Annotated in this window: 48 protein-coding genes and 1 riboswitch (2 of these 49 running past the window's edge); of the genes, 26 read left to right on the forward strand and 22 right to left on the reverse strand. The window is 62.8% G+C overall.

Going from position 1 to position 57,671, the window contains the following annotated elements; translation table 11 throughout:
• From prpB to AC1DMY_RS04495, 7 genes are all read left to right on the forward strand, one after another.
• Positions 1-538 carry the 3' portion of a methylisocitrate lyase gene (gene prpB, locus AC1DMY_RS04465; protein ID WP_477163791.1) on the forward strand. It extends 350 nt beyond the left edge of the window, so 538 of the gene's 888 nt are visible here — the last part of the coding sequence; its start codon lies off the left edge, out of view; its stop codon occupies positions 536-538.
• Between the two features lie 75 nt (positions 539-613).
• Positions 614-1,759: a bifunctional 2-methylcitrate synthase/citrate synthase gene (prpC, locus tag AC1DMY_RS04470; protein ID WP_477163792.1), complete on the forward strand. Its 1,146-nt coding sequence runs from the start codon at positions 614-616 to the stop codon at positions 1,757-1,759.
• 445 nt (positions 1,760-2,204) lie between these two features.
• The gene (locus AC1DMY_RS04475; RefSeq protein WP_477163793.1) at positions 2,205-3,167 is read left to right on the forward strand and encodes a hypothetical protein; all 963 of its coding nucleotides are present in this window, start codon (positions 2,205-2,207) and stop codon (positions 3,165-3,167) included.
• Positions 3,168-3,265: 98 nt separating this feature from the next.
• Positions 3,266-3,706 (forward strand): hypothetical protein, encoded by a 441-nt coding sequence (locus AC1DMY_RS04480; protein WP_477163794.1) that lies wholly within the window; start codon positions 3,266-3,268, stop codon positions 3,704-3,706.
• On the forward strand, positions 3,703-4,389 hold the full coding sequence (locus AC1DMY_RS04485) for a C39 family peptidase (RefSeq protein ID WP_477163795.1): 687 nt from the start codon (positions 3,703-3,705) through the stop codon (positions 4,387-4,389). The genes AC1DMY_RS04480 and AC1DMY_RS04485 overlap by 4 nt, the downstream gene beginning before the upstream one ends.
• 9 nt (positions 4,390-4,398) lie before the next feature.
• A complete protein-coding gene (locus tag AC1DMY_RS04490) occupies positions 4,399-4,995 on the forward strand; it encodes a hypothetical protein (RefSeq protein WP_477163796.1) in 597 nt (198 codons plus the stop codon).
• Positions 4,996-5,290: 295 nt separating this feature from the next.
• On the forward strand, positions 5,291-6,562 hold the full coding sequence (locus AC1DMY_RS04495) for an acetate kinase (RefSeq protein ID WP_477163797.1): 1,272 nt from the start codon (positions 5,291-5,293) through the stop codon (positions 6,560-6,562).
• 7 nt (positions 6,563-6,569) lie between these two features.
• Here the strand turns inward: AC1DMY_RS04495 and AC1DMY_RS04500 are convergent, their stop codons facing one another.
• The 4 genes from AC1DMY_RS04500 to acnD form a co-directional block, all read right to left on the reverse strand.
• Complete coding sequence (locus AC1DMY_RS04500) at positions 6,570-7,178, reverse strand: glutathione S-transferase family protein (RefSeq protein WP_477163798.1); 609 nt, start codon at positions 7,176-7,178, stop codon at positions 6,570-6,572.
• A 55-nt stretch (positions 7,179-7,233) separates the two neighbouring features.
• Complete coding sequence (locus AC1DMY_RS04505) at positions 7,234-7,920, reverse strand: TerC family protein (RefSeq protein ID WP_477163799.1); 687 nt, start codon at positions 7,918-7,920, stop codon at positions 7,234-7,236.
• A gap of 219 nt (positions 7,921-8,139) precedes the next feature.
• On the reverse strand, positions 8,140-9,324 hold the full coding sequence (prpF, locus tag AC1DMY_RS04510) for a 2-methylaconitate cis-trans isomerase PrpF (protein ID WP_477163800.1): 1,185 nt from the start codon (positions 9,322-9,324) through the stop codon (positions 8,140-8,142).
• A 243-nt stretch (positions 9,325-9,567) separates the two neighbouring features.
• Positions 9,568-12,162 carry a Fe/S-dependent 2-methylisocitrate dehydratase AcnD gene (acnD, locus tag AC1DMY_RS04515; protein ID WP_477163801.1) on the reverse strand — a complete coding sequence of 865 codons (2,595 nt, stop codon included), beginning with the start codon at positions 12,160-12,162 and terminating at the stop codon, positions 9,568-9,570.
• A 186-nt stretch (positions 12,163-12,348) separates the two neighbouring features.
• Here acnD and AC1DMY_RS04520 point away from each other — a divergent pair, with 186 nt between their 5' ends.
• The 4 genes from AC1DMY_RS04520 to AC1DMY_RS04535 all read left to right on the forward strand — a co-directional run bounded on the left by AC1DMY_RS04520 (position 12,349) and on the right by AC1DMY_RS04535 (position 17,449).
• Positions 12,349-13,800, forward strand: a complete 1,452-nt coding sequence (locus tag AC1DMY_RS04520) for a bifunctional 2-methylcitrate dehydratase/aconitate hydratase (protein WP_477163802.1) — start codon at positions 12,349-12,351, stop codon at positions 13,798-13,800.
• Between the two features lie 206 nt (positions 13,801-14,006).
• Positions 14,007-15,122, forward strand: a complete 1,116-nt coding sequence (locus AC1DMY_RS04525) for an OmpA family protein (RefSeq protein WP_477163803.1) — start codon at positions 14,007-14,009, stop codon at positions 15,120-15,122.
• 349 nt (positions 15,123-15,471) lie between these two features.
• A complete protein-coding gene (locus tag AC1DMY_RS04530) occupies positions 15,472-16,569 on the forward strand; it encodes an OmpA family protein (RefSeq protein ID WP_441603561.1) in 1,098 nt (365 codons plus the stop codon).
• Positions 16,570-16,684: 115 nt separating this feature from the next.
• The gene (locus tag AC1DMY_RS04535; RefSeq protein ID WP_477163804.1) at positions 16,685-17,449 is read left to right on the forward strand and encodes a pseudouridine synthase; all 765 of its coding nucleotides are present in this window, start codon (positions 16,685-16,687) and stop codon (positions 17,447-17,449) included.
• 144 nt (positions 17,450-17,593) lie between these two features.
• Here AC1DMY_RS04535 and kbl read toward each other — a convergent pair whose 3' ends face one another.
• The 3 genes from kbl to tdh form a co-directional block, all read right to left on the reverse strand.
• A complete protein-coding gene (gene kbl / locus AC1DMY_RS04540; protein WP_477163805.1) occupies positions 17,594-18,787 on the reverse strand; it encodes a glycine C-acetyltransferase in 1,194 nt (397 codons plus the stop codon).
• A 253-nt stretch (positions 18,788-19,040) separates the two neighbouring features.
• Positions 19,041-22,760: a DUF748 domain-containing protein gene (locus AC1DMY_RS04545; protein WP_477163806.1), complete on the reverse strand. Its 3,720-nt coding sequence runs from the start codon at positions 22,758-22,760 to the stop codon at positions 19,041-19,043.
• A gap of 166 nt (positions 22,761-22,926) precedes the next feature.
• Positions 22,927-23,961: an L-threonine 3-dehydrogenase gene (tdh, locus tag AC1DMY_RS04550; RefSeq protein WP_441603557.1), complete on the reverse strand. Its 1,035-nt coding sequence runs from the start codon at positions 23,959-23,961 to the stop codon at positions 22,927-22,929.
• Between the two features lie 142 nt (positions 23,962-24,103).
• Between tdh and AC1DMY_RS04555 the strand changes: the two genes are divergently transcribed.
• The 11 genes from AC1DMY_RS04555 to AC1DMY_RS04605 all read left to right on the forward strand — a co-directional run bounded on the left by AC1DMY_RS04555 (position 24,104) and on the right by AC1DMY_RS04605 (position 35,980).
• Complete coding sequence (locus tag AC1DMY_RS04555; RefSeq protein ID WP_477163807.1) at positions 24,104-26,266, forward strand: S46 family peptidase; 2,163 nt, start codon at positions 24,104-24,106, stop codon at positions 26,264-26,266.
• A 201-nt stretch (positions 26,267-26,467) separates the two neighbouring features.
• On the forward strand, positions 26,468-27,220 hold the full coding sequence (locus AC1DMY_RS04560; protein WP_477163808.1) for a carbonic anhydrase family protein: 753 nt from the start codon (positions 26,468-26,470) through the stop codon (positions 27,218-27,220).
• Positions 27,221-27,371: 151 nt separating this feature from the next.
• Positions 27,372-28,319: a tRNA (adenosine(37)-N6)-dimethylallyltransferase MiaA gene (miaA, locus tag AC1DMY_RS04565; RefSeq protein WP_477163809.1), complete on the forward strand. Its 948-nt coding sequence runs from the start codon at positions 27,372-27,374 to the stop codon at positions 28,317-28,319.
• A gap of 159 nt (positions 28,320-28,478) precedes the next feature.
• Positions 28,479-28,748 (forward strand): RNA chaperone Hfq, encoded by a 270-nt coding sequence (hfq, locus tag AC1DMY_RS04570; protein WP_477163810.1) that lies wholly within the window; start codon positions 28,479-28,481, stop codon positions 28,746-28,748.
• Between the two features lie 149 nt (positions 28,749-28,897).
• A complete protein-coding gene (gene hflX, locus AC1DMY_RS04575) occupies positions 28,898-30,223 on the forward strand; it encodes a ribosome rescue GTPase HflX (protein ID WP_477163811.1) in 1,326 nt (441 codons plus the stop codon).
• Between the two features lie 280 nt (positions 30,224-30,503).
• Positions 30,504-31,676 carry an FtsH protease activity modulator HflK gene (gene hflK, locus AC1DMY_RS04580; RefSeq protein WP_477163812.1) on the forward strand — a complete coding sequence of 391 codons (1,173 nt, stop codon included), beginning with the start codon at positions 30,504-30,506 and terminating at the stop codon, positions 31,674-31,676.
• The gene (hflC, locus tag AC1DMY_RS04585) at positions 31,673-32,542 is read left to right on the forward strand and encodes a protease modulator HflC (RefSeq protein ID WP_477163813.1); all 870 of its coding nucleotides are present in this window, start codon (positions 31,673-31,675) and stop codon (positions 32,540-32,542) included. The genes hflK and hflC overlap by 4 nt, the downstream gene beginning before the upstream one ends.
• A gap of 13 nt (positions 32,543-32,555) precedes the next feature.
• Complete coding sequence (locus AC1DMY_RS04590; RefSeq protein WP_477163814.1) at positions 32,556-32,741, forward strand: DUF2065 domain-containing protein; 186 nt, start codon at positions 32,556-32,558, stop codon at positions 32,739-32,741.
• 195 nt (positions 32,742-32,936) lie between these two features.
• Positions 32,937-34,229 carry an adenylosuccinate synthase gene (locus AC1DMY_RS04595; RefSeq protein ID WP_477163815.1) on the forward strand — a complete coding sequence of 431 codons (1,293 nt, stop codon included), beginning with the start codon at positions 32,937-32,939 and terminating at the stop codon, positions 34,227-34,229.
• Positions 34,230-34,372: 143 nt separating this feature from the next.
• Complete coding sequence (locus AC1DMY_RS04600) at positions 34,373-34,630, forward strand: helix-turn-helix domain-containing protein (protein ID WP_477163816.1); 258 nt, start codon at positions 34,373-34,375, stop codon at positions 34,628-34,630.
• Between the two features lie 3 nt (positions 34,631-34,633).
• Positions 34,634-35,980 carry a type II toxin-antitoxin system HipA family toxin gene (locus AC1DMY_RS04605; RefSeq protein ID WP_477163817.1) on the forward strand — a complete coding sequence of 449 codons (1,347 nt, stop codon included), beginning with the start codon at positions 34,634-34,636 and terminating at the stop codon, positions 35,978-35,980.
• Positions 35,981-36,020: 40 nt separating this feature from the next.
• Here the strand turns inward: AC1DMY_RS04605 and AC1DMY_RS04610 are convergent, their stop codons facing one another.
• Complete coding sequence (locus AC1DMY_RS04610; protein WP_477163818.1) at positions 36,021-36,422, reverse strand: hypothetical protein; 402 nt, start codon at positions 36,420-36,422, stop codon at positions 36,021-36,023.
• A gap of 184 nt (positions 36,423-36,606) precedes the next feature.
• Here AC1DMY_RS04610 and AC1DMY_RS04615 point away from each other — a divergent pair, with 184 nt between their 5' ends.
• Positions 36,607-37,512 carry an IS3 family transposase gene (locus AC1DMY_RS04615; RefSeq protein WP_477163819.1) on the forward strand — a complete coding sequence of 302 codons (906 nt, stop codon included), beginning with the start codon at positions 36,607-36,609 and terminating at the stop codon, positions 37,510-37,512.
• A 526-nt stretch (positions 37,513-38,038) separates the two neighbouring features.
• Here AC1DMY_RS04615 and AC1DMY_RS04620 read toward each other — a convergent pair.
• The 4 genes from AC1DMY_RS04620 to AC1DMY_RS04635 form a co-directional block, all read right to left on the reverse strand.
• A complete protein-coding gene (locus AC1DMY_RS04620) occupies positions 38,039-38,194 on the reverse strand; it encodes a hypothetical protein (protein ID WP_477163820.1) in 156 nt (51 codons plus the stop codon).
• 309 nt (positions 38,195-38,503) lie between these two features.
• A complete protein-coding gene (locus AC1DMY_RS04625) occupies positions 38,504-38,764 on the reverse strand; it encodes a hypothetical protein (RefSeq protein WP_477163821.1) in 261 nt (86 codons plus the stop codon).
• Positions 38,758-41,793, reverse strand: a complete 3,036-nt coding sequence (locus AC1DMY_RS04630) for a LysM peptidoglycan-binding domain-containing protein (protein WP_477163822.1) — start codon at positions 41,791-41,793, stop codon at positions 38,758-38,760. The genes AC1DMY_RS04625 and AC1DMY_RS04630 overlap by 7 nt, the downstream gene beginning before the upstream one ends.
• Positions 41,794-42,007: 214 nt before the next feature.
• A complete protein-coding gene (locus tag AC1DMY_RS04635) occupies positions 42,008-43,351 on the reverse strand; it encodes a carbohydrate-binding protein (RefSeq protein WP_477163823.1) in 1,344 nt (447 codons plus the stop codon).
• 470 nt (positions 43,352-43,821) lie between these two features.
• Here AC1DMY_RS04635 and AC1DMY_RS04640 point away from each other — a divergent pair, with 470 nt between their 5' ends.
• Entirely contained in the window at positions 43,822-44,283 is a 462-nt protein-coding gene (locus tag AC1DMY_RS04640; RefSeq protein WP_477163824.1) for a hypothetical protein, read from the forward strand.
• A 72-nt stretch (positions 44,284-44,355) separates the two neighbouring features.
• Here the strand turns inward: AC1DMY_RS04640 and gcvP are convergent, their stop codons facing one another.
• Complete coding sequence (gene gcvP / locus AC1DMY_RS04645; protein ID WP_477163825.1) at positions 44,356-47,247, reverse strand: aminomethyl-transferring glycine dehydrogenase; 2,892 nt, start codon at positions 47,245-47,247, stop codon at positions 44,356-44,358.
• Between the two features lie 53 nt (positions 47,248-47,300).
• Positions 47,301-47,409, reverse strand: a riboswitch (glycine riboswitch).
• Positions 47,410-47,611: 202 nt separating this feature from the next.
• Between gcvP and AC1DMY_RS04650 the strand changes: the two genes are divergently transcribed.
• Positions 47,612-48,034 (forward strand): VOC family protein, encoded by a 423-nt coding sequence (locus AC1DMY_RS04650; RefSeq protein WP_477163826.1) that lies wholly within the window; start codon positions 47,612-47,614, stop codon positions 48,032-48,034.
• 103 nt (positions 48,035-48,137) lie between these two features.
• On the opposite strand, the gene AC1DMY_RS04655 is transcribed toward AC1DMY_RS04650, so the two are convergent.
• From AC1DMY_RS04655 to AC1DMY_RS04675, 5 genes are read right to left on the reverse strand one after another with little or no spacing between them, the layout of a single operon-like run.
• On the reverse strand, positions 48,138-48,737 hold the full coding sequence (locus AC1DMY_RS04655) for a cytochrome c3 family protein (protein WP_477163827.1): 600 nt from the start codon (positions 48,735-48,737) through the stop codon (positions 48,138-48,140).
• 1 nt (position 48,738) lies between these two features.
• Entirely contained in the window at positions 48,739-49,302 is a 564-nt protein-coding gene (locus AC1DMY_RS04660) for a nitrate reductase cytochrome c-type subunit (RefSeq protein ID WP_477163828.1), read from the reverse strand.
• A gap of 10 nt (positions 49,303-49,312) precedes the next feature.
• Complete coding sequence (napA, locus tag AC1DMY_RS04665) at positions 49,313-51,814, reverse strand: periplasmic nitrate reductase subunit alpha (RefSeq protein WP_477163829.1); 2,502 nt, start codon at positions 51,812-51,814, stop codon at positions 49,313-49,315.
• On the reverse strand, positions 51,811-52,107 hold the full coding sequence (locus tag AC1DMY_RS04670) for a chaperone NapD (RefSeq protein WP_477163830.1): 297 nt from the start codon (positions 52,105-52,107) through the stop codon (positions 51,811-51,813). Before AC1DMY_RS04670 ends, napA begins: the two co-directional genes overlap by 4 nt.
• A 25-nt stretch (positions 52,108-52,132) precedes the next feature.
• Positions 52,133-52,291 carry a nitrate reductase gene (locus tag AC1DMY_RS04675; RefSeq protein WP_477163831.1) on the reverse strand — a complete coding sequence of 53 codons (159 nt, stop codon included), beginning with the start codon at positions 52,289-52,291 and terminating at the stop codon, positions 52,133-52,135.
• A gap of 210 nt (positions 52,292-52,501) precedes the next feature.
• Here AC1DMY_RS04675 and AC1DMY_RS04680 point away from each other — a divergent pair, with 210 nt between their 5' ends.
• Positions 52,502-53,032 carry a molybdopterin-dependent oxidoreductase gene (locus AC1DMY_RS04680; RefSeq protein WP_477163832.1) on the forward strand — a complete coding sequence of 177 codons (531 nt, stop codon included), beginning with the start codon at positions 52,502-52,504 and terminating at the stop codon, positions 53,030-53,032.
• 140 nt (positions 53,033-53,172) lie between these two features.
• Here AC1DMY_RS04680 and AC1DMY_RS04685 read toward each other — a convergent pair whose 3' ends face one another.
• The 4 genes from AC1DMY_RS04685 to AC1DMY_RS04700 form a co-directional block, all read right to left on the reverse strand.
• On the reverse strand, positions 53,173-53,403 hold the full coding sequence (locus AC1DMY_RS04685) for a formate dehydrogenase subunit delta (RefSeq protein WP_477163833.1): 231 nt from the start codon (positions 53,401-53,403) through the stop codon (positions 53,173-53,175).
• Positions 53,404-53,408: 5 nt separating this feature from the next.
• Positions 53,409-54,242 (reverse strand): formate dehydrogenase accessory sulfurtransferase FdhD, encoded by an 834-nt coding sequence (fdhD, locus tag AC1DMY_RS04690; protein WP_477163834.1) that lies wholly within the window; start codon positions 54,240-54,242, stop codon positions 53,409-53,411.
• Positions 54,243-54,244: 2 nt separating this feature from the next.
• Positions 54,245-57,127 (reverse strand): formate dehydrogenase subunit alpha, encoded by a 2,883-nt coding sequence (gene fdhF, locus AC1DMY_RS04695; RefSeq protein ID WP_477163835.1) that lies wholly within the window; start codon positions 57,125-57,127, stop codon positions 54,245-54,247.
• A gap of 184 nt (positions 57,128-57,311) precedes the next feature.
• On the reverse strand, positions 57,312-57,671 hold the 3' portion of the coding sequence (locus AC1DMY_RS04700; RefSeq protein WP_477163836.1) for a formate dehydrogenase beta subunit. Its footprint extends 1,197 nt past the window's final position; only the last 360 of its 1,557 coding nucleotides appear in the window; its start codon lies off the right edge, out of view — the gene reads right to left on this strand; it ends in the stop codon at positions 57,312-57,314.

Here is a 57,671-nt window from a genome sequence, read left to right on the forward strand (position 1 = left end):
CCAGGTGGGCGCCAAGCGCTGCGGTCATCGTCCGGGCAAGGAGATCGTGTCGACCAGTGAAATGGCTGACCGCGTCAAGGCGGCCGCCGATGCGAAGACCGATGCCGATTTCTTCCTGATCGCGCGCACCGACGCGATCGCTGTCGACGGCGTCGATGCTGCGATCGAACGCGCCATTGCCTGCGTGGAAGCCGGTGCCGACGGCATCTTTGCCGAAGCCGCCTATGACTTGCCGACCTACCGCCGCTTCGTCGATGCGGTGAAGGTGCCGGTACTGGCCAACATCACCGAATTTGGCCAGACCCCACTGTTCAGCGTGGAAGAACTGGCCAGCGCAGGCGTGGGCATCGTGCTTTATCCGCTTTCCGCGTTCCGCGCCATGAACAAGGCGGCGGAGAACGTCTACCAGGCCGTCCGTCGTGACGGCCACCAGCGCAACGTGATCGACACCATGCAGACGCGCGAAGAACTCTACGACCGCATCGGCTATCACGATTACGAGCGCCGCCTGGATGAGCTCTTTTCCAAGAAGAGCTGATCGTCCCCATCGAGATAACCGGCATCACGGTGCCGTTCACGTTTGACGCAAGCATGTCTTCAGGAGATGTACCGAATGACTGAGCAAACTCTTCCCAAGCCCAAGAAATCCGTCGCGCTGTCGGGCGTGGCCGCCGGCAACACCGCGCTGTGTACGGTGGGCCGCAGCGGCAACGACTTGCATTACCGCGGTTATGACATCCATGACCTGGCGGCCAAGGGTACCTTCGAGGAAGTGGCCTACCTGCTGGTGCACGGCGTGTTGCCGAACTGGGCCGAGCTGAACGCCTATCGCTCCAAGCTCAAGCGCCTGCGCGGCCTGCCGGCGCCGGTGAAGAGTGCGCTGGAGCTGCTGCCCGCCGCCACCCATCCGATGGACGTGATGCGCACGGGTTGCTCGGTGCTGGGTACCGTGCTGCCGGAGAAGGATGACCACAACGTCACTGGCGCGCGCGACATCGCCGACCGCCTGATGGCGAGCTTCGGTTCGATCCTGCTGTACTGGTTCCACTTCAGCCACAACGGCAAGCGCATTGAAACGGAGACCGAAGACGAATCCATCGCCGGTCACTTCCTGCACCTGCTGCATGGCAAGAAGCCGAGCGAGCTGTGCACGCATTCGCTGGACAAGTCGCTGATCCTGTACGCCGAGCACGAGTTCAACGCATCCACCTTCACCGCGCGCGTGATCGCCGGTACGGGCTCGGATATGTACTCGGCCATTACCGGTGCGATCGGTGCCCTGCGTGGTCCCAAGCATGGCGGCGCCAACGAAGTGGCGATGGAGATCATCGCGCGCTACCGCAATGCGGCCGAAGCGGAAGCAGACATTCGCGCCCGCGTCGAGCGCAAGGAAATCATCATCGGCTTTGGCCACCCGGTGTACACGGTGTCCGATCCGCGCAACGAGATCATCAAAGAGGTCTCGCGCAAGCTCTGCACGGAAGGCGGCAACCCGACCTTGTTCGACGTGTCGGAGAAGATCGAGAAGCTGATGTGGGAGCAGAAGAAGATGTTCCCGAATCTCGATTGGTTCTCGGCCAGCGCGTATCACATGATGGGCGTGCCGACGGCCATGTTCACCCCGCTGTTCGTGATCGCCCGCACCTCCGGCTGGAGCGCGCACGTGATCGAGCAGCGCGAGGACGGCAAGATCATCCGTCCGAGCGCCAACTACACCGGCCCGGACGATCTGGCCTACGTGCCGATCGAAAAGCGCTGATCGCACCTTGGCCTATGCCGAATGAAGGAGCCGAAAGGCTCCTTCTTTTTTTACAAGTTTCGTTATGGTTCAGGACCCTGTACGACATTGCTATGGTTTCGTATGCGTCGGTGTAAACCATCTGATACATGTGTTCCACAGCGCTATGAGAAGACATCAATACGCGCTAAAGCGCTGAAATATAGACTCATGCACGAGCGTTTATGTCCCAGGTGCAAGGCCTGGTCGACGACGCGGTGTAACAGCCTTGATGCACTCCTGCTTTCCAGCTCCCTGACCATAGTCAAACTCAGCCTTCGTGATTCTCTTCAAGTGGCTGATTTCATGGTCTTCATCTTTGTGAGCTGACGTGCACAAGCCGTGGCACGCATGTTGCGACAAGAGCGTGCTGGATTTGCAACTCCGGCAACACAGGGGGTCACCGCATCGTTCCAGGAGAAAGACTATGCGCAAGACTCTAATAGCGACCGCGATTGTGTTGGGTCTGGGGCTTACGCTCCCTGCTTTTGCAGACGACAACAACACTTCGAAAGGTTCAAGCACGCTTACTAATACCGATTCGAGCACCCGTACCCGGACTGACACCAGCACCTACACCACCTCAGCGGCTGGTGAGAATGGTTCAGCCGCTAGCAGCGGTGGCACGGCCAGTTCCTTCAACACCAGCAAGGCAGTAGCGAACAGCACCCTCAACGGCGAAGTCACCAAAGTAGCTGTGTGGGGCATCGGCAATTCGTCTTACAACGATGGCAACGCGAACGGAGGTCGTGGAGGCAGCGGCGGTGACGGCGGCAAGGGCTACGGCGGCAAGGCCGGTGGCGCCAACGGTGGCGACGGCGGTAATGGCGGTCGCGCCAGTGCTCACAGCGGTCGCGCCGGTGGTTCGGGCGCCGATTCGGGCGACGCCGGTGGTTGGGGTGCTTCGTTGGCTGGCGGCGGTGACGGCGGCGACGGCGGCAACGCCGGTGGCATCCGTAACCACAATCGTGCTGGCGGCGGTGGTGGCACGGCGGGTGGCGGCGCGAACACCGGTGGTACCGGTGGTGCAGGCGGCGCAGGCGCAGGTGGCACGGCAGGTGCAGCATCACCGACCGGAACCAGCGGCTCAGCCAGCGCGACGGGCGGCACCAGTGGTGCTGATACCGCTACGGCAGGCACGGGCGGTGCGGGCGGCGCAGGCGGTAGCAATACCGGTGGCGCAGGCACGGGCGGCGCAGGCGCGGCTGGCGGTGCTGGCGGTGCAGGCGGTACGGCATCGTCGACGACCGGTGCGTTCGATATGTCGAACCAGATGAACGGCTCGGCAGCGGCGGCAGCCGGTGTGTCGATCCTTGCGCAGAACAGCGGCGCGGCAGCGCTGGTACAGCAGAGCGTCAACGTTCAGGCCAACCTGAACTTCGCGCACTGAGCCATAGGGCGGCTGGCACGAGGGAACGCTTGCGTTCCCTCGTGTCGGTTTCAAAGGGAATGGCCTCGCCGGCATCGGCGTGGGTCATGGGTCAGCTCATGCGTGAGGGAGAAAGTGCCGTGCAATCGTGCAAGTGGCTACTGGGTATCACCGCGCTAAGCGCGTTCGCCCTCTCTGCGGTGGTCTACGCAGAAGATGCAAGCATTCCTCCCGCCTATATGCTGCAGGGCGCGGACTCGCCCATGGCGGTCTACAACGCGGCCGTTGAAGTGGATCATCAGGGCGTAGCGAGCGGACTCGGCGAAAGCGTCGACAGCGCGACGCTGGAGAAGCTCAGCGGCGGCACCTTGATCGTGCAGAACACCAACCTCACCGGCACCGTGTCCGACAACTCGGCCGACCATCTCACCACGGGCGACAATACGATCACCGGTGGTTCCGTCGCAGGGGCAACGGGTTTTCCGACCATCATCCAGAATTCGGGAAACAATGTCCTGATCCAGAACGCGACGGTACTCAACGTCGAATTCAAGCAATGAACAAGCTCGCGGCGCTGCTGATCCTGATCGCGGCGCTGCCGCTGGGGAGTCATGCGACCACGCCGGTAAGCGTGGTCAGCAACGGCCCCGGCAACTACACCGTGCATCTGACGAGCCTCAAGGAGGCTCGCTACAAGGCCACCATCCACCAGAAATACGACTTCAGCTGCGGATCGGCCGCGGTGGCGACGCTGCTGACTTATCAGTATGGCTATCCCGTCAACGAGCAGGTTGCCTTCGAGCAGATGTACACGCACGGCGACCAGGCCAAGATCAGCAAGGAAGGATTTTCGCTGCTCGACATCAAGCGCTTCCTTGCCGCGAATGGTTTCGAAGCCGATGGCTTCAAGGTGCCCATCGAAAAGCTGGCGCAGGAAAACCTGCCGGCGATCGTGCTGATCGATGAGAAGGGCTACCACCACTTCGTCGTCGTCAAAGGCATGCGCAATGATCGCCTGCTGGTAGGCGATCCCGCGCTTGGCACGCGCGTGATGTCGACCGCCAAGTTCAAGGCGCTGTGGAAGAACGACTTGGTGTTCGTCATCCACAACCGTCGCAACCTGGCGGTGTTCAACAGTCCCAACGATTGGAGAGTGGCGCCAGCGGCGCCCATCAGCAACGCGATCGATCGCAACGGTCTCTACAACACCGTGATGCCCAAGCACGGGCCGGACGACATTTGAGGAAGGATGATGAAACCGCTCGCACACATTGCTGGTTTCGCCGTCCTTTGCGTGGCATGCGTATCGGGCATGGTGGGAGCACAGGCGCAGGACAGTGCTTCCACCCCGGCACCGGCGATGGCGACTGCAGCGGCCCCGACGGCAGCACTGGAGACGGTGGTCGCCGGCATCCCCACCTCCAAGGATATGCCGGGCTGGACACCGGTAGGCGAGGACACGCTCGACCAGACACGTGGCGGCTTCGACCTTGGCAATGGCCTGGTGGCCTCTTTCGGTATCGATCGCGCGGTCTACGTCAACGGCAACCTGGTGTCGTCGACCTCCTTTTACGTGCCGGACATCGCGCATATGACCACGGCACAAGCGCAGGCCATGCAGTCGGCGCTGAACACGGTGCAAGTGACCCAGATCGGCCCGAACAACAGTTTCGATCCGTCCGCCCTGGCCGGGAAGATGGGTGGCACGGTGATCCAGAACACGCTGAACAATCAGAACATCCAGAACATCACCACCATCAACGCAACGACCAATTCGCTCAACGCATTCCGGGAAGGCAGTCTCCAGGAAGCGTTGCAACAGGCGCAGCTGCAGTCCCTGGGGCACTGAGATGGGACGCGCACCGCCAAGGCTTGGATCTTTCCGCGAACGCGCCGTGGCTCTCGCCGCGGCGCGTTCGTCTGCGCGATTTGAACAACGGGCATGAGGAAGCATGATGCGACACTCAGCGTTGCGATACGTATGGTCGGCAGGATGTGCGGGGCTGGTGGCGCTCGGCATGCCTGTCGCGGCCCAACAAGAGTCGCCATCGCAGCAACCGAACGTGGGGGCAACTCCAGCGGCGGCGGCTAACGCTATTACCGCAGTTCCGTCCGCGAAGCCTGCGCCGGCCGATCCGGCCGACTTGCGCAAACAAGTGGCCGAGCAGGGCGACCGCATCGATGCGATGCGCAGCCAGATCAGCGCACAGATGGCGCAGCTCGACGCCATGAAACGCGCGCTGGCCGAACAGGAGGCCGACTATCAATCGCTGCGCCACGCCGTAGGCATGGACGTGCTGGACAAACAGCGCGCCGGCAGCATCGCCGCCGGCGGCCCCATGGCGTCCGCGCAACCGATGCCGGCCGGCGATGCCGTCGCAGCCAATGCACCGCAACAGCAACAGCCGGTGGGCGAGGCGCCCAAGGCCGATACGCGCCCGCCGGAAGTGGCGCCCATCTTCCAGCAGCCCGGCGTGCTCACGCCCAAGGGCAAGTTCATCATCGAGCCGGCGTATCAGTTCGGCTATTCGAACGTCGATCGCGTGGCCCTGGTGGGATATACGGTGATTCCCGCCATCCTCATCGGCTTGATCGACGCGCGGCAGGTCAGAACGACCACACAGGTCGGCTGGCTGACCGGGCGCTACGGCATCTCCAACCGGATGGAAGTGGAAGTTCGCGTGCCCTATGTCTATGCGCATGAAGACGTCACCAGCCGCGAGATTTTCACCGGCAGCGCCACCGACAATGCGTTTGGCAACAGCGGACACGGCCTCGGCGACGTCGAAGCCACGTTGCGCTACCAGTTGAATGTCGGCGGTCCGGACAAGGCTTACTATGTGGGCTGGCTGCGCGTGAAGTCGAACACGGGCAGGGATCCGTTCCAGGTCACCACCGATTGCGTGCAGCGTTGCGTGGAGAACGTGATCAACGAAGTGGACTTGTCGGCTACCGGCACGGGCCTGCCGCTCTCGCAGCCGGTGGGTACCGGCTTCTGGGCCATCCAGCCGGGCGTGACGTGGCTGTATCCGACCGACCCCGTGGTGTTCTTCGGCAACCTCAGCTATCTGTACAACGTGCCGCGCGACAACGTGACCCGCAAGATCCTCCTGGGCGGCACGGAAGACCTGGGCAAGGTCAAGCTGGGCGACATCGTCGACGTGAGCATCGGCATGGGTCTGTCGCTCAACGAAAAGGCGTCGATCAGTATTGGTTACGACCAGAGCTTCGTCGGCGCGACGAAGCAGAACAACCACAATGTTCCCGGTTCGACCAAGGTCGTGCTGGGCACGCTGCTGATCGGCGGCTCATGGCGCTTCAGCGACAAGCGCACCCTCAACTTCACGCTGGGTGTGGGCGTCACGCGCGACACGCCGGATGCGACAGTGACGGTGCGCGTGCCGATGATGTTCTAAGGCTCGCTTACAGGCCTTCCTGTTCCATCACCGCCTTGACGCCGGCGTCTTCCTGCATGCGCGCATGGAAGCGGGTGAGATTGTCCAGGCCCGACAAGTCCACGCCCCTGCCCATGGCCCAGCGCAACACGACAAACAGATACGGATCAGCGAACGACCGCGTGCCCGTCAGCCAGTCGCGCCCATGCAACTGCGCATCGAGGCGTTGGTAGTAGCCGCGCAGTCGATCGACCGCCTTGCTGCGAAGATTTTCCTGCGCGTGTTCGCCATCGATGTAGCGCTCCGGACGAAACACCGGCTTGAAGGTCGAATGCAGATCCGCATTGAGATAGGCCAGCCAGCGATTGACTTCGGCGCGGCCGCGCGCGCCTTCGCCACCGAGACCGGCGAGCGGGAACTTGTCCGCCAGGTAATTGAGGATGGCCGCGTTCTCGGTCAGCACCCAGCCGTCTGCTTCCTGCAGGGCAGGGACCACGCCCGAGGGATTGATGCGCAGATACTCGGGCGAGCCCAGTTCCTCGCGCGCGACGCGATGCGCTTCGTACGGCTGGCCGATCCATTCGAGGACGATGTGGTCGGCGAGAGAGCAGGCGCCCGGCAGGTAGTACAACTTCATGGGAATTCCTTGGATGGCGTCAGCCACGAAGTGTCGCCTGCCGGGCGCCTGCAGCTCAAGCCGATGCTTGTGCGCGCAGGCGACGGCGCTGCATCCACCAGCCGCCCAGGCACACGCTGATCACCAGCACGGCATCGAGCACATAGCGCGCCCAGTCATGCGCGTCGAACCACGGCGATATCCAATGGTCGTGCGCGATCATGCGCGCAGCCGTCCACGCGATCGCACCTGCGCCAATATAGACGATCACCGGGAAGCGCTCGATCAGCCGCAGGATCAGCGAGGAGCCCCACACCACCAGCGGCACGCTGATCGCCAGGCCGATGATCACGAGCATCATATGGCCCTTCGCGGCGCCCGCGATGGCAAGCACGTTGTCCATGCCCATCAGCGCATCGGCAACAATGATCGTGCGCATCGCTGCCCAGAAACTGCCGGCGGCACCGATGTGATGCGACGCATGGTCATCGGGCTTCATCAATTTCCACGCGATCGGCAGCAGCAACAGGCCGCCGATCAACATCAGGCCGGGCAGCTTGAGCAGATAGACCACCACGCCGGTGAGCGCCAGGCGCACGATGATCGCGCCTAGGGTGCCCCATAGCACGGCCTTCTTCTGGATATCGCGGGGAAGCCTGCGCGCGGCCAGTGCAATCACGATGGCGTTGTCGCCCGCGAGCACCAGGTCCAGCAGGATGATGGCCATCAGGCCGGAGAGGAATTCGGTAACAGCAAGGTCCATGGGCGGGTCTCTGCGCGTCAAGACAAATGCAATCAGAACGGACGCGCGCGGCCCGTCATGACTGCAAAAGTCTCGTTCGCGGCAGAACCGCCGCAGTGACCGGAGCGTGGCGACGCTCGTGATGACGACCACTGCAAGGACACCGATGGAACCGGTGTCCTGAACTACTCCCTTTTGGGATCAGTATTCATGCATTGTCGATGCGATGGTGCGCGCGGGTCAAGCTGCCGGCACGCGCACCCAGCCTTCCATCAGCACGCGCGCGCTGCGGCTCATGACGGCCTTGGTGACGGTCCACGACCCATCCACCAGCGCCGCCGCCGCGCCCACCCGCAAGGTGCCCGACGGGTGGCCAAAGCGCACCGCCTGGCGTTCACCGCTGCCCGCCGCCAGGTTCACCAGGGTGCCCGGGATGGCGGCCGCGGTGCCGATGGCGACCGCCGCCGTGCCCATCATGGCGTGATGCAGCTTGCCCATCGACATGGCGCGCACGAGCAGGTCGATGTCGGTCGCCTTCACCGGTTTGCCACTCGAGGCGACGTAATCGGCCGGGCCGGCAACGAAGGCCACCTTGGGCGTGTGCTGGCGAGTGGCGATCTCATCCAGCGATTGGATCAGGCCCATGCGCAGGGCGCCGTGCGCGCGAATCGTCTCGAACATCGCCAGCGCCTTGGCGTCGCCGTTGATGGCGTCCTGCAGCTCCGTGCCGGTGTAGCCGATCGCCGAGGCCTCGACAAAGATGGTCGGAATGCCCGCGTTGATCATGGTCGCCTTGAGCGTGCCGACGCCCGGCACGTCCAACTCGTCGACCAGATTTCCGGTGGGGAACATCGCGCCGCCGGCGCCATCTTCCTCTGCGGCCGGATCCATGAATTCCAGTTGCACTTCGGCGGCAGGGAAGGTCACGCCGTCCAGTTCGAAATCGCCGGTTTCCTGCACGGCGCCGTCGGTCATCGGTACATGGGCGATGATGGTCTTGCCGATATTGGCCTGCCAGATGCGCACGATGGCGATGCCGTCGCGCGGCAGTCGCGCGGGGTCGATCAGTCCGCCTGCGATGGCGAACGGGCCGACCGCTGCCGACAGGTTGCCGCAGTTGCCGCTCCAGTCGACGAAGGCCTTGTCGATTGCCACCTGGCCGAACAGGTAATCCACGTCGTGGTCCGAGCGCGTGCTCCTGGACACGATCACCGTCTTGCTGGTGCTGGAGGTGGCGCCGCCCATGCCGTCGATCTGCTTGCCGTACGGGTCGGGGCTGCCGATCACGCGCAACAGGAGTGCATCGCGCGCTGCGCCCGGGGCCTGCGCCGTTGCCGGCAGGTCCTCAAGGCGGAAGAACACACCCTTGCTCGTGCCGCCGCGCAGGTAGGTGGCGGGAATGCGGATCTGGGGAAGCGATGCCATGTGTGTTGTCCTGTTTTTGTCCGGACCCACCCTGCAGCGGGTCTTGTCGCAAGCGCGAGATGTCTTAGCTCGTCATTCCTGCGAAAGCAGGAATCCAGTTCATAAGCGCGAGATGTTTTAGCTCGTCATTCCTGCGAAAGCAGGAATCCAGTGCCTCTGCTTTTGAGAGCCTTAAAGTCGCTGGATTCCTGCTTTCGCAGGAATGACGAGCAAGAGAAGGCGCCCTCGTTTTGCTGACTGTGATCACGCCGCCTGCGACGCCTCAAGGAAATCCTGCGCGAAACGCTGCAGCACGCCACCCGCCTCGTAGATCGACACTTCTTCGGCAGTATCCAGGCGGCACGTCACCGGCACTTCGACGCGTTCGCCGTTGCTGCGATGGATGACCAGCGTGAGATCCGCACGCGGCGTACGCAGGCCAACCACGTCGAAGGTTTCGGTGCCGTCGATGCCCAGCGTCTTGCGGTCGGTGCCCGGCTTGAACTCCAGCGGCAGCACGCCCATGCCGATCAGGTTGGTGCGATGGATGCGTTCGAAGCCCTCGGCCGCGATCGCTTCCACGCCAGCAAGACGCACGCCCTTGGCCGCCCAGTCGCGTGACGAGCCCTGACCGTAGTCGGCGCCCGCGATGATGATCAGCGGCTGCTTGCGCTCCATATAAGTTTCGATCGCTTCCCACATGCGCATCACCTTGCCTTCGGGCTCCACGCGCGCCAGCGAGCCCTTCTTCACGGTGCCATCGACCACCGCCATTTCATTGCTCAGGGTCGGATTGGCAAAGGTGGCGCGCTGCGCGGTGAGGTGATCGCCGCGATGGGTCGCGTACGAATTGAAGTCCTCTTCCGGCAGGCCCATCTTGGCGAGGTATTCGCCTGCGGCGCTGTCGAGCATGATCGCGTTCGACGGCGACAGATGATCGGTGGTGATGTTGTCGCCGAGCACGGCCAGGGGACGCATGCCCTTGAGCGTGCGCTCTCCGGCAAGCGCGCCTTCCCAGTACGGCGGACGGCGGATATAGGTGCTCTGAGCGCGCCAGTCGTACAGTGGCGCAGCGCTGGTGCCTTTGCTGCCGCTGCGCGCAAACATCGGTTCGTAGACCTTGCGGAACTGCTCGGGCTTCACGCTCGATGCCACGATCGCATCGATCTCTTCGTCGGACGGCCAGATGTCCTTGAGCGTCACCGGCTGGCCGTTGGCATCGAGGCCCAGCACATCCTTCTCGATATCGAAACGGATCGTGCCGGCGATGGCGTAGGCAACCACCAGCGGCGGCGAAGCCAGGAATGCCTGCTTGGCGTACGGATGGATGCGGCCATCGAAGTTGCGATTGCCGGACAGCACGGCCGTCGTATACAGATCGCGATCGATGATCTCCTGCTGGATCACCGGATCGAGCGCGCCGGACATGCCGTTGCAAGTCGTGCAAGCGAACGCGACGATGCCGAAGCCAAGCTGCTCCAGATCCGACAGCAGATTCGCTTCCTTCAGATACATCTCCACCGCCTTGGAGCCGGGCGCGAGCGAACTCTTCACCCACGGCTTGCGCACCAGGCCGCGCGCGTTCGCATTGCGCGCCAGCAAGGCGGCGGCGATCACATTGCGTGGATTGCTGGTGTTGGTGCAGCTGGTGATGGCGGCAATGATCACCGCGCCATCGGGCATCTGGCCCGGCTGCTCGGTCCACTCGCCGGCGATGCCGCGCGCGGCAAGATCAGAAGTGGGAAGGCGCTTGTGCGGATTCGACGGACCGGCCATGTTGCGCACCACCGACGATAGATCAAACGTCAGCGTGCGCTCGTACTGTGCAGCGATGAGCGTGTCTGCCCAGAGGCCGGCAGCCTTCGCATAAGTCTCCACCAGCTTGACCTGCTCGTCGCTGCGGCCGGTGAGGCGCAGGTAGTCGATGGTCTGGCCGTCGATGAAGAACATCGCAGCGGTGGCACCGTATTCGGGCGCCATATTGGAGATCGTGGCGCGATCGCCCAGGGTGAGGCTCGCCGCGCCTTCGCCGCGGAATTCCAGATACGCGCCGACCACTTTTTCCTTGCGCAGGAATTCGGTGAGCGCGAGCACGATGTCGGTGGCGGTGATGCCGGGTTGACGCTTACCGGTGAGTTCCACGCCGATGATGTCGGGCAGGCGCATCCACGACGCGCGGCCGAGCATCACGTTCTCTGCTTCCAGGCCACCGACGCCGATGGCGATCACGCCGAGTGCATCGACGTGCGGCGTATGGCTGTCGGTGCCCACGCAGGTATCGGGATAAGCAACACCGTGCTGTACCTGGATCACCGGCGACATCTTCTCCAGATTGATCTGGTGCATGATGCCGTTGCCCGGCGGGATCACGTCGACGTTCTCGAACGCCTTCTTGGTCCAGTTGATGAAGTGGAAGCGGTCTTCGTTGCGGCGATCTTCAATCGCGCGATTCTTGGTGAACGCGTTCGGATCGAAGCCACCGCACTCCACCGCCAGCGAGTGATCGACGATCAGCTGCACCGGCACCACCGGATTGACCTTGGCCGGATCGCCACCGCGCTCGGCGATCGCATCGCGTAGACCGGCCAGATCGACCAGGGCGGTCTGGCCGAGGATGTCGTGACACACCACGCGCGCCGGGAACCAGGGGAAATCGCGCTCGCGCTTGCGTTCGATGATCTGCTTGAGCGACTCGGTGAGGATTGCCGGATCGCAGCGGCGCACCAGATTCTCTGCCAGCACGCGCGAGGTATAGGGCAGCGCGTCATAAGCGCCCGGCTGGATCGCTTCCACGGCGGCGCGCGCATCGAAATAATCCAGCGAGGTGCCGGGGAGAGATTGGCGGTAGACGGTATTCATAAGTATCAAGAACCCTGGAAATAAACGCGCGGCTGACCGCAGGCCGGAAATCGCACTATGAAGCCGCCTATTGTAACGCAGCGTTGCTGACGCGCCCCCGGCAACGCCGGCCGTTGGGCGCTAACGGTTAATGCGATGATCCTTCTGTCCCTCTGTGCAGCATCGTCCCCCAGCCGCGAGGTCCCCATGAGTTCGCACGACATCCGCTCCGCCCAGCGTCCCGCTCCCGATCAGCCGATGGTGGACATCGCCGACTATGTGATCGACTACCGCATCGACTCCGCCGAGGCCTATGACACGGCGCGCTACATGCTGCTGGACTCGCTGGCCACGGCCATGTTGGCCATGAAGTTCCCCGAATGCGTGAAGCACCTCGGACCGGTCGTGCCGGGCGCAAACCTGCCCGGCGGCGCCCGCGTGCCCGGCACCAGCCACGAGCTCGATCCGGTGCAGGCGGCGTTTGCCATCGGCAGCCAGATCCGCTGGCTGGACTTCAACGACACCTGGCTTGCGGCCGAGTGGGGCCATCCCTCGGACAACCTGGGCAGCATCCTGGCGGTGGCCGACTACCTCAGCCGCAAGGCCGAGCGCGAGGGAGGCGAGCCGATGACCGTCCGCGACGTGCTGACGTACGCCATCAAGGCCCACGAGATCCAGGGTTGCTACGCCCTCAAGAACAGCTTCAACCGCGTCGGGCAGGACCATGTGATCCTGGTGCGCCTGGCCTCCACGGCCGTCGCCACGGCCATGCTGGGGGGCGGCAAGGAGCAGATCATCACGGCGGTCTCCCATAGCTGGGTCGACAACGGGGCGCTGCGCACCTACCGCCACGCCCCGAACACCGGCCCGCGCAAGAGCTGGGCCGCCGGCGACGCCTGCCGGCGCGCCGTCACGCATGCCATCAATGCGGTCTACCGCGGCGTAGTGGGCTACCCCTCGGCCCTCAGCGCCAAGACCTGGGGCTATTACGACGTGGCCTTCAAGGGCAACGCCTTCCAGTTCGAACGCCCGTTCGGCAGCTATGTGATGGAAAACGTGCTGTTCAAGATCAGCTATCCGGCCGAATTCCACGCCCAGACGGCGGTGGAGTGCGCCATGCAGCTGCACGGCGCGGTGGCCGGCAAGCTCGAGCAGATCGATAAGGTGGTGATCGAGACCCAGGAGGCAGGGGCGCGCATCATCGACAAGACCGGCCCACTGGCCAATTACGCCGACCGCGACCACTGCATCCAATATATGGTGGCCGTGCCGCTGATCTTCGGCCGCCTGACCGCCGACGACTATGGCGACGAAGTGGCCGCCGATCCGAGGATCGACGCCCTGCGCGATAAGACGGTGGTCAGCGAGAACGCGCAGTTCACCAAGGACTACTACGACCCGGAAAAGCGTTACATCGGCAACTCGGTTCAGGTCTTCTTTAAGGACGGCAGCCGGACCCAGAAGGTGTCCATCGACTACCCGATCGGCCACCGCAAGCGCCGCGGGGAGGGTATCCCGGTGTTGTTAAAGAAGTTTGAGGCGGCCGTGCGCAGCCAGCTGCCATCCCATCAGGTCAAAGCGATACTGAACGCCACGGCAGACCCCGTTAAGCTAGACGCCATGCCAATCCAGCAGTTCCTTGGTTTCTTCACGCTGTAAAGACGGCGTGAGCTGAAAATGAACGGGCGTTTGGGGTCGATTTGCAATTGCTTAACTTTTGCTAAGCTACTCCGCGCCCGTTTCGGGTAAACAAGCACTAGGTTAGAAGTCAGGTTCGAGATTCACTAGGAGTAGGAATCGAGGCTTGATCGCTTTTCCCGTCTGGGGTGAACGGACGCGTACACCAATAAACGAGGAGACACCTGATGAAACGTAAGGGCTTGTACATCCTGATTGCCCTGGCCCTGGGCGGCGCAGGCGCCGCTCACGCACAGGACAACACCGGCACTGCGGCACCGACCACCACCACCGAAACGTCCAGCTACGACGACCGCTGGTATATCGCGCCGACGGTGGGTGGCTACTACAACGACACCGACCGCAACACCAATAGCCGCCAGTTCTACTACGGCATTGGCTTTGGTCGCTATTTCGCGCCCAACTTCTCACTGGATTTCTTCGGTGACCGCACCAAGCGCACCGTGGACACCGATGCCGGCGGCGGTCGTTGGTCGAACAACACCTACGGCGTTGCGGCCCGCTATTACTTCCTCGACTGGAACGCATGGCGCCCGTACCTGCTGGGCGGCGTGATGGGCAGCCAGCACATCAGCGACTTCGAGCACGGCTGGTCGCCGGCGGCTGAAGTAGGCGTGGGTGTGTCCAAGACCATCACCGACAGCTCCGACGTCCGCTTCGAAGGCGGCTATCGCTACGATTGGGACGACAAGACCCAGCCGAACAAGAGCGGCTACGGCGACTGGTTCCTGGGCTTCAGCATCGTGTCGCGCATCGGCGCGCCGCCGGCCCCGCCGGCTCCGCCGCCGCCGCCGCCGGCTCCGGACTGCTCCAAGCAGTTCCGCAACGGCGTGAATCTGTGCGACAACAAGTGCCCGGATCTGCCGGAAGGCACGATCGTTGGTCCGGATGGTTGCCCGCAGAAGGTCGTCATCGACCTGCGCGGCGTCAACTTCAAGTTCGATCGTCCGAAGAAGGGCGAGAAGGACATCGGCAAGTCGCTGGCTGAGCCGACGAAGGATTCGCTGGCCGTGCTCGACCAGGCTGTCGATACCTTGCAGCGTTATCCGCAGGTGCACGTCACCGTTGCCGGTTACACCGACAGCGTGGGTACGGCGGAGTACAACCAGGGTCTGTCGGAACGTCGTGCGAAGATCGTGTACGACTACCTGACCTCGCACGGTATCGATGCAAGTCGTCTGGAAGGTCCGATCGGTCACGGCAAGAACGATCCGATCGACACGAACGACACGGATGCTGGTCGCGCCCGCAATCGTCGTACGGAGTTGCAGGTTCAGCAGTAATCGAACCACTGCGTCAGATGTAGGAAAAGCCCGGCAAAAGCCGGGCTTTTCTTTTTTGCAATATGGCTTATCGAAGTAAGGCGTTGTTTCGTAGTGACACGTTGTCGCAGTTGCTCAGCATCATCGCCATCGACGCGTGCTTTGCCTGAACAGTGGCTCACCAACAGCGTCTTGCGAGCCGTGCGATGCTCTTAACGATTTTGCTACACTCCGCCGCGCTTGAAGTCTTGTGACATTTCCCCCGATCGGGACGCAAAGCACGGGACAGGAAAAGTCCCGTAGTAGGAGACGCGCGTTTTCCGTCTGGGGTGGAACGGACGCGAATACCAATAATATGAGGAGACACCTGATGAATCGTAAGGGCCTGTATTTCCTGATTGCCCTGGCTCTGGGCGGCGTAGGTGCCGCTCACGCGCAAGACAGCACCACCACGTCGACGACGTCGAGCTACGACGGCCGTTGGTACATCGCCCCGACCGTGGGCGGCTACTACAACGATACCGATCGCAACACCAACAGCCGCCAGGTCTATTACGGCCTGGGCTTTGGTCGCTTCATTGCGCCGAACACCTCGATCGACGTGTTCTTCGACCGCACCAAGCGCACCATCGACGGCGGTTCGGATCGTTGGGCCAACAACAACGTCGGCGTTGCTGCTCGCTTCTACTACGGTGACTGGAACGCATGGCGTCCGTACGCTCTCGTGGGCGTGATGGGCAGCTACCACATGAACCCGGCTGACCACGCCTGGTCGCCGGCCGCTGAAGTGGGCGTCGGCCTGTCCAAGACGGTCACCGACAGCACCGACTTCCGCGTGGAAGGTGGTTACCGTTACGACTGGGATGACAAGTCCCAGCCGGAGAAGAACGGTTACGGCGACTGGTTCCTGGGCTTCAGCATCGTGTCGCGCTTCGGCGAGCCGGCTGCTGCTCCCGTGGCTGCCGCTCCGGTGGCTCCGGCCGCTCCGGACTGCTCCAAGCAGTTCCGCAACGGCGTGAACCTGTGCGACAACAAGTGCCCGGATCTGCCGGAAGGCACGATCGTCGGTCCGGACGGCTGCCCGCAGAAGGTCGTGATCGACCTGCGCGGCGTCAACTTCAAGTTCGACCGCCCGAAGAAGGGCGAGACGGACATCAAGAAGGCGCTGGCTGAGCCGACCACCGACTCGGTTGCCATCCTCGACCAGGCTGTCGACACCCTGCAGCGTTACCCGCAGGTCAAGGTCACGGTTGCCGGTTACACCGACTCGGTCGGTAAGGACCAGTACAACCAGGATCTGTCGGAGCGTCGCGCTGCGATCGTGTTCAAGTACCTGACGGCCCACGGCATCACGGCTGATCGTCTGGTTGGCCCGATCGGTCACGGCAAGAACGACCCGATCGACTCCAACGACACGGACAGCGGTCGCGCTCGCAACCGTCGCACCGAACTGCAGGTCCAGCAGTAATAGGATCTGAAAGCTGTACCGAGAAGCCCGGCGCAAGCCGGGCTTTTCTTTTGTGGACACGCGCAGGTATCGCCTACCATGCGTGCTGTCCTTACTGGTTTGCGAGTTTTCTCTCATGCGTCCGCCTCGTCCCGCCCCACGCCAGTCCACACCATCGGCGCCTCGCCATGGTCTGGCGCGCGTGCTCAGCAAAATGGGCGTGTGCTCGCGCAGCCAGGCGGAGAAGGCGATACGCGAAGGACGGGTCAGCGTCGATGGCAAGGTGGTGCTCGATCCGGAGCGTCCCGCCGATGCGGACCGCCAACGCATCCTGTTGGACAACGAACCCATTGCCGCGAGCACCCGCGTCTACGTCGCGCTCAACAAGCCGCGCGGGATAGTCGTAAGTGCCGCCGACGAGCGCGGTCGCGATACCGTGTATGACTTGCTGAAGGATGCCGGCCTGCCATGGCTGGGACCGGTGGGGCGTTTGGACAAGGCCAGCGAAGGCCTGCTGTTGCTGAGCAACGACAGCGTATGGGCGGCGCGCTTGACCGAGCCCAGGCATCACGTGGACAAGACCTATCACGTGCAGGTCAACGATATTCCCGATCAGGCCTTGCTCGATCAGTTGGTCACAGGCGTGCTGGAAGAGGGCGAGCGACTCGCTGCACGCCGCGCGATCCTGCTGCGACATGGCGAAAAGAATGCGTGGCTGGAAATCGTGCTCGATGAAGGACGCAATCGGCATATCCGCCGATTGCTGGCTGCGCATGGGATCGATGTGCTGAGACTGATCCGCGTGGCAATTGGTTCGATGCCGCTAGGCGATCTGCCGAAAGGGCAGTGGCGGCATCTGAGCAGCGAGGAAGTACGTTCGCTCGGTGGCGCCACGCAATAGTGCAGGCCATGTGGGAGCGCACCCTGTGCGCGACAGCCCAGCTAGCCGACCATCCTGCACGTTGTAGTCGCGCACAGGGTGCGCTCCCACAGAAGACTAGAGACCGCGCCTCTCCCATTAGGAAAGGCGCAACTCCAATCCGCTTTAAATCACGCCCAACTTCTTACCTACCTTGGTAAACGCCGCAATTGCCTGATCCAGATGCTCACGCGTGTGCGCCGCACTCATCTGCGTGCGAATTCGCGCCTGACCCTGCGGCACTACCGGATAGAAGAAGCCCGTGACATAGATGCCCTCATCAAGCAGCTCCGTAGCCATGGCCTGGGCCTTCTTCGCGTCGTAGATCATCACCGGCACGATCGGATGCACGCCAGGCTTGATGTCGAAACCCGCCTTGGTCATCGCTTCGCGGAAGTAGCGGGTGTTCTCCTTGACCTTGTCGCGCAGATCGCCCGCGGCGGCAAGCATCTCGAAAACCTTGATGCCGGCGGCCACGACGTGCGGTGGCAGCGAGTTGGAGAACAGGTAGGGGCGCGAGCGCTGGCGCAGCATCTCGATCACTTCGCGCGGGCCGGTCGTGAAGCCGCCCAACGCGCCGCCGAGGGCCTTGCCCAGCGTGCCGGTGATGATGTCGATCTTGTCGAGCACGCCGTTGACCTCGGCCGAGCCGCGGCCGGTGTCGCCGAGGAAGCCGGTGCAATGGCATTCGTCGATATGCACCAGGGCGTTGTACTTCTTGGCCAGAGCGGTGATCTGATCGAGCGGCGCGATGAAGCCGTCCATCGAGAACGCACCGTCGGTGGTGATCAGCTTGCTGCGTGCGCCAGCGGCGTCGGCGGCCTGCAGCTGCTTTTCCAGATCGGCCATGTCGCAGTTGGCGTAGCGGAAGCGCTTGGCCTTGCACAGACGAATGCCGTCGATGATCGAGGCGTGGTTGAGCGCGTCGGAGATGACGGCGTCTTCTTCACCCAGCAATGGCTCGAACAGGCCGCCGTTGGCGTCGAAGCAGGCGGCGTAGAGGATCGTGTCTTCTTTGCCGAAGAACTCCGCGATCTTCTTTTCCAGTTGCTTGTGCAGATCCTGCGTGCCGCAGATGAAGCGCACCGAGGCCATGCCAAAGCCGTGCGTGTCCAGTGCGTCCTTCGCCGCCTGGATCACTTCGGGATGATCGGCGAGGCCAAGGTAATTGTTGGCGCAGAAGTTGAGCACTTCCTTGCCGCTGTCGAGGCGGATCTTCGCCGACTGCGGCGAGACGATGATGCGCTCGGCCTTGAACAGGCCCTGCTCACGGATCGATTCGAGTTCGCTGGCGTAGCGAGACTGGCCGGGGTAGCTCATGGGGGAATTCCAGCTGGGTCAAAAGGCTATTTTGAGCCTTTGGGGCTGGTGTGGGAAGGCGAGCCTTTTGCTCCCTTTCCCCTGCTGGGAGAGGGCTGGGGTGAGGGGCGGGTGCTCGCGACGGCGTTTCTTCTTTAGCCAGGTCGCTCTTAAGAGGCCAGGGCAACGAACGAATCTATGAGGGCATGAGGCTAGGCCGACCCCTCACCCCAGCCCTCTCCCCGGCGGGGAGAGGGAGCAGGGCGCGGATCCCTCAGCCTTGGTGCAACCCAAACTCCACCCGCGTCGTCTTGCCCTTATCGTCAATGTCCTTTGTATCCATCTTGGGGTCCTTGATCGACACGCGCTTGTCGTCGATCTTGCCCTTGAGCCAGACCTGCACCGCGGAGGCGCGACGCTGCGCGAGGTCGCGCATGGCAGCATCATCGACGGCGATGTTGGTCTCCATCAGGCTGCGCATCTCGTCCGGCTCCAGCGATTTCTTGAGGCCAATGATGTTCTTGGGCTTGCCCTTGAAGTCATCATCCTTATAGGCGCGCTTGAGGTACTTCTCGTACTCGTCGGGCGTCACATTGACCGAGGCGAGTGCGGCATCCGACGTGTCGGCATTCTTGCCCTCCTGGTCAAGCGCCTTGGCGCGTCGAACCAAGTTATCCACGGTTACCTTGCGCAGGCCATCCTGATCCTTGGACGGATCGATGCGACCGATCAGGTCCAGGTTCAAGGTGTTCTTCTGGTTGAGCATGGCCACGACCTTGCCCAGGCGATCCTGCGCATTCTTGTCGAGCACGGCCGAACCCGCATCGAACTCCACGTAGCCCAGATCCTCGTGGCTGCCGCCGCCGAAGGCCGCGCCAAGCAAGCGGAACGGCGCCGTGGCGGCCTTCGCGATCAGATTGCCGATGGCGCGCCAGATGAGGCCGCCCATGCTGAATTGCGGATCGTCGAGCGAGCCGGATACGGGCACATCGACGTCGATATTGCCCTGCGTGTCCTTGAGCAAGGCCACGGCGAGCTTGACCGGCAGATGCTTGATGCCTGGGCTTTCATCGCGATCGCCGAAGGTCAGCTGGGTGATGAAGATATGGTTGTCGGCATTGAGCTTGCGTTGGTCCAGTGTGTAATGGACGTCCATCGTCAGCTTGCCCGCTGTGATGGGATAACCGGTGTACTTGGTGGAGTAAGCGCTCAGCCCCGTCAGCTCGACTTCGTTCGCCTTGCCCTTGATGTCGAGGAAGGCCACCGGCTGCAACGGATTGACGGTGCCGTCGATGTCCACCGGCGAGTTGTCGTTCAACGCAGCCTGAACTGACAGCTCTGCCGGCGGATCGCCAGGCGTCGTGGCAATGGTGCCGATCTTGCCCGTCACCTTGGTGAGGTTCGCCGTGTAGTTTGGCTTGATGAAGTTGTCGGTGTAGTTGAGCTGGCCGTTGACCAGGGTGATGCCGCCAATGCGGACATCCGCAGGCGGTGTCGCCGGTGCGTTTGGTGCGGGGACGACCGCCGTGGTGGTGGTGCCCTTGGTCGTCTTGGAGGGCGCAGCGGCGGTCGCGGCGGCAGGTGTCGGTGCAGTAGCTGCAGGGGCCGGGGTCGGCGGTACCGCCGCGCCGGCCGGTTGCTCATTTTCTGCACGCGTCACCGATACGGGCGCAACTTCAGGGTTGGCCACCACTTCCGAGAGATTCAAGGTGCCGTTGGCATTGACGATCACGCGCGCGTAGAAGGAACTGAGCACCAGTGTGCCCACGTGCATGCGTGGCGCGCCCGATCCGTAAGCCACATCGAGATTCGAACCGCTGAGCGTGCGCCAGCGCAGGAAATCATCGCCGGTGAGCTTGTCCTGGATGCGCACCTGTTCCAGCGCTGCGTTGCCCTTGTAAGTCATTTTCGGCTCGGCGCTGCGTCCGTCGTAATGCAGCTTGCCGTTGCTGGTGACGCGCGCGCTGGAAATGACCACGTTCAAGGGCACGCTGATGTACGGCTGGAAGTTGGTGATATCGAGCCGCTTGGTATCGATCTGCAGATCGGCCAGCGTGGGCAGCGGTTGCAGCTTGCCGTTGGCGGTGAAGCTGCCTTTGCCCACCGTGCCCGCCAACTTCATCTCGCGCGGCTCGTTGAGCTTGTCGCTCAGGTTGTCCATCGAGCCGCTGACGGCATCTATCTTGATCTTTACCGGCTTGTCGCCGGCTGCCATATCGGTGAACGCAACGGCCGCATTGTCGAAGGCGAGGTGGGACACGCTCCAGTGCCACGGCGGCCCGCTCGCGGCGACTGGCTTCTTCGGCGCGTTCTTGGCAGCGAACAAATCCACCAGGCTGATGTACTTCTTGCTGTCGCGCTGCACGTCCAGGCTGAGGCCGGTAGCTTTGACGGTGCCAAGCTGCGCCTGTTGCGTGGCCAGGTCGACCTGGGTGATCTCCGCTTCCATGGTGGCCCACGACACGGGCGAACCATGTCCCTTGAATTGCGGTTCCATCGCAAAGTCGGTCACCGTGGCGTGCGCGTCGGCCAGATGGACATTGAACGGCGTGCCCCAATCCACTTGCAGCTGACCGGTGGCATCGAGCTTGCCCTTGGTCAGGCGTGCATTGATGCCTTGATAAGTGGCAGCCTGCAGCGGGGCCATGTCGACCTGTTTGAGGGTCAACGCGGCGATCAGCTTGTTCTTGGCCAGGTCCACGGTGCCCTTCATGCCTAGGTCGCCGCCGAAGAACTGCGCCGTCACATCAAGCTTTGCCACGGGCGCCGCTTGCAGGCTCAGTCCCTGCATGTTGCCGCGCAGATTGCCCAGGTCGATCTTGCTGCCGGCAGCGTCGGTGTAATGGATGGCGCTGTTGGTGAGCGTCATCGAGGCGATGCGCAGATCGGTCGGCTCAGCTTTTTTGTCCGCGTCCGCTTTGGCCGGAGGCGCAGTGAGCGCATCGAAATTGCTGTGACCACCGGCACCGGCGGTGTAATAGAGCTGCGCACGGTCGAACGCGAGTGCGCCCAGCACATAACGCGAGACCAGCGGCTGTACATCGGACAGCTCAGCCGTTCCCTTGCCCAGGCTCAGGATCGCCTGGCCGTTGCTGCTGTTGAGCACGAAGTCGTCGATCTGCAGCTTGCCGGTGAGTTGCAGCTGCGAGGCCGGCTTGGCCTGCACGAAATGCAGCACCAGATCGCCGCTGAGCAGACCCTTGGGTATGGCGATCGGCAGCGTGGTGGGCGCGTAGCCGATGTAACGCGCCAGATCGAGGCGATCCAGCCGGAAGTTGATGGTGGAGTCGCGACTGTCGGCAAACGGCTTGGTGTGGCCTTCGACACGCAGCGGGCTGCCGTCCACGCTCATGGAGAGCAGCGGCTGCACGAACACATCGGTATCGCTGGGCAGGTTGGCGATGAAGGGAATGCCCAGCTCCAGCTGTTCCACGTGATGGTTGGCCTTCATCGCCTCATCGTCGAACTGGATGTCGCCCGCGTGCACGCTGATGTTGGACAGCGCAAAGCGCGCCGGCGCCGCCTTCGGATCGGACGGCGTGGCATTGAAGCGATCGATGATGTCGCTGAAATTGAAACGCTGGTCGCCGGTGCGCACGATGCGGATGTGTGGATGCTGCACGATCAGTTGATCCAGCACCGGCGCCATGCGGAACACCGAGGCCCACGAGGCATTGATGACGGCCTGATCCACGTCGACGAAGGCCGACTTGCCGTCGCTGTCGGCGATATGCAGCTGATCGAGCTGCAGCCGCAAGGTGTATGGATTGAGATGCACGGCACCCAGCGTGACGGGGCGTTGCAGCGCGGCGCTGGCGCGCTTTTCGATCTGACTGCGAATGATCGATGGCGCCGCAAGAAAGCCGAGTATGCCGAAGACGACCACGACAATCGCAACGATCAAGGCGATCTTGCGTGTGCGATGCGATTGGTAGACGGCGATGGCGCGGTCGCGTCCCGCGGCCAGATGACGATTGCTGAACAGATCAGCCATGCGGACGATGCTCCCGTGCCATCGCGCGCCGACCGTACCAAGCCCTTGGGCCGGGTACCTTCACAATCCCAGCGATTAGTCGGCCGCCTTGGTCGAAGTGTACTAGGGCGGCCGACCTTTCAGGTTGGAATTCCCGCAGGAAATTCCGAGGTGTGACAGGGTTCGCTCAGCTCCAGGAGCAGACGACCTTGCCGCACTTGCCCGCATCCATCAGATCGAAGCCCTTCTGGAAATCGTCGATATGAATCTGGTGCGTGAGAACTTTCTGAAGAGGGAAGCCGGTGAGCACCATCTGGGTCATCTTGTACCAGGTCTCGTACATGCGACGGCCGTAGATGCCCTGCATGGTGAGGCCCTTGAAGATCACCTTGTCCCAATCGATGCCGGCGCCCTTGGGCAGGATGCCGAGCAGTGCGATCTTGCCGCCGTGGTACATGCAATCGAGCATGTCGTTGAAGGCGCGCGGGTTGCCGCTCATCTCCAGGCCCACGTCGAAGCCTTCCATGTGCAGGTCTTTCATCACGTCCTTGAGCGACTGGTTGGCCACGTTGACCACGCGCGTGGCGCCCATGTCCGCCGCCAGCTTCAGGCGGTAATCGTTCACATCGGTGACGACCACGTTACGGGCGCCCACATGCTTGGCGATGCCTGCGGCGATGATGCCGATCGGGCCGGCGCCGGTGATCAGCACGTCTTCGCCGATCAGGTCGAATTCCAGCGCGCAGTGCGCGGCATTGCCGTAGGGGTCGAAGAAGGCAGCCAGCTCGGACGGGATCTGGTCCGGGATCGGCCACAGGTTCGAGGCCGGCATGGTCATGTATTCGGCGAACGCGCCGTTGCGGTTCACGCCGATGCCCACGGTGTTCGGGCACAGATGCTGGCGGCCGGCACGGCAGTTGCGGCAGTGGCCGCAGACGATATGGCCTTCGGCCGAGACGCGGTCGCCGATCTTGTAGCCGGTCACGCCCGGGCCGATCTCCACGATGCGGCCGACGAATTCGTGCCCGATCGTGAGGCCGGGCTTGATGGTGCGCTGGGACCACTCGTCCCACTTATAGATGTGCAGGTCGGTGCCGCAGATCGCGGTCTTTTCCAGCTTGATCAGCACCTCGTTGGGGCCGACCTCGGGAACAGGCACTTCTTCCATCCAGATGCCCTGTTCGGGCTTGCGCTTGACCAGGGCTTTCATCATCTGAGGCATGGTATTTCCGTGGGGAAGGGCGGGAAAACGGACATTATAGAAGCCTGGGCAGGGCGCCGGCTTCGTGCAGTGCAGCGTTGCCCCGGGGCCGGCCAGGGATTATGGTCGCAATTTTTTGCGACAACCCGGGTCGAGTACAGGCATGAAACGACGGACATTCGCGCTGCTGGCGGCAACATGGGGTTTGATGATGGCCATTCCTAGCCACGCTGACGAAGGCATGTGGATGCCCTCCCAGCTGCCTTCCATCGGCAAGCAGCTGCGCGCGGCGGGCTTCCAGGGCAACCCGGCGGACCTTGCCGACCTGACCCAGGCGCCGCTGAGCGCAGTGGTGAAGGTGGGCGGAGCCACGGGTTCCTTCATCAGCGACGACGGCCTGGTGCTGACCAACCACCACGTCGCATTCGGCGTGATCCAGTACAACAGCAACGCGCAGCGCGATCTGATCCAGAACGGTTTCGTGTCGCACGAGCGCACGGAAGAGCTGCCCGCCAACCCCGATTTCCGCCTGCGCGTGACCACCGGCTTCGACAAGGTCAGCGAGCAGGTACTGGCGGCCGCCAAGGGCAAGACCGGGCGCGCCTATTTCGATGCGATCGACGCCATCAGCAAGACCTTGGTGGCCGATTGCGAACGCGAAGCCGGCGTGCGCTGCAGCGTGGTCAATATGTTCTATGGCCGCGACTTCTACCTGGTCAAACAACTCGAGCTGCGCGACCTGCGTCTGGTCTACGCACCGCCGCGTGCCATCGGCAATTACGGCGACGAAGTGGATAACTTCGTGTGGCCGCGCCACGCGGGCGACTTCACCTTGTTGCGCGCTTACGTCGGCCCCGATGGCAAGCCGGCGGATTACGCCAAGAACAATGTCCCCTATCACCCGCCGGCGCATTTGCAAGTCGCGCGCGATGGCGTGCGCGACGGGGATTTCGTGATGCTGGCGGGCTATCCCGGTACGACATATCGCCATCGCACAGCGGCGGAGTTTGCCGATCAGGTGCAGTGGCGATTGCCGACCACGGTGGCCGTGATGCAGCAGTTGCAGCACGTGATCGAAGAGGCCGGTCGCGATGATCGCCCGGCGGCCATCCGCTATGCCTCGCAACTGCAATCGCTGAAGAACAACATCAAGCGCTTTGAAGGCGAGCTCGATGGCCTCAAGCGCAGCGACGCAGTCGGCATCCGCCGCAAGGATGAAGACGCAATGATGGCGTGGCTGGCGGCACAGCCGCAGGCTGGCACGCTGCGTCCGCAGATCGACGAGGTCAATCGCCTCATTGCCACCGCCAACGCCACGCGCGAACGTGATCTGCTGTTGGGCCTGATGCAATCACAAACGCAGTTGCTGCGTTCGGCCATCATGCTGCAGCGCCTCGCCTACGAGCGCGGCCATGCGGATGCCCAGCGCGAGGCGGGTTACCAGCAACGCGACGAAGAACTGATCGCCGGCACGCTGCGCCAGGTGCAGCGTCGCTACGACCCCGTGGTCGAGAAGCGCCTGATGACGGCCTTGCTCACGCGCTATCAGGCCTTGCCTGATGCGCAGCGCGTGCCCGAATTCGATGCGGTGTTCGGGCGCACGCCCGAAGCCTTGTCGCACAAGCTCGATCAGGTTTATGCCGCGACGATGCTTGGCGACGAAGCCAAACGGCTGGCGTGGCTGAAGGCAGAGCCAGCGACGGTGGTCAAATCCGACGACGCACTGATGGCGCTAGCCTCCCAGTTGCAACCCGCCTTGTTGCGCCTGGAGGGCGAGCGCAAATCGCGCGAAGGCGATTTGCTGCGTCTTCGTCCCGCGTACATGGACGCGCTGATTGCCTATCGCGAAAAGCAGGGACGCGCGGTTTATCCCGATGCCAACAGCACGTTGCGCGTGAGCTACGGCAAGGTCACGCCCTTGAAGGCCCGCGATGCGGTCACCTATGAGCCGCAGACGACGACTGCCGGCATCGTGGAGAAGAACACCGGCGCGGAGCCGTTCGATGCACCCAAGCCCTTGCTCGACGCCATTGCCAAGGGCGACTACGAGGGCTATGCAGATGCGAAGACCAAGGCCATGCCGGTCGACTTCCTGAGCAATCTGGACACCACGGGCGGCAATTCGGGCTCGCCCGTGTTGAACGCCAAGGGCGAGCTGGTAGGCCTAAACTTCGACAGCAACTGGGAAGCGGTAAGCGCGAGCTGGATGTTCGATCCACGCTACAAGCGCGCCATCCATGTCGACTTGCGTTACATGCGCTGGCTGATGGACAAGGTCTATCCAGCGCCGCAGTTGCTCAAGGAAATGGGCGTGCCGGGGCGCTGAGCCCAGCCAATCTCACATCCTCAACTGTGGGAGCGCACCCTGTGCGCGACGGCCTCACCCTGTCGAGGCGCTAGTCGCGCACAGGGTGCGCTCCCACAGATAGCTGAGGAAGTGAGGTTCGCACCCAGTCGGGAAATCGGGTTCACACCGGTTTCATCCCCCCGGGCGTGCAGTAGCTCCTTCCTTTAGGGAGGGGACGTTATGCAGCATGACGATGCTTGTTGCGCTGGCGCGACGGACCACGCGCGTCGCTCGCTATTGAAATCAGCCATCGGCGCCGCCGCGTTTGCCGCGGTGGGCGGCGCTTCCTGGCTTATGCCCGGTCTCGCACAGGCTGCAGCCTTGACCAAGGAGCAGCGCGATGCGATGACGCCGGACCAGGTCGTTGCCATGCTCAAGGAAGGCAACCAGCGATTCTGCGCGGGCAAGATGCAGGGACACGACTATCTGGCACAGAAGCGTGCCAGCGCCGGCGGGCAATACCCGGCAGCGGTGATCCTGAGCTGCATCGACTCGCGTGCACCTGCCGAAATCATCCTGGATGCCGGTATCGGCGACACCTTCAATGGGCGGGTCGCAGGCAATGTCGCCAACGACGATCTGCTGGGAAGCATGGAATTTGCCTGCGCGCTTGCCGGCGCCAAGCTCGTGCTGGTGATGGGGCATACAGCCTGCGGCGCCATCAAGGGCGCCATCGACAACGCCAAGCTGGGCAACCTCACGGGCCTGCTCGACAAGATCAAGCCGGCTGTCGAAGCCACCCAGTTCAGTGGCGAACGCACCAGCAAGAACGATGCTTTCGTCGATGCCGTGGCCGCGACCAATGTGCGTCAGACGGTGGCGGAGATACGTCGACGCAGCGATGTGCTGGCGGGCCTGGAGAAGGACGGCAAGATCAAGATCGTCGGTTCGATGTATCACCTGGTTGGCGGCAAGGTGGAGTTCTACGCTTAAGCGAGCCCTGCTGTTTGTAGGAGCGCACTTGTGCGCGACCGAGGCATCGACAGGGCGCTGCAGTCGCGCACAAGTGCGCTCCTACAATGAAACGGCGCCGGTAGTGAGGCACGGTACGTCGGGATGCCGGCTTCATCGGTAGAATGCGCCGATGCCGATCGATCAACGCCCACTCGCCGTATTCCTGATGGGCCCGACCGCGTCGGGCAAGACGGCGCTCGCCTGCGCGCTCAGCGATCAATTTCCGCTCGACCTGGTTAGCGTCGATTCGGCCCTGGTCTATCGCGGCCTCAATATCGGCGCAGCCAAACCGGATGCGCCGACGCTGGCGCGCTACCCGCATCGATTGATCGATATCGGCGATCCGGCCGAGCCTTACTCAGCGGCGGATTTCCGTGGCGATGCCGTGGCCGCCATGCAGGACATCACGGCGCAGGGCCGGGTGCCGCTGCTCGTTGGCGGCACGGGGCTTTATTTCCGCGCGCTGCAACAAGGCCTTTCACAGCTGCCCGAGGCTGATCCGTCTGTGCGTGAGCGACTCGCAGCACAGGCCGCCGTTGACGGATGGCCTGCGCTGCATGCGCGTCTGCAACAGCTCGATCCCGCCGCCGCCGAACGCATCGGACCCAACGACGCGCAGCGCATTCAACGCGCGCTTGAGGTGATCGAGCTCACCGGTCGCCCGTTGTCGGAACAGCAGCGCGGCGGCAGCGGCGAGCGTTTCCCATGGCGCGTACTCAAGCTGGCGCTGGTGCCGCAGGACCGTGCGCCCTTGCACGAACGCATCGCACAACGTTTCGACACGATGTTGCGCGATGGCTTTCTAGACGAAGTTCGCGCCCTGCGTGCCCGCGGCGACCTGCATGCCGATCTCCCGGCCATTCGCGCCGTGGGCTACCGCCAGGCCTGGGATTTTCTGGACGGCCAAACCAGCGAGGCGGAATTTCGCGACCGCGGCGTGTTCGCGACACGTCAGTTGGCCAAGCGGCAGATCACCTGGCTGCGCAGTGTGCTCGATGCGCGGATGCTCGATCCGGAGCGTCCGGAGACGCGGAATCTTGCCGAAGATGCCCTGCGTTTGTTTCTCGGCGAACAATAGTGTGCCGACGAGTTCTCTAAACACCTTTTTCACACCTGACGAAAGCTGCATTCGCCCTTTCATCAACGGTTTAAAAGTGGTTAATATTCCTCGGCCTTGGACCGGGGCGCGTTATGCGTTTTTTATCCCGGTCCGTCCGCTGCGAGGGGAGAACAAGAAATGTCCAAGGGGCAATCATTGCAAGATCCGTTTCTTAATGCGCTGCGCCGCGAACGCGTGCCGGTCGCGATCTATCTGGTCAATGGCATCAAGCTGCAGGGCACGATCGAGTCGTTCGATCAGTTCGTGGTGTTGCTGCGCAACCAGGTGAGCCAGATGGTCTACAAGCACGCCATCTCCACTGTGGTACCCAGCCGCAACGTCCGCATGGGCAATGGCCATGATGGTCCGGGCGATGCGCCGGGCGGTGCGCCCGAAGCGGAAGCTTGATTACGTCGGGTGGTCGACCCATCTGAGTAGGGTAGGCGTCGCGGCATTATCGGCCGGCGGCGTATCCACATACACTTCCCACTCCGATCCGTGCCGTGGACCGTCTATGGTCCGCGGCATCGCGTCTCCATAAAGGTCCTCCCGCCCTCGTGTTTGATCGTCAAAAGAAAGGCGAACGCGCCGTCCTCGTGCTCCCGCATTCCCGTGGAGAGGGCGATACAGCGCGGCGTGCCGAAGAATTCGCCGAGCTCGTGCGCTCGGCTGGCGCCGAGATCCTCGGCAGCATCCCGGCGCGCGTGGTGGAACCGAACCCACGCTATTACATCGGCACCGGCAAGGCCGACGAGGTGGCCGAGGCCGCCCGGGCGCTCGAGGCCGACCTGGTACTGGTCGATCATCTGCTGACCCCGGTGCAGGAGCGCAATCTCGAAAAGCTGCTCAATGTGCGCGTCGTGGACCGTGCGGGTCTGATCCTGGACATCTTTGCCCAGCGCGCCCGTTCCCACGAAGGCAAGCTCGAAGTGGAGCTGGCCCAGCTCAAGCATCTTGCGACGCGCCTGGTTCGCGGCTGGACCCACCTTGACGCTCAGCGCGGCGGCGCCATCGGCAACCGCGGCCCGGGCGAAACCCAGCTGGAAACCGACCGCCGCCTGCTCGCCGAGCGGGTGAAGATGCTCAGCAAGCGCCTCGAAAAGGTGCAGACGCAGCGCGTGCAGCAGCGCCGTGCGCGCCTGCGCAACACCGTGCCGAGGGTCGCCCTGGTGGGCTACACCAATGCCGGCAAATCCACCTTGTTCAATGTGTTGACTGAAGGCGAGGTGTTTGCCGCCGACCTGCTGTTCGCCACGCTGGACCCGACTGTGCGAAAGCTCGATGGCCTGTCCTGCGGGCCGGCCGTGCTGGCCGACACGGTTGGTTTTATCCGCGAGCTGCCCCACGACCTGGTCGCCGCCTTCCGCGGCACCCTGGCCGAGGCGCGCGATGCCGATCTGCTGCTGCATGTGAGCGACGCGGCCGACGAGGAGCGCGAGCGCCTCGCCCGCGTAGTCGACAACGTGCTCGAAGAAATCGATGCCGGCGACCTGCCGCAGCTGCGGGTGATGAACAAGATCGACCTGGCTGGCACCGAGCCGCGGATCGACCGCGACGCCGAAGGTCGCCCCACCACCGTGTGGCTATCGGCCGCCAGCGGGCAGGGCCTGGACCTGCTCAGGCAGGCCCTGGGCGAGCTGCTGGGCGGCGAGCGCGTGCAGTCCGAACTGCGCCTGCCGCATACCGCCGGCCGCCTGCATGCCCGGCTCAAGGCCGCCGGCGCCATCGTAGGCGAAGAGGTGGATGAGGATGGCTGGCGCTTGAATATCGATGCGCCGCGCAGCGTGATTGCGCCGCTGAGCGGCGGTAGCGCCAGCGAGGCAGCCTTGCTCCAGCCCATCCTTGGCACGGCCGAAGAGGCCTTGCAGGACCGCACCCTCTAGCCAGCGAAACCCCTGTGGGAGCGCACCCTGTGCGCGACAGGCGCCCGAGCGCCCGGCGAAAACCGGTTGTCGGGGTGACCTTGCGGCGCTCGTCGCGCACAGGGTGCGCTCCCACAAGGGGAGGGAATCCCTGGCGAGCTCTGTTAGAATGGTCGGTGTTTGTGTGCGGCCATTCGCGCTCGCGCGGTACCCATCAAGCAGCCGACCCTATGCCCAAACCCGTTCAACGCGCTTTCCGGCCAACGCAGCCGGCCTCCCAGCGGCCTTAAGGAGACTGACCATGGCCTGGAACGAACCCGGTAACGGGCAACGCGATCCGTGGAACAGGAACCGCCAGCCTGGCAACAAGCCGGGTCTGGAGGACATGCTCAGGCAGCTACGCAACCGGCTGGGCAAGCTTGGTGGCGGCGCCGGAGGCATTTTCACCATCCTGCTGGCCTTCCTGATCGTCTGGATCGCCATGAGCAGCTTCACCATCGTGGATGCGCGCCAGGCTGGCGTGGTGCTGCGCTTTGGCCAGTACTCCCGCACCTTGCCGCCGGGTTTCCACCTGAAGTTTCCCAGCCCGATTGAAACGGTGACCAAGGTCGGCACCACCGAGATTCGTTCGGTGTCCGACAAGGTGCGCATGCTGACCAGCGACGAGAACATCATCTCGGTCGACTTCAACGTGCAGTACCAGGTGGCTGACGCCCGCAAATTCCTCTTCTCGCTGAGCGGTCCGCCGGAAGACACGCTGCGCCAGGCCTCCGAAGCCGCCGTGCGCACCGTGGTGGGCGCCAATGTGATGGACAACATCCTCACCAGCCAGGGCGAAGGCGAGACCGTCGCGCCTGCCGTTGCCAGCACCGTGGCGCGGGCCTCGTCCGTGGCGGCGACGGCCGTTGTACCTGTGACCGGCGTGAAGGCGCAGACGCGCGACACCTTGCAGCAGCAGACGCGCGAAATCCTGCAGGCCACGCTGGACGAATACGACGCCGGCCTGGTGGTGACCGACGTGAGCTTCCAGAACGTGGCGCCGCCGCAGGAAGTGAAGGACGCCTTCGACGACGTCAACGCCGCACGCGAAGACAAGCAGGGCACCGAGAACAACGCACGCGCCTACGCCAGCCAGGTGGTGCCGGTGGCGCGCGGCGACGCGTCCCGCATTTCCGCCGAGGCCCAGGGTTACGCCGCTGCCCGCGTGGCCACCGCCACCGGTGATGCCTCGCGCTTCAACCTCATCCTCAAGGAATACAAGGCCGCGCCGGATGTCACGCGCCGTCGCCTGTGGCTGGAAACCGTCGAGGATGTGATGTCGAACAATCCCAAGGTGCTCGATGGTTCCGGCGGTCGCAACATGATCTATCTGCCGCTCGATCGCGCGACCGGCAAGGATGTGCCGAACGTGGGCTCGGTGATGCAATCGGCAGGCAGCGACAGCAGCCTCGGTGGCAAGGAGAAGCAGCCATGAAGATCGTCTCCGCCATCGTCGCCGTGCTGATCGTGTTGCTCGGCTTCAACAGTTTGTTCGTGGTGCACGAAGGGCAGACCGCGCTCGTGCTGCAGTTCGGCCGCATCGTGCGCACCGGCGACCAGCCTGGCCTGCACGCGAAGTTGCCGTTCATCCAGCAAGTGATGACGTTCGACAACCGCATCCTGACTTTGGAAGCGCCGCCAGAGCGTTACTTCACCTCCGAGAAGAAGAGCGTCAACGTCGACTTCTACGTGAAGTGGCGCATTGCCGACAATGCCGCGTACTACCGCGCCACCGCGGGCGACGAGCTGCAGGCGGCCAATCGCCTCACGCCGATCGTGAAGGACGCGCTGCGTTTTGAGTTCAACGGTCGCACCTTGCAGGAGCTGGTCTCGGCCGGTCGCAAGGACGTCACCGAGCGCGTGCGCAAGCAGACCGACACGGCAGCCCGCAAGAATTTCGGCATTGCCGTCGTCGACGTGCGCATCAAGCGCATCGATCTGCCCGACGAAGTGAGCGAGTCGGTGTACAAGCGCATGCGCGCCGAGCGCACACAGCTCGCCAACGAATTGCGCTACACCGGTCAGCAGGCCGCCGAAACCATCAAGGCCGACGCCGATCGCCAGGCCCAGGTGGTCAAGGCCGAAGCCGAGCGCGACGCCGCCAAGGTGAAGGGCGAGGGCGATGCCCAGGCCGCGGCGATCTACGCGCAGGCTTACGGCCAGGACCCGGAGTTCTTCGCGTTTTATCGAAGCCTGGCCGCGTACCGTACGTCCTTCAAGGATGGCAAGGGCGTGCTGGTGCTCCGACCGGATTCGGAATTCCTGAAGTATTTCAGCGACGGCGCATCGTCCAAGCATTGAGTGGCAGGGGACGATGTCGAGTGAATTGACGGGCGCGTTATGCCTGGTGCTGGTGATTGAAGGGCTCGTGCTGTTTGCCGCGCCGCGCGGGTGGCAAGCCACCATGCGCGAGGCAGCCAACATGAGCCCGCGCACGCTGCGCGTGTTTGGCGCGCTCGCCATGGGCATCGGCCTGGTGGCGTTGAAGTTGGTGCATTGAAATAACGCGGCGATGGGCCGCTCAACCCATCGAGGGAAGTTTCCACCTCCCTCACCGTCATCCCTGCGAAAGCAGGGATCCAGCGACTTTGAAGGCGCTGGATTCCAGCGTTCGCTGGAATGACGAGCGAAGATTTTCAGTCTTACGTGCCCCGCGGGGCGCCTCATTCTTCAAATTGACGAGAGCAACATCATCATGGGCAAGTCAGTAGTCATCCTTGGTGCGCAGTGGGGCGACGAAGGCAAGGGCAAGATCGTCGACCTGCTGACTTCGAAGGTCAGCGCCGTCGCTCGCTTCCAGGGCGGCCACAACGCCGGCCACACGCTGGTCATCGGTGGCAAGAAGACCGTGCTGCATCTGATCCCGTCGGGCATTCTGCGCGACGACGCGCTGTGCCTGATCGGCAATGGCGTGGTGCTGTCGCCGCAGGCGCTGAAGCAGGAAATCGAAGAGCTTGAAGCGCAGGGCGTGGAAGTGCGTTCGCGCCTCAAGATCAGCCCGGCCACGCCGCTGATCATGCCGTACCACATTGCCGTGGATAAGGCGCGCGAAATCGCCGCCGGCAAGAGCGCCATCGGCACCACCGGCCGCGGCATCGGCCCGGCGTACGAAGACAAGGTGGCTCGCCGCAGCGTGCGCGTGGCCGACCTGATGTACCCGCACGAGTTGCCCGAGAAGATCAAGGCCGCCGTCGAGTACCACAACTTCATCCTCACCCAGTGGCTGAAGGCCGAGCCGGTCGACTTCCAGACCGTGCTGGACGATGCGCTGGCCTATGGCGAATTCATCCGCCCGATGGTCGACGACGTCGCCACCATCCTGCACGACGTGCGCAAGGAAGGCGGCCACATCCTGTATGAAGGCGCGCAGGGCGCACTGCTCGACATCGACCACGGCACCTACCCGTACGTGACCTCGTCCAACACCACCGTGGGCGGCGCACTCGCCGGCACCGGTGTGGGCGCTGGCGACATCGACTACGTGCTGGGCATCTGCAAGGCGTACGCCACGCGCGTGGGCGGCGGTCCGTTCCCGACCGAGCTCGAAGACGAGATGGGCGAGCGCCTGCGCAAGGTCGGCAACGAGTTCGGCGCCAGCACCGGCCGTCCGCGTCGCTGCGGCTGGATCGACCTCGTCGCGCTCAAGCGCGCCGTGCAGATCAACGGCATCAACGGCCTGGCCATCACCAAGCTCGACGTGCTCGACGGCCTGCCGACCATCAAGGTCTGCATCGCCTACGAATACCGCGGCAAGCGCCGCGAACTGGCCCCGCTCGACGCGGACGGCTGGGCCGAGTGCAAGCCCGTCTACCTGGAATTCCCGGGCTGGGACGAATCCACCGCCGGCATCCGCGAGTGGGACAAGCTGCCTGCTGCTGCTCGTGCTTACTTGCGCGCCGTGGAAGAGCTGTCGGGCTGCAAGCTGTCGCTGGTTGCTACCGGCGCGGATCGTGATGACACGATCGTGTTGGATGATCCGTTCGCTTGATTGGTTGGCCACTTGGTGAAACACAAAACCCCGGCTAACCGGGGTTTTTTTGTGGGACATGTTCCCTTACTCAACCTTAGAGTTGATTTTAGCTAATTAAACCTGTAAGTTGATTTCGTCATTTTCAACCTGTGGGTTGAATCATGGAAATCATCCGTCTACCCGATCAGCTAGGGACCATCTTGCGCGCTGCGCGTCTACGCCAAGGTTTAACGCAGGGCGACGTGGCCAGTCAGCTAGGCATTTCAGTGCAAGCCATGTCGAAGCTCGAAAATCACGCTGGCCGGGCCTCCTTCGATCGCGTCCACCGGTTGTGCTTGCTGCTGGGACTAGATATCGCCCTTCAGCCACGAATCGCCAGTAGCCCCGCGAAGTCATCCTCATCCACGGCGGAGTGGTAACCCGTGGCACGTCGCATCACGGCGTTGGATCTATGGATGAACGGCTTGTTCGTGGGCAAGTGGGAACGCGGACGTGCGGGCAACGATCGCCTGATCTACGACGATGGCTGGATCAAAGCGGCAGAAGGGCGGCCGCTTTCGCTGTCCCTGCCGTTTGCCTCGGGCAAGGATGGCAGTCAGGGCGTTGCGTTGTCCTCGCCAGCCGTAGCGGCCTATTTTGAGAATCTGATTCCGGATAACGATCGCATTCTTCGCCGTCTCCGGGATCGTTACCGTGCGGCTTCGATATCGGCGTTCGATTTGCTCGCTGTGATCGGTCGCGATTGCGCCGGTGCTCTTCAGTTGACGGTTGCAGGGGAGTCGCCGGCCGATCCACATCGCATCGATGCTTGCCCGCTAAGCGAAGCCGGTGTAGCCCAGTTGCTACGCGACACCACGAGCAACGGCCCGCTGCCAGCAAGTGAAAGCGAAGCCTTCCGCCTTTCCATCGCCGGTGCCCAGGAGAAGACCGCATTGCTCAGGCATCGCGATCGCTGGTGTATTCCCGAGGGTGCCACACCCAGTACGCATATCTTCAAGTTGCCTCTTGGCCTTGTGGGCAACATGCAGGCCGATATGCGGCATTCCGTGGAAATCGAATGGCTCTGCATGGAAATCGTGCGTGCCTTTGGATTGCCTGCCGCCAACGTCGAGATCGGCCTGTTCGAAGATCAAAAGGCACTTATCGTTGAGCGCTTCGATCGTTCGCTCTCCAAGGATCGCCGATGGTGGCAGCGTATACCTCAGGAAGATTTCTGCCAGGCATTGGGTGTGCCGCCATCGCTCAAGTATGAAAGCGATGGCGGTCCTGGGATGCGCCAGATCATGGAGGTTCTGCGTGGTTCTCAGGCCGCGGAAGACCGTGCTGTGTTCTTCAGGGCTCAACTCCTGTTCTGGCTAATGGCTGCTACCGACGGCCACGCCAAGAACTTCAGCCTTCGTCTGCAACCCGGCGGCGCCTATCGCATGACGCCGCTCTACGACATCCTTTCTGCGTATCCGATCATGGGGCGGAGGGCGAACAAGCTCGATCCACACAGAGCCCGAATGGCCATGGCGGTAACGTCACGCAATCGACACTACGACCTTCATGGCATTCATCGCTGGCACTGGATTGCCATGGCCGAGAAATTGGGCCTTCCGGAGGCGCCGGAGCTTATCGAGCAAATGATCGAGCAGGTGCCAATAGTCCTCGCCGACGTGGCCAAGCACCTGCCGGATGCCGTACCAGAGGCAATCTTCGAGGCGGTGAGCGATGGTATCCGTCGAGCATCGAAGCGATTGGGGTCGGAACCCGACTATCGGCGATAAACGCACGCTCTATACCGGGTCAAAACAGAGTCAGGTTGGACTACTCCCCGATTTTTGGACCACCCCTGATTCCTCGGACACCCAAAAGCGAGGACAGTCCTCGCACGGAGATGTTTGACGGAAAAGGGCCAGCGATCTCAGCCGAGTTCAAGCGTGAAGCCCTGAGGCTGAAGTACAGCAGCGGTAAGCCCGCCGCTGCTGTCGCCCGTGAATTGGGAGTGCCGCGTAACCGCCCGTACAAATGGCTGTCGTAGTCGGTGGTGTCGCGGCCGAGAACGCTGCTGGTATGCGACAGACGCTGACCCAGCTCATCATAGGTATAGCTGACCGTGAGCACGCCCTTGCCGCTGACGGTTGGATGGTCGACGCGGATCAGCTGGCCCTGCTTGTCGTAGCCGTGGCTGGTGGTGCGCGAGAGGGCGTCAGTGGCGGTGCGCTTCAAGCCGAAGACGTCGTAGCCGAGTTTTTCGGTGCCGCCATCGGCGTGCCAAGAGAAGGGTCGGAGGAGGTCACGCCAATTTACTACCTCCGTCCCCTTAGCTTACGCGCCAATTTATTACCTCTGGAGTTACCAGGATTTAGTGGACAAGTCCTAGTATCCACACGATCCGCTGAGGGTTTCGGCTATGTCCCCAGGCAAGCCCCTAAGTAAGGTCAGACAGGCATACAAGTTCATCGAAGCTCATAGGAATGAGTTCAGCATCCAGGCCATGTGTCGAGTTCTCGGCGTAGCCCGTGCTGGGTACTACACCTGGCTTGACCATCCTGTTTCTGATCGGGCTCAGGAAGATGCACGACTTCTGCGCCTGATTCGAACTTTCTTCATTGCCAGTCATGGTATTTACGGCGCCCCCAGAATCTTGCAGGACCTGCGTGAGCATGGTGAGACCTGCAGCAAGCATCGGGTTGCCCGGTTGATGAGTGAGAACGGTCTGCGTGCATTACACGGCTATCGCACTCGACACATCCCAGTAGCCAAGCCAGCCGCGTTGATTCCGAATCTGCTGCAACGTCAGTTCTCGATGTCGGGGCCAAACAAGGCCTGGGTGACGGACATCACCTATATCCGCACGTGGCAAGGCTGGCTCTACGTGGCCGTGGTTATGGATCTCTTCTCGCGCAAAATCGTTGGCTGGGCGGCTAAGCCGACGATCCACAAGGAGCTAGTGCTGGAAGCGGTGAAGAAGGCTGTGCAATGCCGCCGACCTCGAAGAGCCTTGATCCATTCGGATCAAGGAACTCAGTACGGAAGCGATGCTTGGCGACGATTCTGCAAAGCCAACCATTTGGAACCAAGCATGAGCAGACGAGGAAACTGTTGGGACAATGCCGTGGCAGAGTCCTTCTTCGGCAGCCTCAAGAAAGAGCGCGTCAAGAAGCGTATCTATGCCAGTCGCGAAACCGCCATCCTTGACGTATCCGAGTACATTGATCAGTTCTACAACCCGATTCGCCGCCACAGTTACCTAGGTGGCGTCAGTCCGAATGAGTTCGAGGCAGCGCATCGGCGACGACGATCAGGTGTCCACTAAATCCTGGTAACTCCAGAGGGCGTTATTTGAGCCCGTTGGCGTTAGTCTCATATGATCCGAGCACATGGCGGAAGACCAGGTGGTCAGGAGGCGGCAGCGTGGCCGAGCGTCTTTTCAACCATGGCCTGAAATCGTTGATCGCCCCATGCACGGCCTTGCAGAAGGTGCAACCGGATGGCCGCGATTTCCTCGTCGCCTATGCCAGCAAGTAGCCAAGAGCGATATGCGCTGGCACGCTCGTGCGGATCTGAAGCTATGGAAAGGAATGTTGCATGGGGAGTGACGAGCGGACCGACACGTAACCCGAGATTCGCGTGAACGCTCGACCATGGGTGATCCTCAGGTGCTTGAACCATGGCCGCGCGTACAGGGTTGAGTTCAATGTAGCGATAAACTGTCAGCAGATATGGATCGGTGTTCACTAGGCAAGACTTGAAGCGGCCTTCCCAAAACGTCCCCGTGCGGCGACGCCTTCGGTTGAAGAAGGGGACATAATTTGTCCCAACTGCCGCATCGCTTCCGACACTTATCCTGCTCGTTTGGCGCTGGCTAAGAGATGAACATGGTTTCCCATGAGGACATACGCATGGACGGCGATTTCATGGTCACGCGCGCTTTGAGCAAGAGGCATTAGGTAGTGCTGACGGTCGTCATCATCAACGAAAACGGCGCCACGATTCACGCCGCGCTGGATGATGTGAAGGGGTACGGAAGGCAATGCCAGGCGCAGTCAGCGTGGCATACCGAATGTTCTTTGATGAAGATCTAGGTATCTTTGCCCGTCGGGTTGTTGAGCTATATCGGAGCCTCGGGCCATCGGTTGCCCGAAAAAGACTCGCTTCTTGGTGGCCCTTTAACTACCTCCGGCCCCTTTCCGGGCCCCTTTCCGAGTTCCCTTAGTTCAGGTTTTCGGTTGTTGAAAAGCGGTGTAGAAAGCCAAGCGTTTCGGCATTGGACACTTTGGGAGGGACAATGGAACAACACTACAGAACTACTTATCGAGGAAAACCTCAACACTCACTGCGCCGGTCTTACGATCTACCCGCGCACAGCTAATCACTTTGGCATCACGCGGAGTCTCTCCTGCGATATAGAGCTCAAATACGCCCTCATCATCAGTAATCCCTGTACCTAGGGTCAAAAGGTCCAAATCACCCTCTGGTCGCGCATAGGCCTGCAGAGCGTCGAATGTAGCCCTTTTGGCGATGGTCTCCATATCTTCAAGCTTCAACAACTTGACTTTGCTTACCATGATGGCCTCCAACCTTCCAAGCTATCGCCCTGTGGTGTGAACAATCGCCGTTGCCCAATTGAGTTGAAGATTGCACTTCGTTGCCCGCCCATTGCGTCAAGAACAGCGCGATCTCCTGTAGATGAACGCAAGACACCGATATCAGCTCCCGGATGCACATGCGATGACCAACGCCAACCCTGAGCAGAGAGCTTCTCACCTAGTTCCGGCGTAATCGGCACACTTCCAGCATCGCCACGGTAGATCAAACGCCGGCCGCCAGCTGAGAACATGGCAAATTCATCGCCGGTCGCAGCAGTCAAGGCGGTCAGGTCCCTTTGCCCAAAAGACTTACTTACGATCACATTCGATCCGAACTCCGGAAGCTTTTCAAGGACAGCGGCCTGTCTTGAATTGAGTTTACCAAGCTCTCTAAAGATGGCGGATGGATTTCCACGTGCACTGTTCGCGGCAATTGTCAACTTATTGCTTGGAGCTCCGGCCGCGATAGCATCCAATTCACGGGCAGTAAATCGAGTGGCAGTGGCGGCCTCGGTACCCACTCCCAGCTTTTGCAAGGCTCCGACACCATCCGCTAACGTCACGAATGACGCCGTACCCAATTCTTCACTCGACATGCCCTTGATGTGCTGCCAAGCCAATGCCGCCGTGTCACCTGGATTGCCTGCAGCAAAAGCGATGCCTACTTTTGCCGCAGGATTAGTCATGACGCGTACCATGCCAGTGGCGGCTTGCACCAAACCATCGCCAAGCGTCACCAGTGTCGACAGTCCCACCTTGTGTGCCGCCATATAGGCCGAACTGTCGCCATCGGTTGCCCAATCGCGTGCATTGACTGCGCCTTCATGCGATAGCTCTTGTACCCGGGCCATGGCTTTGTCGATCGGCTGGGCAACCCATTGTTCGATATCGTTTCCTATGTCGGGGTACCCTCTTTGCGCGATGGAGCGAGGCGTTGTGGGGAAGCTCTGATTGACCCACTGTTGATAGGCTGGTGCCGTCTGCGCATACATATCGTGCCGATAGGCCCGCAGTTGGCTCATAGAGCTGCTGAGGGCGGGAGTGGGCAGGTGATAGCGATCTGCCCACTCGTTGAGCGCGGTGGCGTATTCCCCCGTGACGCCATCAGCAGTCACGACGGTCATTGGCAAGGTTTTGGCATCGGCCGGATTGGCCGTGCCCGACGCCACAAAGCCCTCCGCGTGCCAATTCAGTGTGCTCGGGTCATACTTGTCTCCGTCAACCACTGGACCGCGTATCGCGCCGTGATTCATCGTCGGCCAAGGACGAGCCATTGCCGCCGCGTATTGTTCAAGCCCGTTTTGCACGTTTGCGGCGTTGTATTTTGACAGGGCGCTGTTGCGATCCCAGCTGTCGTCATCTGGGTTCGCATTGCTTGGCAACGCCGTATTCTTGGCCGCAGCCACATCCACGATGCTGTTGCCGATGGTGCTGCCTAAGACATCCAATCCGATCTGCTGCAAGCTGGCACCGGAGAAGTTGCCGCGTGCGGCGGCACTCACTGCGCCCGAGGTGATTCCAGCGGCCGCACCGCGCGCAGCGCGGGCGGCGACACCGTCGCCGCTGAATACGTCCACCTGTCCCAGCGTGCGCGCCGCCAAGGCGCCCGCACCGGCCGATGCGGCGCTGATCGCCACACCCTGCCAGCTGAAGTGGCTGACATTGAGAAGCGAACCGACTCCGTTGGTGACGGCGCTATTGATGGCGCCGGTAGCGGCGCCGCGAGCGAATGTACCTGCGCTGGTGGAGGCGCCGCGCAGTGCTTGCCCCACCGGGGAGGCGCCGATACCGGCAGTGACTGCTGCGCCAATCGCGCTCAGTCCCACGTTCCCCCAATTGAGGCCGCCTTTTTGCACGCCACCGGCCATCAGCACACCTTGACTGGCGATGGAGCCAACAGCGCCACCGATGGCGGCGGCACCGATCATTGCTCCGGTGCTGATGCCCACTGCGCTGCCGCCAATCGCTGCCGCACCCACCGCCATGGCGCCTGTACTGCCCGCCGCGGTGGCCGCGCCCATCGCCGCGGCCGCTGCACCTGCCGTATAGATCGTCACGACGACCGCCACCACAATCGCAATGACTTGAATAAACCCACCACACCCATTGCCCTTGGCCTGCGGCGGTGGCGGCGCATCGGGAACGGTCGGACTCGTATTGCCCATCGCCGAACGGGCGTCATATGGCTTAAATGTGCCGGCGTTGTTGTGGATGTTGGTGACCTTGTTGGGCACCGTCAGCACCGTGTTGGGAATCAGCGGCTGATTGGGGGCGAGGCCATTGGCATCCGCGATCAGATACCAAAGGCTTGAATCACCCCACAGCGCCATCGCAATGGATTGCAAGGTATCGCCCGCCCGCACAATGACGCTGCCTGGTGCAGCGGTGGGGTAGAGGCTGTTGATCGGCTGATAGTTGACGTCGAAGTCCGCGCCGGCTACCGGCGTAAAGCGCTTATGGCTGGCATCGTTGGCCGCGCCGTTTTGTTGTACGCGCAAGGCCAGCTCTTTGGCATAGTCGATCCGATCGATGCCATCGTTGCCGACATTGCCCACCTGCTTGTCGTCGAACAGGTAGTAGCTGTGATGGCGGTTCTGGGTGGCATTGGTCACCGAGCCGTCGGACTGCACGGTGCCACCGATCAACTCGTCACGCTGCAGAATGCGCCCCTCACCATCGACCTGATAGCTGAAGCCACGGTTGCCCGCCTCGTCATAGGCCAGCTTGATACGGCCGTAGTCGTCGTAGATGTAATGACTGAAACCCGGTGCCCAGTTGCCCTTCACATCGGCGTTGTCCGACTTGGCCCGAATCTCGGTCTGCTGGGCACGCTCGAACCAGGTATAGCTATAAGAGGTCGTGGTCGTGGTGGAGGGCGTGCGGCCGCCGTCGTTGGCGCCGTCGTAGACGCTCAGCGTGCGATCGACCGTGCCGTCGGCCAGGCGCTGGGTGGCCGTGGTGGTGATGGAGTAATGGGCCTTCTTCGGATCGGTGGTGTTCCAGTCCACCGACTTGTCGGCGATCAGCAGGCTGTCGCGATCCCAGGTGTGATAGAGATCCTTGGTGATAAAGCAAAAACTGGGGTCAGAGTGGAGTTAAATCGCGGTCCTATTACTCCCGATGCGAGGCAATCAGCCGCATCGTCGGGATCCGCACACGGCCTAGGAAGCGTGCCGATGCGAAGCGAAGGCGGCGGACCTCTGTGGTCCGCCGCACGCTAAGTTACCGCCCCAAATCACTCAAGAACCGCTTCGTATACTGCAGCGGCGTGGTCGACGGCACCGAGTTGCAAGTCGGCGAGGCGTAGTTCTGATTGCACGGCGTATCGCGGTCGAGTGACCAGAAGTGGATGCCGGCGAGGCCGTTGGCGACGGCGTAGGTGGTGATGGCGTCGGCGTTGGCGATGGTGAAGTTTTCACTCGCCGCGTCGTTGATGCCGATCATCGGGGTGATCTCGATCTTGTTCGGCGAGATGCCGTAGGTGTGTTCGAGATTCTTCACCGCCTGGATGGCCGACTGGCCCATGTCGCAGCTGCTGCCCGACACCACGCACAAGTACGAGGCGGCGGACGAGCCGTAGTCCATCGCCATCAGGTTGATGGTGTAGTTGGTCAGTGAGGAGGCCTTGATCGCCTTCACCACCATATCGCCGAGGCTGTTGACGCCGCCGTAGCTGCCGTCGGACGCGCCCAGCGTGGCGAGGGTGAAGGAGAAGCGCAGGTTGGGATACAGCGACTGGCCGTACACGGCGGCAGCCACGAGATTGTTGATGGTCGCCTGCGATTGGCCGCCTTCGATGTCGAAGTCCACGCCCACCATCTTCGGCGACATGTAGCGCGACAGGAACGTAGCGAAGTTGGCGGTGCTGCCGCAGGTGAAGGTGCCTGCCTGGCCGCCGGTGGAGACGATGTAGGACACGCCGGCATTGGAGAGCGCGGAGATATTGGCGCTGGCGAAGCTGGCGCCCGGGACGCCGCCCCAGTTTTCGCTGCCGCATTCGCCGGTGGCGAAGGCGAGGGTGATGGCGCCGAGGTTGGTCACGTAGTTGGACTTGAGACTGCCGCTGCCGACCACCGGTATCGACGAGCCCGTGGCCGCCGCGGTCTGCATGACATTGGTGTTCCAGTTGAGGTTGATGGTCACGTCCTTGTAAGGACTGAACACCAGGTTCGCGCCGGTGCCGGGCGGATTGGTTGGGCCAGTGCTACCGCCACCCGTGCCGCCACCGCCGGTACCACCGCCGCCTGTGCCGCCGCCACCGGACGAACCGCCCGTACACGCGCCTTGCGAGGTCCACGGCTGGCCGGAGCCGGCGCCGCCGCTGTTGGTGGCCGGGTCATTGCCCTGCGTCCACCAGTTGGCGAGGTAGTTGGTGCCGTTCTCGCTGGCGGTCTGGCCGCCGGTGTAAACCGTGCTTGCGCTCCATGCCGCGGCGCACGTGGCCTGCGCGTGTACGGCTTGAATGGGGGCGAGCGTCATCAGGCTCATGGCCATGGCGCCGCCGGCGGTGGTGCCGAGCGCGTGGAGTGCCGTGCGAAACCGAACGACCGATTGCTTCATCTGCATGGAATCGTCTCCTGGTTTGTGCTGCATCAAAAGGCGGATGTGTCCGTGGTGACCAGCCGTGGCCCATGGGCGGCGAGCGTAAATATCCCCTCGTGTGTCTCTGCGCACCGCGACTTGTCCGGCCTGCGGCAATGTCTGTTCGCGTCCACGGATGACAACGTTGTCCTCAATCTTCAAAGCAAACTGTGACCCTGGTTGTGAAATGGCGGGCCTGATTACCCCGCAAGGTTGTAGGGGAGTAGGGCCGGAAAACAGGGATTTTTCGTGCGTTGCAGCGATGAGTGCACTTCGATCCTCCGTTATCAGGCAAACATGCCATGGTGCCATGCAATAAATTCGGCCTGGACGTCTGGACGTCCACATTTCCTTGACTAAGACTTTTCTGACAACGTTGTCTATCGCGGAGTTTGGCTATCCGGCCAGATGCCGAAACATCAGATACCGCCTAACATCGCCGAACCGGCACGGGGGTGCCGGCGCAAGAATTCACAGGGGGAGTTATGGGATCGCGTTACAAGCAGGAACGCTGGTACTGGCCGACGTTCGGAAACATCGCCGATGCCGAGCAGGCATCCAATCAGGGCTTCTGGGCCGCAGTGTTCTGTGCGGTCGTGACGGCAGTCGTCGCCACCATCAGCCTGCTGTCCAACCACACCGTCATGGGCATCAATGCGTTCGCCTACGCTGACGTGCTGTTCCTGGCCATCATTGCCTGGCGCATCCGGGCTCGCTCGCGGGTGTTCGCGGTGATCGGTCTGGCGCTGTTTGTCTTTGAAAAGATTTTCCAGTTTGCCACGCAGCCTCAGGCTTACTTTGGAATCTTCATGGCCGTGGTGCTGCTGTTTTGCTTTATCAATGGCGTGCGCGGCACGTTTGCCTACCATCGCATGCTCGCGGCCAAATCACAGGAGCCTGTCGTCGCAAGCGTCTGACGTGATGCATGGCATTCAACAAAAAAGGGCTCCGCATGCGGAGCCCTTTTTCCATTCACGATGCAGGCAAGCTTAAGCGACGTTCGGTTCGCTAAACGCCTCGATCTCGCCCTTGAACGCTTCCACCGGCACGCAGCTGCAGAACACGTTCTTGTCGCCGTAGACGTTGTCCACGCGGGCCACCGGCGACCAGTACTTCTGGAACTTCAGGCTGGGTAGCGGGAAGGCGGCCAGTTCGCGGGTGTAGGCGTGGGTCCACTCCGACGCCGACACCATCACGGCGGTGTGCGGGGCGTGCTTGAGCGGGTTGTCTTCGCGGTCGAGCTTGCCTTCGTCCACGGCGCGGATTTCGTCGCGGATCTGGATCATGGCGTCGATGAAACGATCGAGCTCGTACTGCGATTCGCTTTCGGTCGGTTCGACCATCAGCGTGCCGGCCACCGGGAAGCTCAGCGTGGGTGCGTGGAAGCCGAAGTCGATAAGACGCTTGGCCACGTCTTCCGCACCGATGCCGGTGCTGTCCTTGAGCGGACGCAGGTCGAGGATGCACTCGTGCGCCACCAGGCCGTTGCGGCCGGTGTAGAGCGTCTCGTAATGCGGCGCCAGGCGCTTGGCGATGTAGTTGGCGTTGAGCAGCGCGACCTGGGTGGCGCGGCGCAGGCCGCCGGCGCCCATCATGGTGATGTACATCCAGCTGATCGGCAGGATCGAGGCGGAGCCGTAGCTCGCCGCGCTCACCATGCCTACGGTGCTTTCAGCGCCGTACGTTCCCGGCAGGAACGGAGCCAGGTGCGACTTCACTGCGCACGGGCCCACGCCCGGGCCGCCGCCGCCGTGCGGGATGCAGAAGGTCTTGTGCAGGTTGAGGTGCGAGACGTCCGAACCCCACTTGCCCGGCTTGGCCACGCCGACCAGCGCATTCATGTTGGCGCCGTCCGTGTACACCTGGCCGCCGTGCTCATGCACGATCTCGCAGATCTTGACGATGTCTTCCTCGAACACGCCGTGCGTGGACGGGTAGGTGATCATCAGCGCGGCGAGGCGATCGCTGAACTTCTCGGCGGCGCGCTTGATGTCTTCCACGTCGACGTTGCCATTCGCATCGCACTTGGTCACCACCACCTGCATGCCGCACATCTGCGCGGAGGCGGGGTTGGTGCCGTGGGCGGATTCCGGGATCAGGCAGATATCGCGATGGCCTTCGCCGCGCGAGCGGTGATAGGCGCGAATGGCGAGCAGGCCGGCGTACTCGCCCTGGGCGCCGGAGTTCGGCTGCAGGCTGACGGCGTCGTAGCCGGTGCACTCCACCAGCATCGCTTCGAGCTCATCGATGAGCTGCTTGTAGCCGGTGGCCTGGTCGGCCGGGGCCAGCGGATGGATGTTGGCAAACTCAGGCCACGTCACCGGGATCATCTCGGCGGTGGCGTTGAGCTTCATGGTGCAGCTGCCCAGCGGGATCATGGTGCGATCCATCGCCAGATCCTTGTCGGCCAGCGAACGCATATAGCGCAGCAGTTCGTGCTCGCTGTGGTGCGTGTTGAAGGCCGGGTGCGTAAGGAACTTGGTCTTGCGCAGCAGGCCCGGCGGCAATGCGTCGTGCACGCTGGCATCGAGTGCGTCAATGTCGGTGATCGAAGCGCCGAACACCGTGGCCAGCGCGATCACTTCGTCGCGCGTGGTGGTCTCGTCCAGGCTGATGCCGACGCTGTTGGCATCGATCGGGCGCAGGTTGAAGCCGGCAGCGCGCGCCTTGGCGTGCAGCGCGGCCGCATCGACGCCGGTGATATGCAAGGTGTCGAAGAAGTGCGTGTTGGCTGCAACGCCGGCCTGGCGCAGCGCCACGAAGAGGATCGAGGCCAGGCGATGCACGCGACGGGCAATGCGGGTAAGCCCTTCCGGACCGTGATACACGGCGTACATGCTGGCCATCACGGCGAGCAGCACCTGCGCGGTACAGATGTTGGAAGTGGCCTTCTCGCGGCGGATGTGCTGTTCGCGCGTCTGCAAGGTGAGGCGGTAGGCCGGTTTGCCTTCGGCGTCGATGGAGACGCCGATCAGGCGGCCCGGCATCGAACGCTTGTAGCTGTCGCGGCAAGCCATGAACGCCGCATGCGGGCCGCCGAAACCGAACGGCACGCCGAAACGCTGGGTGTTGCCGACCACGATGTCCGCGCCCCATTCGCCCGGCGAGGCGATCACGGTGAGGGCGAGCAGGTCGGTGGCCACGCAGACCACGCCGTTGCGCTTGTGCACGGCGTCGGCCAGCGCCTTGTAGTCGTTGATCTGGCCGAAGGTGTTGGGGTACTGCAGCAGCACGCCGTAGCTGTCGACGCTGGTGGCTTCGCTGTCGTCGCCGATGTGCAGGTCGATGCCCATCGCCTCGGCGCGGGTCTTGATCACTTCCAGCGTCTGCGGGTGCACGGCGTTGGAAACGAAGAATACGTTGGACTTGGACTTGGCCGAGCGCTTGGCCAGCGTCATCGCTTCGGCGGCGGCGGTGCCTTCATCGAGCAGGGACGCGTTGGCGATCTCCATGCCGGTGAGGTCGGCGCACATGGTCTGGAAGTTGATCAGCGCTTCCATGCGGCCCTGCGAAATCTCGGCCTGGTACGGCGTATAGGCCGTGTACCACGCCGGGTTCTCCAGGATGTTGCGCAGGATGACGTTCGGGGTCAGCGTGCCGTAGTAGCCCTGGCCGATGAAGCTGCGGAACACCTGGTTCTTGTCGGCGATGGCGCGGATCTTGGCCAACGCTTCCACTTCGGTGATCGGCGAGGGCAGGGCCAGCGGCGCCGGCGACTTGATCTTGCCCGGCACGATGGCGTCGGTCATCGCTTCCAGCGAGTCGTAGCCCACCAGCGCGAGCATCTTGGCGATTTCTGCGTCGTTGGGGCCGATGTGACGCTCGATGAAGGCGTCGTGGTGCTCGAGATCACGCAGGGAAGGATGGGCGTTCTGACTCATGGCAGGGGCTTCCGAAAATGGCCAATAAAGGCCGAACGTGCATGCCGCACGCGAAGCGCCCCTCTGTCCTTTTGCCTGAGAGTTTGGAAGAGCAGGCTCAATGAGCCCACGCTTCGTGCCCCTTCGGCGCCGGATCTAACCGGTCTCTCCAGAGTTTCTGTGCGTGTGATGGTCTGGGGCCTGAGCGATTACGGGCGTTGCGCCTTCGGCAGCGGTTCTCACCGCTTCTCCCACCACACGCTAAACGACGACGATTATAAGCTGCCTCGGCCGGGATTTCCTCCCTGGCGGTCGGGGGCGCGTCCGCCGTGTGGGCCTTGTCTCAAACGGAATAAGATGAAAGGCCCGCCCCAGGAGCCTCCCCATGCCCAAGCCCCCGTTTCAGCTGGCCCGGATCGACCACGTGGTGCTGCGCGTGCGCGATGCCGGGGCCATGGAGCGCTTCTATGTCGACGTCTTGGGCTGCCGGGAAGAGCGCCGCCAGGACGAGATCGGCCTGGTCCAGTTGCGTGCCGGCGACTCGCTGGTCGACCTGGTGGCGCTGGACAGCAAACTCGGTCGCCTGGGCGGCGCGGGGCCGGGCGAGCAGGGCCACAACATGGACCACCTGTGCCTGCAGGTGGAGAACTATGACGAGGCGGCCATCGTGGCCCACCTCAAGGCGCACGGGGTGCGCATGGGGGAGATCGGGTCGCGCTATGGGGCGAAGGGTGAGGGGCCGTCGATTTATTTGTACGACCCGCAGGGGAATATGGTCGAGTTGAAGGGGCCGCCCGCCGCTACCTGACCGCCCTTGTGGGAGCGCACCCTGTGCGCGACGACCCGGCGGAGAGGTGCGCCGCAGCGGGACGGTCGCGCACAGGGTCGCTCCCACAGGGAGGGCGGCCTCCTCAGCCTTGCGGCACGCCGGTCATATCCGGCAAATGATGCGCGATGCCCTTGTGGCAATCGATGCAGGTCTTCTCGCCCGAGCCCAGCCAGCGCTTGTGGATTTCCGCCGCGCGCGTCGACTGGCGCGTGAGGTCCATCGATGTGTAGTTGTGGCAATTTCGGCATTCCAGCGAATCGTTGGCTTTCAATCGCGCCCATTCGTGTTCGGCCAGTTCCAGGCGGTGGTCGAGGAATTTTTCACGGGTGTTGACGGTGCCGAAGATCTTGCCGTAGACCTCCTTGGAGGCCTGCATCTTGCGCGCGATCTTGTCCGTCCACTGATGCGGCACGTGGCAGTCGGGGCAGGTGGCGCGCACGCCGGAGCGGTTGGTGTAATGGATGGTCGACTTCAGTTCCTGGAAGACGTTGTCGTGCATCTCGTGGCAACCCGTGCAGAACGCCTCGGTATTGGTCAACTCAAGACCCGTGTTGAACGCACCCCAGAACATCACGCCCGCGATGAATCCGCCCAGGGTGAGAAAGCCGAGGCTGTAGTGGACGCTGGGGCGGCGGATCGTCCGCCATAACGCGATGAGCCATTCCTTGAGCCGCGGCCACATATCAGTTCGCCTTCTGCTCGGGCTGCTCGGAGAGCACGGTGTCGATGTCTTTGAAGTTGTTGGCGACCAGCGGCTTGGCGTCGGTCTGCACCACATGGCACTGGTTGCAGAAGTAGCGGCGCGGCGAAATGGTGGCGAGGAACTGGTCGTTGCGATCCATGTAGTGGGTGACGCTTACCGGCGGCGCCTGGAACTTGTCCGCGTTGGCGCGCGCGTGGCACAGCAGGCAGCGATTGGAATTCTTGTCGATCTGGTAGTTGTCGATGGAGTGCGGAATCGTCGGCGGCTGCATCGGATAGGCGCGCACGCGCTTGATGTCCGCGTTCTCCACACGGGCCAGCAACGGTGCGGCTATTTCCTGGTTTACCGGGGCGCCGCGTCGGATGGCGTCGATCTGGTCGCCTGCGGGCACGGGTTCGGCCGTGCTCGCGACCGCCGGTGGCGCAGTGTTCTGCACGGCGGCCACGTGCGGTTCGGGCGAGGACTTCCTGCCCACCGCGAAACCGACTGCGGAGGCCACCAACACCACGATGACCGCGAGGACGATGAGGGCTTTGTCGCGCATCATGTCTCTCCTAAACCGCCACGACCTTGACCGCACACTTCTTGTAGTCGGTCTGTTTGGAGATCGGATCGGTCGCGTCCAGCGTGACCTTGTTGATCAGCTGGCCGGCGTCGAACCACGGCACGAATACCAGGCCTTGCGGCGGCTTGTTGCGCCCGCGCGTCTCCACCCGCGAACGCATCTCGCCGCGACGCGAAATCACCTTCACTTCATCGCCGCGCTTGAGTCCGCGCGATCGCGCATCGTCGGGATTCATGAATACGACGGCTTCCGGGAAAGCGCGATACAACTCCGGCACGCGCATGGTCATCGAACCGGAGTGCCAGTGCTCGAGCACGCGGCCGGTGGACAACCACAGGTCGTATTCTTTGTCCGGTATTTCGGGCGGTGCCTCATAGGGCAGGGCCCAGATCACGGCACGTCCGTCCGGATTGCCATAGAACTCGAATCCCGTGCCCGCTTTCACATACGGATCGGCACCCTCGCGATAACGCCAGCGCGTCTCCTTGCCATCGACCACGGGCCAGCGCAGGCCGCGCGCCTTGTGATAATCGTCGAACGGTGCGAGATCGTGCCCATGGCCCCGGCCAAAGGCTGCGTATTCCTCGAACAGGCCTTTTTGCACGTAGAAGCCGAACGCGGCTGCTTCGTCGTTGTCGTAGCCCGCTTCCATCTCGGTGGTCGGGAACTTGTCCACGTTGCCGTTGCGATAGAGCACGTCGAACAAGGTCTTGCCCTTGAACTGCGGATTGGCAGCTAGGATCTCCGCCGGCCAGCATTCGTCGGTGGTGAAGCGTTTGGAAAATTCCATCAGCTGCCACAGGTCCGAGCGGGCCTGTCCGGGCGCCTTCACCAGTTGGTGCCAGAACTGCGTGCGCCGCTCGGCGTTGCCGTAGGCACCTTCTTTCTCTACCCACATCGCTGCGGGAAGAATGAGATCGGCTGACTGCGCGGTGACGGTGGGGTAGGCGTCCGACACCACGATGAAATTGCGTGGATCGCGATAGCCCAGATACGTCTCCTGCATCAGGTTCGCGCCGGCCTGCACGTTGTTGTTGCACAGCACCCAGTAGGCGTTGAGCTTGCCATCGCGCAGCATGCGGTTCTGCTGCACCGCGTGGTAGCCGGGCTTGGGCTGGATGATGCCGTGCGGGATCTTCCAGATCTCCTCGGCGTGCTTGCGGTGCTCCGGATTGGTGACCACCATGTCGGCAGGCAGGCGGTGACTGAACACGCCTACTTCGCGCGCCGTGCCGCAGGCGGAGGGCTGGCCGGTCAGCGAGAACGGGCTATTGCCGGGCGTGGCGATTTTGCCGGTGAGCAGGTGGATGTTGTAGACCATATTGTTGGCCCACACGCCGCGGGTGTGCTGGTTGAAACCCATGGTCCAGAACGACACGACCTTGATGTCCGGATTGGCATAGAGCTCGGCGAGCTGCTGCAGCCAGCCCTTTTCCACGCCCGTCATTTCGACGGTCTTTTCCAGCGTGTAGGGCGCCACGAACGCGGCGAACTGGTCGAAGTCGATCGGATCGCTGGCGGTCGGGTCTTTTGCGTTCTTGGCTTTTTCTTCGAGCGGATCGTCGGGGCGCAGGCCGTAGCCGATGTCGGTGACGCCACGTTTGAAGCTGGTGTGCTTGGCGACGAAATCCTTGTTGACGCGATTGGTCTTGATGATGTGGTTGGCAATGTAGTTGAGGATTACCAGGTCGGTCTGCGGGGTGAATACGATGGGGATGTCGGCCAGTTCGAAGCTGCGATGCTCGAACGTCGACAGCACGGCCACTTTGACGTTGGGATTGGAAAGGCGTCGATCGGTGACGCGCGTCCACAGGATGGGATGCATCTCGGCCATGTTCGAACCCCACAGCACGAACGCATCGGCCGCTTCGATGTCGTCGTAGCAGCCCATGGGCTCGTCCATGCCGAACGTGCGCATGAAGCCCATCACGGCCGAAGCCATGCAGTGGCGTGCATTGGGATCGAGCGTATTGCTGCGGAAACCACCCTTGAGCAGCTTGTTGGCCGCGTAGCCTTCCCACACCGTCCATTGGCCGGAGCCGAACATGCCGACGGCTTCGGGCCCTTTCTCCTTGAGTACGCGCTTGAACTGCGCCGCCATCACGTCGAACGCCTCGTCCCACGAGACTTCGGTGAACGCGCCGTCCTTGGCGTAGACGCCGTTCTTCTTGCGCAGCATCGGCGTCGTCAGGCGGTCCGCGCCGTACATGATCTTGGAGAGGAAGTAACCCTTCACGCAGTTGATGCCGCGGTTGACCTCGGCGAGCTGGTCGCCGTGCGTGGCCACCACGCGTCCATCCTTCACCGCCACGTTGACGCCGCAGCCGGTGCCGCAGAAGCGGCAGGGCGCCTTGCTCCATTTGAGCTGGACCATGTCCCCTTCCAGCAGCACATTGGTGGCGGCGGCGGGTACGGCCAGGCCAGCCACGTTGGCAGCGACCGCAACCGCCGTGTTGCGGATGAATTCGCGGCGTGTCATGGACAGGGTCATGGCTCGGCTCCTTGATGTGATGCGCCCGCGGATACCAGTTCGTCCATGGCGGCGGCGGGCTCCACGTGGTGATAGATCAGCGATACGTTGATAACGCCGGGCAGCATCTGCAGCGCGTCGATGTGATCCATCACGGCGCGCTGGTTGTCGGTTTCGCACACCATCACGCAGCGGCAATCGCCTTGCACGGCGATGTCCAGTGCGTCGTGGCCGTCGACGAAGGCGCGGAGCGTCTGCGCGGCGTCCGGGCGATGCAGGACGACCAGGCTGGAGATGTGATGCTCATCCCTCATGGCAGCCCCCTGCGGTTGGCCAAGGTCAGACATGTGGCGGGCCGCTGACAAACATCTGCCAGAACCACACGGCGAAGCCGAAGGCGGCGATAAACATCACCGACAGCACGGGGAAGAGAAAGAGCAGCAACAGGAACGTCGTGCGCTCCTGCTTGCGGGTGCTCAGGCTGGTCGATGGTTCCACGCGCACCTCCCACAGGCTGGACGGTACTTCCCAGATCTGCGCGTTAAGCTAAACCGATCATTCCCCTGGCCCCCTGATCTGGATCAGAGCAGCCATCCGTATTGGCAATCGCTGACAAGGCATGCTTCGATGCAACAAGCCGAGTGTACGCTTCGGGCTTTTCCGCAGCGGTGAAAGCCGCGTGAATTCACTGACGATAGGGAGCCAGGCATGGCAATCCGCAGGTGGCATCGATATGCCCTTAGTGCTCTGTTGCTGGGCGTTTGGGTCGTCCTTTTCGCCCATGGCGCCGATGCGCCCGCCACACCGATGGCCATTCAAGTGATGGTCGCAGGCAAGCCCGTGCTATCGCTGGATGCCAAGACCTTGGCTGCCATGCCGCACGAAGAAGTCTCGGCCTCCGCGCACGACGAAGCTGCCAGCCAATGGCGGGGCGTAAAGCTCGAAGATGTGTTGGCGCAAGCCGGTGTGTCGCTGGACAAGCCGCTGCGCGGTCGCGCGCTGGCGTCGTTCGTGCGGGTGACGGCGGCTGATCAGTATCAGGTGGTGTTTGGCTTGGCGGATCTTGATCCCACGCTGGGGCATACGCAGGTGTTGCTGGTGGATGTGCGCGACGGCAAGGCGTTGGACAAGGATGGCCCGGTGCGGCTGTTGGTGCCGGGTGACAAGCGGCCGGCGCGTTGGGTGCGGAACGTCATCTCGATTGAAGTGGTCGACGGTGGCACGACGGCGCGGCCGTGATGAGGTGAGCTGCCCTGTGGGAGCGCACCCTGTGCGCGACAAACCTACGGAGCAGTACACCGCAGCGTGACTGTCGCGCACAGGGTGCGCTCCCACAAAGTGCGCTCCCACAAAGGTATGGATGCGTCCGGCGGCGAGGTTTAGCCCGCGTCTGCCGGCGGCAGCTCCAATCCACTCACCGCCTCTCGCGCGAGCGGAATCAAACCCTCGCCTCCTTCCTCAAGATAAGCCTTCAACTGCCGCCGCATGCTCGGATCCCAGAATCGCTTCAGGTGATCACGCACGCTGATCACCGCCGCCGCATGATCGGGCTCGACGGTGAAATAGGTGGCGATGTCGTTCGCCATGGTGACGAGTCGTTCGATGCGCATCGTGCTTACCCTGACACCGGCGGCAGCAGGCGGCCGGGATGGCTGTAGATATTGTGGCTGCCGGGACGCGCAAAACCCACCAGGGTGATGCCGGCGCTGCGCGCCAGCTCGACCGCCAGCGCGGTGGGTGCCGAGATCGCCGCAAGCATGGCGATGCCCGCGCTGGCGGCCTTGGTGACCATTTCGTAGCTGGCGCGACTGGTCACCACGGCGAAGCCGTCGTTGACGTCGATGCCCGCACGGGTCATCGCGCCGATGAGTTTGTCCAGGGCGTTATGGCGGCCGACGTCCTCGCGCACCAGCAGGATCTGGCCTGAGGCGTTGGCCCAGGCGGCTCCATGCACGGCGCCCGTCGCCAGGTTCACCGGCTGGCGGCTCTTGAGTTCGTGCAGGGCGATTTCCAGTGCCTTGCGCGACACCGCGGGACCTTCGCCCACAGGACCGTCGTGGCGCACGGCGTTCTCGAGATCCCGCGTTCCGCAGATGCCGCAACCACTGCGGCCGGGCAACAGGCGTTCCTGTTCGCGCCCGAGGTGCGCGCCATGCGCATCGTCAGTCACCCGCATCGCCAGCTCGATGCCTTCGATCAGCGTGCGTACTTCCAACTCCAGCAGCTGCGCGGGCTCGCTGATCAGACGCTCGGTAAGCGAGAAGCCCAGCGCGAAATCGTCCAGGTCGTGCGGCGTTGCCATCATCACGGCGAAGGTCGCGCCGTTGTAGATCATGGCAATGGGTATTTCTTCGGCGACGAAATCCTCTTCGTGCGTGGCGGCGCCGTTGCGCCAGCGATCGACGGAACGCACGGCATAGCCGCGCATCGCTTCGTCTTCGTCAGCCATGGTCAAGCGGGCTTCGCCGACTGTTCGAGCAACGCTTCCTGCGCCTCGCTGAATGCGCGATAGCGCTTCTGCCACTCGGACGGCTGGCTCACGCGCGTCACTTGCACGGCCGTCACCTTGTACTCGGGGCAGTTGGTGGCCCAGTCCGAATTCTCGGTGGTGATGACGTTGGCGCCGGACCCGGGGAAGTGGAAGGTGGTGTAGACCACGCCCGGCTGCATGCGCTCGGACACCACCGCACGCAGCACGGTTTCGCCGGCGCGGCTGACGATGCCGACCCAGTCGTTGTCGACGATGCCGCGTTCCTCCGCGTCGTGCGGATGGATTTCCAGACGGTCTTCGTCATGCCACATCACGTTGGCTGTGCGACGCGTCTGTGCGCCCACGTTGTACTGGCTGAGGATGCGGCCGGTGGTGAGGATCAGCGGGTGTTCCGCGTTCACCTTCTCAGTGGTCGGCACGTATTCCGTCAGCATGAAGCGGCCCTTGCCGCGCACGAATTCGTCGACGTGCATGACTGGCGTGCCTTCCGGATGCTCGTCGTTGCACGGCCACTGGACGGAACCCAACTTTTCGATCTTGTCGAAGCTGACCCCATGGAACGTCGGTGTCAGTTCGGCGATTTCATCGAGGATCTGCGAGGCGTGCGTGTAGTTCATGGGATAGCCCATGGCCTGCGCCAGCAGCTGGGTGATTTCCCAGTCGGCATACCCGCCCTTGGGTTCCATCACCTTGCGTACCAGCGACATGCGCCGCTCGGCGTTGGTGAACGTGCCGTCCTTTTCGAGGAACGAGCTGCCGGGCAGGAAGACATGTGCGAACTTGGCCGTCTCGTTGAGGAACAAGTCCTGCACGACGATGCATTCCATCGACGTCAGCGCGGCGGTGACGTGCTGGGTGTCGGGATCGGACTGCGCAATATCCTCGCCCTCGATGTACAAACCCTTGAAGCTGCCATCCAGCGCGGCCTCGAACATATTGGGAATGCGCAAGCCGGGCTCGCTCAACAGCGGCACGCCCCAGGCCTGCTCGAAGGACTGGCGAACAGTGGTATCGCTGACATGGCGATAGCCAGGGAATTCATGCGGAAACGAGCCCATATCGCAGGAGCCCTGCACGTTGTTCTGTCCGCGCAGCGGATTCACACCCACGCCTTCGCGGCCGATATTGCCGGTGGCCATGGCGAGGTTCGCAATCGCCATCACCGAGGTGGAACCTTGCGCGTGTTCGGTGACACCCAGGCCGTAATAGATGGCGCCATTGCCGCCGGTGGCATAGAGGCGGGCGGCGCCGCGCACCAGCTCGGCCGGCACGCCGGTGACGCTTTCCATCGCCTCGGGGCTGTATTTGTCTTGCGATACGAAGGCGCGCCACTTGGCGAACGCTTCGGGTTCGCAACGGTGCGCGACGAAGTCCTCGTCGACCAGGCCTTCGGTGACGATGACGTGGGCCAGCGTATCGAGCAGGGCGACATTGGTGCCCGGGCGCAGGCGCAGGTGATAGTCGGCCTTGATATGCGGTGTGCGTACCAGGTCAATGCGGCGCGGATCGACCACGATCAACCTCGCCCCGGCGCGCAGGCGCTGCTTCATCTGCGAGCCGAACACCGGGTGTGCATCGGTGGGATTGGCGCCGATCACCAGCACCACGTCGGTGCTGCGGATGGAATCGAAATCCTGCGTACCGGCCGATTCGCCCAGCGTGGCCTTGAGGCCGTAACCGGTGGGCGAATGGCAGACGCGCGCGCAGGTGTCAACGTTGTTGTTGCCGAAGCCGGCGCGCACCAGCTTCTGCACGAGGTAGGTTTCCTCATTGGTGCAACGCGAGGAGGTGATGCCGCCGATGCTATGCGTGCCGTAGGTGGATTGCAGGCGCTTGAACTCGCTGGCGACGTGGCCGATCGCTTCTTCCCAGCTCACCACGCGCCACGGATCGGAGATCCTGGCGCGGATCATCGGCGTGGTGATGCGATCGGGATGCGTGGCATAGCCGATCGCGAAGCGGCCCTTCACGCAGGAGTGGCCGTGGTTCGCATGGCCGTCCATATTGGGCACCATGCGCACGATGTCCTGGCCCTTCATCTCCGCCCGGAAACTGCAGCCGACGCCGCAATACGCACAGGTGGTGACCACGCTGTGTTCGGCCTGGCCTTTGTCGATCAGCGATTTCTCCGACAGCGTTGCCGTGGGGCAGGCCTGCACGCAGGCGCCGCAGGACACGCATTCGGAATCCAGGAAGCGGTTGTTCTGGCTGGCCGCCACCTTGGATTCGAAACCGCGACCCTGGATGGTCAGCGCGAAGGTGCCTTGCACTTCGTCGCAGGCACGCACGCAGCGCGAGCAGGCGATGCACTTGGACGGGTCGAAGGTGAAATACGGGTTGGATTCGTCCTTGGCCGCAAACAAGGGATTGGCGGTGCCATCCATTTGTGCAGGCTTGACGTGATTGGCGCCTTCATAGCCGTAGCGGACATCGCGCAGGCCGACCACGCCCGCCATGTCCTGCAGTTCGCAATGACCGTTGGCAGGGCAGGTGAGGCAGTCCAACGGATGATCGGAGATATACAGCTCCATCACGCCGCGGCGGATCTCGGCCAGTTTCGGCGTCTGCGTCGCCACCTTCATGCCTGCGCTCACCGGCGTGGTGCATGAGGCCGGATAGCCCTTGCGACCTTCGATCTCGACCAGGCACAGGCGGCACGAACCGAACGCATCGAGCATCTCGGTGGCGCACAGCTTGGGAATGCTGATGCCTGCCTGCGCGGCGGCACGCATCACCGAGGTGCCTTCGGGCACTTCGATGCGACGGCCGTCGATGTCCAGCGACACCATCGTGTGCGATGTCGATTTGGGTGTGCCCAGATCGATTTCGACTATGGAAAGCATGCAGTGTCTCCGTGAAACTTGACTCTTGTCCGAGCGTTCATTTCCCTCACCGTCATTCCGGCGAAAGCCGGAATCCAGCGCCTTGCTCGCCGTGGCCATAGAGCCTGAAGGCACTGGATTCCGGCTTTCGCCGGAATGACGGTTAGGGGTGCGGTGGCGCTTACGCAAGGCATGGAGCAGGCTCTCAAGTCACCGGCTCGACGGAGCCCGCGAAATCTTCATGGAAATGGTCCAGCGCACTCAGCACGGGGAAGGGCGCCATGCCGCCCAGCGCGCACAGCGAGCCGGCCACCATGGTCTGGCAGAGGTCGCGCAGCAGCACTTCCTCGCGTTGGCGTCCGGCGTTGTCACCGGTCAGCAGGCGATCGATCACTTCCACGCCACGGGTGGATCCGATCCGGCACGGCGTGCACTTGCCGCAGGATTCGATTGCGCAGAACTCCATCGCGTAGCGTGCCTGAGCCGCCATGTTCACTGTGTCGTCGAAGACCACCACGCCGCCGTGGCCGAGCATGCCGCCGACCGCGGCAAAGCCTTCGTAGTC

The organism is Dyella sp. 01L423 (assembly GCF_056399945.1).

Bases quoted from the DNA above. Each gene is read 5' to 3' on its own strand.
- miaA (WP_477163809.1), top strand. From the start codon at position 27,372: ATGCCGATCGATCAACGCCCACTCGCCGTATTCCTGATGGGCCCGACC.
- AC1DMY_RS04625 (WP_477163821.1), bottom strand. From the start codon at position 38,764: ATGGTAAGCAAAGTCAAGTTGTTGAAGCTTGAAGATATGGAGACCATC.
- AC1DMY_RS04560 (WP_477163808.1), top strand. From the start codon at position 26,468: ATGCAGCATGACGATGCTTGTTGCGCTGGCGCGACGGACCACGCGCGT.
- AC1DMY_RS04475 (WP_477163793.1), top strand. From the start codon at position 2,205: ATGCGCAAGACTCTAATAGCGACCGCGATTGTGTTGGGTCTGGGGCTT.
- AC1DMY_RS04520 (WP_477163802.1), top strand. From the start codon at position 12,349: ATGAGTTCGCACGACATCCGCTCCGCCCAGCGTCCCGCTCCCGATCAG.
- AC1DMY_RS04505 (WP_477163799.1), bottom strand. From the start codon at position 7,920: ATGGACCTTGCTGTTACCGAATTCCTCTCCGGCCTGATGGCCATCATC.
- AC1DMY_RS04485 (WP_477163795.1), top strand. From the start codon at position 3,703: ATGAACAAGCTCGCGGCGCTGCTGATCCTGATCGCGGCGCTGCCGCTG.
- napA (WP_477163829.1), bottom strand. From the start codon at position 51,814: ATGACCCTGTCCATGACACGCCGCGAATTCATCCGCAACACGGCGGTT.
- kbl (WP_477163805.1), bottom strand. From the start codon at position 18,787: ATGAGCTACCCCGGCCAGTCTCGCTACGCCAGCGAACTCGAATCGATC.
- AC1DMY_RS04535 (WP_477163804.1), top strand. From the start codon at position 16,685: ATGCGTCCGCCTCGTCCCGCCCCACGCCAGTCCACACCATCGGCGCCT.
- AC1DMY_RS04635 (WP_477163823.1), bottom strand. From the start codon at position 43,351: ATGCAGATGAAGCAATCGGTCGTTCGGTTTCGCACGGCACTCCACGCG.
- fdhD (WP_477163834.1), bottom strand. From the start codon at position 54,242: ATGGCTGACGAAGACGAAGCGATGCGCGGCTATGCCGTGCGTTCCGTC.
- AC1DMY_RS04500 (WP_477163798.1), bottom strand. From the start codon at position 7,178: ATGAAGTTGTACTACCTGCCGGGCGCCTGCTCTCTCGCCGACCACATC.
- AC1DMY_RS04650 (WP_477163826.1), top strand. From the start codon at position 47,612: ATGCCCAAGCCCCCGTTTCAGCTGGCCCGGATCGACCACGTGGTGCTG.
- fdhF (WP_477163835.1), bottom strand. From the start codon at position 57,127: ATGCTTTCCATAGTCGAAATCGATCTGGGCACACCCAAATCGACATCG.
- AC1DMY_RS04660 (WP_477163828.1), bottom strand. From the start codon at position 49,302: ATGCGCGACAAAGCCCTCATCGTCCTCGCGGTCATCGTGGTGTTGGTG.
- AC1DMY_RS04615 (WP_477163819.1), top strand. From the start codon at position 36,607: ATGTCCCCAGGCAAGCCCCTAAGTAAGGTCAGACAGGCATACAAGTTC.
- AC1DMY_RS04480 (WP_477163794.1), top strand. From the start codon at position 3,266: ATGCGTGAGGGAGAAAGTGCCGTGCAATCGTGCAAGTGGCTACTGGGT.
- prpF (WP_477163800.1), bottom strand. From the start codon at position 9,324: ATGGCATCGCTTCCCCAGATCCGCATTCCCGCCACCTACCTGCGCGGC.
- AC1DMY_RS04685 (WP_477163833.1), bottom strand. From the start codon at position 53,403: ATGCGCATCGAACGACTCGTCACCATGGCGAACGACATCGCCACCTAT.
- hflK (WP_477163812.1), top strand. From the start codon at position 30,504: ATGGCCTGGAACGAACCCGGTAACGGGCAACGCGATCCGTGGAACAGG.
- AC1DMY_RS04595 (WP_477163815.1), top strand. From the start codon at position 32,937: ATGGGCAAGTCAGTAGTCATCCTTGGTGCGCAGTGGGGCGACGAAGGC.
- AC1DMY_RS04530 (WP_441603561.1), top strand. From the start codon at position 15,472: ATGAATCGTAAGGGCCTGTATTTCCTGATTGCCCTGGCTCTGGGCGGC.
- prpC (WP_477163792.1), top strand. From the start codon at position 614: ATGACTGAGCAAACTCTTCCCAAGCCCAAGAAATCCGTCGCGCTGTCG.
- AC1DMY_RS04490 (WP_477163796.1), top strand. From the start codon at position 4,399: ATGAAACCGCTCGCACACATTGCTGGTTTCGCCGTCCTTTGCGTGGCA.
- AC1DMY_RS04670 (WP_477163830.1), bottom strand. From the start codon at position 52,107: ATGAGGGATGAGCATCACATCTCCAGCCTGGTCGTCCTGCATCGCCCG.
- hflC (WP_477163813.1), top strand. From the start codon at position 31,673: ATGAAGATCGTCTCCGCCATCGTCGCCGTGCTGATCGTGTTGCTCGGC.
- hfq (WP_477163810.1), top strand. From the start codon at position 28,479: ATGTCCAAGGGGCAATCATTGCAAGATCCGTTTCTTAATGCGCTGCGC.
- AC1DMY_RS04600 (WP_477163816.1), top strand. From the start codon at position 34,373: ATGGAAATCATCCGTCTACCCGATCAGCTAGGGACCATCTTGCGCGCT.
- AC1DMY_RS04545 (WP_477163806.1), bottom strand. From the start codon at position 22,760: ATGGCTGATCTGTTCAGCAATCGTCATCTGGCCGCGGGACGCGACCGC.
- AC1DMY_RS04680 (WP_477163832.1), top strand. From the start codon at position 52,502: ATGGCAATCCGCAGGTGGCATCGATATGCCCTTAGTGCTCTGTTGCTG.
- gcvP (WP_477163825.1), bottom strand. From the start codon at position 47,247: ATGAGTCAGAACGCCCATCCTTCCCTGCGTGATCTCGAGCACCACGAC.
- AC1DMY_RS04590 (WP_477163814.1), top strand. From the start codon at position 32,556: ATGTCGAGTGAATTGACGGGCGCGTTATGCCTGGTGCTGGTGATTGAA.
- AC1DMY_RS04555 (WP_477163807.1), top strand. From the start codon at position 24,104: ATGAAACGACGGACATTCGCGCTGCTGGCGGCAACATGGGGTTTGATG.
- tdh (WP_441603557.1), bottom strand. From the start codon at position 23,961: ATGCCTCAGATGATGAAAGCCCTGGTCAAGCGCAAGCCCGAACAGGGC.
- acnD (WP_477163801.1), bottom strand. From the start codon at position 12,162: ATGAATACCGTCTACCGCCAATCTCTCCCCGGCACCTCGCTGGATTAT.
- AC1DMY_RS04655 (WP_477163827.1), bottom strand. From the start codon at position 48,737: ATGTGGCCGCGGCTCAAGGAATGGCTCATCGCGTTATGGCGGACGATC.
- AC1DMY_RS04525 (WP_477163803.1), top strand. From the start codon at position 14,007: ATGAAACGTAAGGGCTTGTACATCCTGATTGCCCTGGCCCTGGGCGGC.